This is a genomic window from Streptomyces echinatus (assembly GCF_014203595.1).
Lineage (GTDB): Bacteria > Actinomycetota > Actinomycetes > Streptomycetales > Streptomycetaceae > Streptomyces > Streptomyces echinatus.
Map to the genome: position 1 here is coordinate 401832 of NZ_JACHJK010000006.1, position 54902 is coordinate 456733.

At 74.2% G+C, this 54902-nt stretch carries 58 protein-coding genes and 1 pseudogene (1 of these 59 only partly in view); 29 read left to right on the plus strand and 30 right to left on the minus strand.

Annotated elements, in window-relative coordinates; translation table 11 throughout:
* Positions 1-122 precede the first annotated feature (122 nt).
* Entirely contained in the window at positions 123-1412 is a 1290-nt protein-coding gene (locus tag FHS34_RS19385; RefSeq protein ID WP_184967011.1) for an ROK family transcriptional regulator, read from the plus strand.
* 179 nt (positions 1413-1591) lie between these two features.
* On the opposite strand, the gene FHS34_RS19390 is transcribed toward FHS34_RS19385, so the two are convergent.
* The 4 genes from FHS34_RS19390 to FHS34_RS19405 form a co-directional block, all read right to left on the minus strand.
* Positions 1592-1894, minus strand: coding sequence for a hypothetical protein (locus FHS34_RS19390; protein ID WP_225817510.1), 303 nt, complete (start codon positions 1892-1894; stop codon positions 1592-1594).
* Between the two features lie 40 nt (positions 1895-1934).
* Positions 1935-2966: an SDR family oxidoreductase gene (locus FHS34_RS19395; protein WP_184967013.1), complete on the minus strand. Its 1032-nt coding sequence runs from the start codon at positions 2964-2966 to the stop codon at positions 1935-1937.
* A 330-nt stretch (positions 2967-3296) separates the two neighbouring features.
* The gene (locus FHS34_RS19400; RefSeq protein WP_184967015.1) at positions 3297-3953 is read right to left on the minus strand and encodes an HAD family hydrolase; all 657 of its coding nucleotides are present in this window, start codon (positions 3951-3953) and stop codon (positions 3297-3299) included.
* A gap of 51 nt (positions 3954-4004) precedes the next feature.
* A complete protein-coding gene (locus FHS34_RS19405) occupies positions 4005-5048 on the minus strand; it encodes a PHP domain-containing protein (RefSeq protein WP_184967017.1) in 1044 nt (347 codons plus the stop codon).
* A 164-nt stretch (positions 5049-5212) separates the two neighbouring features.
* Here FHS34_RS19405 and FHS34_RS19410 point away from each other — a divergent pair, with 164 nt between their 5' ends.
* Genes FHS34_RS19410 through FHS34_RS19420 form a run of 3 tightly spaced genes read left to right on the plus strand, consistent with a single transcriptional unit; the run spans position 5213 to position 7315 of the window.
* The gene (locus tag FHS34_RS19410) at positions 5213-6001 is read left to right on the plus strand and encodes an SDR family oxidoreductase (RefSeq protein ID WP_184967019.1); all 789 of its coding nucleotides are present in this window, start codon (positions 5213-5215) and stop codon (positions 5999-6001) included.
* Positions 6002-6008: 7 nt separating this feature from the next.
* A complete protein-coding gene (locus FHS34_RS19415) occupies positions 6009-7034 on the plus strand; it encodes a DNA topoisomerase IB (protein ID WP_184967223.1) in 1026 nt (341 codons plus the stop codon).
* A 35-nt stretch (positions 7035-7069) separates the two neighbouring features.
* On the plus strand, positions 7070-7315 hold the full coding sequence (locus tag FHS34_RS19420) for a hypothetical protein (protein WP_184967021.1): 246 nt from the start codon (positions 7070-7072) through the stop codon (positions 7313-7315).
* Between the two features lie 21 nt (positions 7316-7336).
* On the opposite strand, the gene FHS34_RS19425 is transcribed toward FHS34_RS19420, so the two are convergent.
* Both FHS34_RS19425 and FHS34_RS19430 read right to left on the minus strand, forming a co-directional pair.
* Entirely contained in the window at positions 7337-8569 is a 1233-nt protein-coding gene (locus tag FHS34_RS19425; RefSeq protein ID WP_184967023.1) for an RICIN domain-containing protein, read from the minus strand.
* 93 nt (positions 8570-8662) lie between these two features.
* Complete coding sequence (locus tag FHS34_RS19430; protein WP_184967025.1) at positions 8663-9346, minus strand: VanZ family protein; 684 nt, start codon at positions 9344-9346, stop codon at positions 8663-8665.
* Between the two features lie 236 nt (positions 9347-9582).
* Here FHS34_RS19430 and FHS34_RS19435 point away from each other — a divergent pair, with 236 nt between their 5' ends.
* The 6 genes from FHS34_RS19435 to FHS34_RS19460 are packed head-to-tail and all read left to right on the plus strand — an operon-like array spanning position 9583 to position 13332.
* Positions 9583-9777, plus strand: coding sequence for a hypothetical protein (locus FHS34_RS19435; RefSeq protein ID WP_184967027.1), 195 nt, complete (start codon positions 9583-9585; stop codon positions 9775-9777).
* Positions 9774-10226 (plus strand): MrpF/PhaF family protein, encoded by a 453-nt coding sequence (locus FHS34_RS19440; RefSeq protein WP_184967029.1) that lies wholly within the window; start codon positions 9774-9776, stop codon positions 10224-10226. The genes FHS34_RS19435 and FHS34_RS19440 overlap by 4 nt, the downstream gene beginning before the upstream one ends.
* Positions 10219-10479: a Na(+)/H(+) antiporter subunit B gene (locus FHS34_RS19445; protein WP_184967031.1), complete on the plus strand. Its 261-nt coding sequence runs from the start codon at positions 10219-10221 to the stop codon at positions 10477-10479. Before FHS34_RS19440 ends, FHS34_RS19445 begins: the two co-directional genes overlap by 8 nt.
* Complete coding sequence (locus FHS34_RS19450; protein ID WP_184967033.1) at positions 10476-11213, plus strand: MnhB domain-containing protein; 738 nt, start codon at positions 10476-10478, stop codon at positions 11211-11213. Before FHS34_RS19445 ends, FHS34_RS19450 begins: the two co-directional genes overlap by 4 nt.
* Positions 11214-11221: 8 nt before the next feature.
* The gene (locus FHS34_RS19455) at positions 11222-11569 is read left to right on the plus strand and encodes a sodium:proton antiporter (protein WP_184967225.1); all 348 of its coding nucleotides are present in this window, start codon (positions 11222-11224) and stop codon (positions 11567-11569) included.
* Positions 11569-13332, plus strand: coding sequence for a complex I subunit 5 family protein (locus FHS34_RS19460; RefSeq protein WP_184967035.1), 1764 nt, complete (start codon positions 11569-11571; stop codon positions 13330-13332). The genes FHS34_RS19455 and FHS34_RS19460 overlap by 1 nt, the downstream gene beginning before the upstream one ends.
* Here FHS34_RS19460 and FHS34_RS19465 read toward each other — a convergent pair whose 3' ends face one another.
* The 5 genes from FHS34_RS19465 to FHS34_RS19485 all read right to left on the minus strand — a co-directional run bounded on the left by FHS34_RS19465 (position 13333) and on the right by FHS34_RS19485 (position 18870).
* Positions 13333-13989 carry a DUF4230 domain-containing protein gene (locus FHS34_RS19465; RefSeq protein ID WP_184967037.1) on the minus strand — a complete coding sequence of 219 codons (657 nt, stop codon included), beginning with the start codon at positions 13987-13989 and terminating at the stop codon, positions 13333-13335.
* Positions 13990-14111: 122 nt separating this feature from the next.
* Positions 14112-14492, minus strand: a complete 381-nt coding sequence (locus FHS34_RS19470) for an anti-sigma factor antagonist (protein WP_184967039.1) — start codon at positions 14490-14492, stop codon at positions 14112-14114.
* A 130-nt stretch (positions 14493-14622) separates the two neighbouring features.
* Complete coding sequence (locus tag FHS34_RS19475; protein WP_184967041.1) at positions 14623-15573, minus strand: NADP-dependent oxidoreductase; 951 nt, start codon at positions 15571-15573, stop codon at positions 14623-14625.
* A 150-nt stretch (positions 15574-15723) separates the two neighbouring features.
* Positions 15724-17349, minus strand: coding sequence for an amidohydrolase (locus FHS34_RS19480; RefSeq protein ID WP_184967044.1), 1626 nt, complete (start codon positions 17347-17349; stop codon positions 15724-15726).
* An 18-nt stretch (positions 17350-17367) separates the two neighbouring features.
* Entirely contained in the window at positions 17368-18870 is a 1503-nt protein-coding gene (locus FHS34_RS19485) for an APC family permease (RefSeq protein WP_184967046.1), read from the minus strand.
* Positions 18871-18996: 126 nt separating this feature from the next.
* Between FHS34_RS19485 and FHS34_RS19490 the strand changes: the two genes are divergently transcribed.
* Genes FHS34_RS19490 through FHS34_RS19500 form a run of 3 tightly spaced genes read left to right on the plus strand, consistent with a single transcriptional unit; the run spans position 18997 to position 20671 of the window.
* Entirely contained in the window at positions 18997-19728 is a 732-nt protein-coding gene (locus FHS34_RS19490; RefSeq protein WP_184967048.1) for a TetR/AcrR family transcriptional regulator, read from the plus strand.
* A gap of 33 nt (positions 19729-19761) precedes the next feature.
* Positions 19762-20226 (plus strand): pyridoxamine 5'-phosphate oxidase family protein, encoded by a 465-nt coding sequence (locus FHS34_RS19495; RefSeq protein ID WP_184967050.1) that lies wholly within the window; start codon positions 19762-19764, stop codon positions 20224-20226.
* A gap of 52 nt (positions 20227-20278) precedes the next feature.
* A complete protein-coding gene (locus FHS34_RS19500; RefSeq protein WP_184967052.1) occupies positions 20279-20671 on the plus strand; it encodes a VOC family protein in 393 nt (130 codons plus the stop codon).
* A gap of 388 nt (positions 20672-21059) precedes the next feature.
* Here FHS34_RS19500 and FHS34_RS19505 read toward each other — a convergent pair whose 3' ends face one another.
* Complete coding sequence (locus FHS34_RS19505; protein ID WP_184967054.1) at positions 21060-21362, minus strand: DUF4235 domain-containing protein; 303 nt, start codon at positions 21360-21362, stop codon at positions 21060-21062.
* A gap of 28 nt (positions 21363-21390) precedes the next feature.
* Positions 21391-22407 carry a glutathione S-transferase family protein gene (locus tag FHS34_RS19510; RefSeq protein WP_184967056.1) on the minus strand — a complete coding sequence of 339 codons (1017 nt, stop codon included), beginning with the start codon at positions 22405-22407 and terminating at the stop codon, positions 21391-21393.
* 96 nt (positions 22408-22503) lie between these two features.
* Between FHS34_RS19510 and FHS34_RS19515 the strand changes: the two genes are divergently transcribed.
* Positions 22504-23610, plus strand: coding sequence for a cation diffusion facilitator family transporter (locus FHS34_RS19515; RefSeq protein ID WP_184967058.1), 1107 nt, complete (start codon positions 22504-22506; stop codon positions 23608-23610).
* A gap of 127 nt (positions 23611-23737) precedes the next feature.
* On the opposite strand, the gene FHS34_RS19520 is transcribed toward FHS34_RS19515, so the two are convergent.
* Positions 23738-24187, minus strand: a complete 450-nt coding sequence (locus FHS34_RS19520) for a nitroreductase family deazaflavin-dependent oxidoreductase (RefSeq protein ID WP_184967228.1) — start codon at positions 24185-24187, stop codon at positions 23738-23740.
* A gap of 368 nt (positions 24188-24555) precedes the next feature.
* Between FHS34_RS19520 and FHS34_RS19525 the strand changes: the two genes are divergently transcribed.
* Positions 24556-25785, plus strand: coding sequence for a cytochrome P450 (locus FHS34_RS19525; protein WP_184967060.1), 1230 nt, complete (start codon positions 24556-24558; stop codon positions 25783-25785).
* A gap of 18 nt (positions 25786-25803) precedes the next feature.
* Entirely contained in the window at positions 25804-26004 is a 201-nt protein-coding gene (locus FHS34_RS19530; RefSeq protein ID WP_184967230.1) for a ferredoxin, read from the plus strand.
* 80 nt (positions 26005-26084) lie between these two features.
* Here the strand turns inward: FHS34_RS19530 and FHS34_RS19535 are convergent, their stop codons facing one another.
* On the minus strand, positions 26085-26942 hold the full coding sequence (locus tag FHS34_RS19535) for an endo alpha-1,4 polygalactosaminidase (RefSeq protein WP_184967062.1): 858 nt from the start codon (positions 26940-26942) through the stop codon (positions 26085-26087).
* Positions 26943-27081: 139 nt separating this feature from the next.
* Here FHS34_RS19535 and FHS34_RS19540 point away from each other — a divergent pair, with 139 nt between their 5' ends.
* Positions 27082-28050 (plus strand): aldo/keto reductase, encoded by a 969-nt coding sequence (locus FHS34_RS19540; protein ID WP_184967064.1) that lies wholly within the window; start codon positions 27082-27084, stop codon positions 28048-28050.
* Between the two features lie 413 nt (positions 28051-28463).
* Positions 28464-30389, plus strand: a complete 1926-nt coding sequence (locus tag FHS34_RS19545) for an RICIN domain-containing protein (RefSeq protein ID WP_184967066.1) — start codon at positions 28464-28466, stop codon at positions 30387-30389.
* A 1-nt stretch (position 30390) separates the two neighbouring features.
* On the opposite strand, the gene FHS34_RS19550 is transcribed toward FHS34_RS19545, so the two are convergent.
* From FHS34_RS19550 to FHS34_RS19570, 5 genes and pseudogenes are all read right to left on the minus strand, one after another.
* On the minus strand, positions 30391-30909 hold the full coding sequence (locus FHS34_RS19550; RefSeq protein ID WP_184967068.1) for a universal stress protein: 519 nt from the start codon (positions 30907-30909) through the stop codon (positions 30391-30393).
* 31 nt (positions 30910-30940) lie between these two features.
* Positions 30941-32234 (minus strand): annotated as a pseudogene (locus FHS34_RS19555) (SLC13 family permease).
* Between the two features lie 23 nt (positions 32235-32257).
* A complete protein-coding gene (locus FHS34_RS19560; protein WP_184967070.1) occupies positions 32258-33496 on the minus strand; it encodes a polysaccharide deacetylase family protein in 1239 nt (412 codons plus the stop codon).
* A gap of 222 nt (positions 33497-33718) precedes the next feature.
* The gene (locus FHS34_RS19565; RefSeq protein ID WP_184967072.1) at positions 33719-34417 is read right to left on the minus strand and encodes a DUF4232 domain-containing protein; all 699 of its coding nucleotides are present in this window, start codon (positions 34415-34417) and stop codon (positions 33719-33721) included.
* Positions 34418-34569: 152 nt separating this feature from the next.
* The gene (locus FHS34_RS19570) at positions 34570-35961 is read right to left on the minus strand and encodes a serine/threonine-protein kinase (protein WP_184967074.1); all 1392 of its coding nucleotides are present in this window, start codon (positions 35959-35961) and stop codon (positions 34570-34572) included.
* A gap of 65 nt (positions 35962-36026) precedes the next feature.
* Here FHS34_RS19570 and FHS34_RS19575 point away from each other — a divergent pair, with 65 nt between their 5' ends.
* Positions 36027-36557 carry an RNA polymerase sigma factor gene (locus tag FHS34_RS19575; RefSeq protein WP_221509122.1) on the plus strand — a complete coding sequence of 177 codons (531 nt, stop codon included), beginning with the start codon at positions 36027-36029 and terminating at the stop codon, positions 36555-36557.
* Between the two features lie 57 nt (positions 36558-36614).
* Here the strand turns inward: FHS34_RS19575 and FHS34_RS19580 are convergent, their stop codons facing one another.
* The 3 genes from FHS34_RS19580 to FHS34_RS19590 all read right to left on the minus strand — a co-directional run bounded on the left by FHS34_RS19580 (position 36615) and on the right by FHS34_RS19590 (position 40573).
* On the minus strand, positions 36615-38996 hold the full coding sequence (locus FHS34_RS19580) for a SpoIIE family protein phosphatase (RefSeq protein ID WP_184967078.1): 2382 nt from the start codon (positions 38994-38996) through the stop codon (positions 36615-36617).
* Positions 38997-39299: 303 nt separating this feature from the next.
* Complete coding sequence (locus FHS34_RS19585) at positions 39300-40022, minus strand: 2OG-Fe(II) oxygenase (RefSeq protein ID WP_184967080.1); 723 nt, start codon at positions 40020-40022, stop codon at positions 39300-39302.
* Positions 40023-40033: 11 nt separating this feature from the next.
* Positions 40034-40573: a methylated-DNA--[protein]-cysteine S-methyltransferase gene (locus FHS34_RS19590; protein WP_184967082.1), complete on the minus strand. Its 540-nt coding sequence runs from the start codon at positions 40571-40573 to the stop codon at positions 40034-40036.
* Positions 40574-40734: 161 nt separating this feature from the next.
* Here FHS34_RS19590 and FHS34_RS19595 point away from each other — a divergent pair, with 161 nt between their 5' ends.
* From FHS34_RS19595 to FHS34_RS19610, 4 genes are all read left to right on the plus strand, one after another.
* Entirely contained in the window at positions 40735-40974 is a 240-nt protein-coding gene (locus FHS34_RS19595) for a hypothetical protein (protein WP_014676647.1), read from the plus strand.
* 3 nt (positions 40975-40977) lie between these two features.
* Entirely contained in the window at positions 40978-41355 is a 378-nt protein-coding gene (locus FHS34_RS19600; protein ID WP_184967084.1) for a toxin Doc, read from the plus strand.
* 454 nt (positions 41356-41809) lie between these two features.
* Positions 41810-43468 carry an RICIN domain-containing protein gene (locus FHS34_RS19605; RefSeq protein WP_184967086.1) on the plus strand — a complete coding sequence of 553 codons (1659 nt, stop codon included), beginning with the start codon at positions 41810-41812 and terminating at the stop codon, positions 43466-43468.
* Between the two features lie 458 nt (positions 43469-43926).
* On the plus strand, positions 43927-44361 hold the full coding sequence (locus tag FHS34_RS19610; RefSeq protein WP_184967087.1) for a subtilase-type protease inhibitor: 435 nt from the start codon (positions 43927-43929) through the stop codon (positions 44359-44361).
* 209 nt (positions 44362-44570) lie between these two features.
* Here the strand turns inward: FHS34_RS19610 and FHS34_RS19615 are convergent, their stop codons facing one another.
* The 5 genes from FHS34_RS19615 to FHS34_RS19635 form a co-directional block, all read right to left on the minus strand.
* On the minus strand, positions 44571-44765 hold the full coding sequence (locus tag FHS34_RS19615) for a CDGSH iron-sulfur domain-containing protein (protein ID WP_184967234.1): 195 nt from the start codon (positions 44763-44765) through the stop codon (positions 44571-44573).
* 31 nt (positions 44766-44796) lie between these two features.
* Positions 44797-45426, minus strand: coding sequence for a HemK2/MTQ2 family protein methyltransferase (locus FHS34_RS19620; protein ID WP_184967236.1), 630 nt, complete (start codon positions 45424-45426; stop codon positions 44797-44799).
* Between the two features lie 45 nt (positions 45427-45471).
* Positions 45472-46509, minus strand: coding sequence for an iron-containing redox enzyme family protein (locus tag FHS34_RS19625; protein WP_184967089.1), 1038 nt, complete (start codon positions 46507-46509; stop codon positions 45472-45474).
* Positions 46510-46616: 107 nt separating this feature from the next.
* Positions 46617-46784 (minus strand): hypothetical protein, encoded by a 168-nt coding sequence (locus FHS34_RS19630; protein ID WP_184967090.1) that lies wholly within the window; start codon positions 46782-46784, stop codon positions 46617-46619.
* Positions 46785-46905: 121 nt separating this feature from the next.
* On the minus strand, positions 46906-48411 hold the full coding sequence (locus FHS34_RS19635) for an MFS transporter (protein ID WP_184967092.1): 1506 nt from the start codon (positions 48409-48411) through the stop codon (positions 46906-46908).
* Positions 48412-48573: 162 nt separating this feature from the next.
* Between FHS34_RS19635 and FHS34_RS19640 the strand changes: the two genes are divergently transcribed.
* The 5 genes from FHS34_RS19640 (at position 48574) to FHS34_RS19660 (ending at position 52338) form a co-directional block, all read left to right on the plus strand.
* Complete coding sequence (locus tag FHS34_RS19640) at positions 48574-48951, plus strand: ArsR/SmtB family transcription factor (RefSeq protein WP_184967094.1); 378 nt, start codon at positions 48574-48576, stop codon at positions 48949-48951.
* Positions 48921-49448, plus strand: a complete 528-nt coding sequence (locus FHS34_RS19645) for an SRPBCC family protein (protein WP_184967096.1) — start codon at positions 48921-48923, stop codon at positions 49446-49448. The genes FHS34_RS19640 and FHS34_RS19645 overlap by 31 nt, the downstream gene beginning before the upstream one ends.
* A gap of 323 nt (positions 49449-49771) precedes the next feature.
* Complete coding sequence (locus FHS34_RS19650; protein ID WP_184967098.1) at positions 49772-50626, plus strand: SDR family NAD(P)-dependent oxidoreductase; 855 nt, start codon at positions 49772-49774, stop codon at positions 50624-50626.
* A gap of 7 nt (positions 50627-50633) precedes the next feature.
* The gene (locus FHS34_RS19655; RefSeq protein ID WP_184967100.1) at positions 50634-51557 is read left to right on the plus strand and encodes a DMT family transporter; all 924 of its coding nucleotides are present in this window, start codon (positions 50634-50636) and stop codon (positions 51555-51557) included.
* A gap of 7 nt (positions 51558-51564) precedes the next feature.
* Positions 51565-52338, plus strand: coding sequence for a polysaccharide deacetylase family protein (locus FHS34_RS19660; RefSeq protein WP_184967102.1), 774 nt, complete (start codon positions 51565-51567; stop codon positions 52336-52338).
* A gap of 81 nt (positions 52339-52419) precedes the next feature.
* On the opposite strand, the gene FHS34_RS19665 is transcribed toward FHS34_RS19660, so the two are convergent.
* The gene (locus FHS34_RS19665; RefSeq protein ID WP_184967238.1) at positions 52420-53466 is read right to left on the minus strand and encodes an MGDG synthase family glycosyltransferase; all 1047 of its coding nucleotides are present in this window, start codon (positions 53464-53466) and stop codon (positions 52420-52422) included.
* Positions 53467-53717: 251 nt separating this feature from the next.
* Between FHS34_RS19665 and FHS34_RS19670 the strand changes: the two genes are divergently transcribed.
* Positions 53718-54566 carry a YhjD/YihY/BrkB family envelope integrity protein gene (locus FHS34_RS19670; protein ID WP_372478578.1) on the plus strand — a complete coding sequence of 283 codons (849 nt, stop codon included), beginning with the start codon at positions 53718-53720 and terminating at the stop codon, positions 54564-54566.
* 15 nt (positions 54567-54581) lie between these two features.
* Here FHS34_RS19670 and FHS34_RS19675 read toward each other — a convergent pair whose 3' ends face one another.
* Positions 54582-54902, minus strand: partial view of an NHLP bacteriocin export ABC transporter permease/ATPase subunit gene (locus FHS34_RS19675; RefSeq protein ID WP_184967104.1) — the final stretch only. Its footprint extends 2505 nt past the window's final position; only the last 321 of its 2826 coding nucleotides appear in the window; its start codon lies off the right edge, out of view; the stop codon is at positions 54582-54584.

The following is a 54902-nucleotide window of genomic DNA, read 5'->3' on the forward strand; positions in this document are numbered from 1 at the left end:
CACCCCCGTCCGTCTCCACCCTCCTCTTTGCTCACAGCGTGAACTAAGGTGTGTGAAAATGTCGCGTCCCGCTGCCCGAAGGGGTATGTTGCAGGTCGGGCACGGTTCGTGAAGGGAGCAACATGGCGGGGCGCAACGGGCGCACGGTACGCGACCTGAGACGAGGCAACCGCACGGCGGTGCTCCAGCGGCTGTATTTCGACGGCCCGCTCAGCCGTTTCGAGCTGGGCCCGGCCACCGGACTCAGCTCCGGGTCGGTCAGCAACGTGGTCGCGGACCTGATCGCCGACGGCCTGGTCGAGGAGGCCGGCAGCGTCGACTCCGACGGCGGCCGGCCCCGCACTCTGCTGCGCGTCGCCCCGCGGAGCGGCCAGATGATCGGCGTCGACGTGGGCGAGACCCGTGTCCGCGTCGAGCTGTTCGACCTGGCCCTGACCGAACTCGCCCGCGTCGAGCGCCCCCTGACACCGCAGGGCTACGACGCCGAGGTCATCGCCCGCCACATCCGCGACGGCGTCGCCGAGGTGCTCACCGCCGAAGAGGCCGCGCCCGACCGGCTGCTCGGCGTGGGCATCGGCGTCCCCGGCATCGTCGAGCACACCCCGGACCGGGGCGCCGTCGTCCACGGGCAGACCATCGGCTGGGACGCGGTCCCGCTGGAGCGGCTGCTCCGCTCGGCCTCCCCGCTCCCCGAGGAGGTGCCGTACTTCATCGACAACGGCGCCAAGACCCTCGGCCAGGCGGAGATGTGGTTCGGCGCCGGGCGCGGCGCCGACAACGCCGTGGTCGTGCTCTTCGGCTCCGGTGTCGGCGCCTGCCTGGTCACGCCCGAGGTGGAGCACGGGCGGGCCGTGGAGTGGGGCCATCTGACGGTGCGGGTGCGCGGGCGCCGCTGCCGCTGCGGTGCCCCCGGCTGCCTGGAGGCCTACGCCGGTGCCGAGTCGCTGCTCGCCCGCTGGCGCGAGGAGGGCGGCCGGCCGCCGGAGGACACCGACGAGGAGACCGCGCTCACCGCGATGCTCGCCGCCGCCTACCCGCCCGAGGGCACCGCGCCCGACCCGGTCGCGCTGGCCGTCCTGGAGGAGACCGCCGAGTACCTCGGCGCCGGGCTGTCCGACCTGATCAACCTCTTCCAGCCCGAGCGGATCCTGATCGGCGGCTGGGCCGGGCTCCAGCTCGGCACCCGCTTCCTGCCCGCCGTCCGCCGGCACGCGGCGACGTACGCGCTGCGCCACCCGGCCGACAAGGTGACCATCGACCTCGGCCGGCTCGGCCCGGACGCGGTGACCGTCGGCGCGGCGATCCTGCCGCTGGCCGAGTTCTTCGCCGGCGGCGGCCGACGCCCCGAACCGGCCGCCGAGGACCGCCCGCCCGCCTGGCGAGCGGCCCTGCGGCAGCGCGCCCCGCACTGAGCACGACCGCGCCGCCGTGGGGCGGGGTTCCGGCTACAGGTCGATGACCCGCGCCCCGCACTGAGCACGACCGCGCCGCCGGGACCGTGGTCCCGGCCGCAGACCGACGGCCCCCGGCCGGTAGCGAGCGCCCCCGCGCTCCACCGGAAGACGGGGGCCGCCCGCCACGGGCCCCGGCCCTAGTCCGACGGCTCCTGCGGAGCCGGATGCTCGGGATGCACGGTGCCCGCGCGGGGCGCGCCGCTCGGACCGCTGCCTGCCTCGTCCGGGTCGGGCACGGCCTGCTCGTCCTGGTCGGGCGCGGTCTCGTCGCCCGGGTCGGGCGCGGTGTCCTCTTCCGGTTCGTCGCCGGCCGGTGGCCTCGTGGCGACGTCCCACGGGTCCGCGCCCCGACGGGCCTGCTGATCGGGCATGTCCCTGGGGACCGGAGCCCCGCCGGATCCGGAGCCGCCACCGGATCCCCGCTGCCGCTGCATGGCCATGGTCTGGTTCACTCCTCCGTCGCAAGGGGGCGCGGCCGGCTCAGCCGACCTTTCGCCCGCGCATCGGTTCCGTCTCCATGCCGCCGCCCTGCCGCAGGCCCTCCAGGAACTCCTGGAGCACCTCGGTGGAGGAGCGCCGGGGCCGCCAGCCCAGCTCGGTGTGCGCCCGCGTGCAGTCCATCAGCGGCAGCCGCAGCACCGCGTCGAACAGGTGCGGGGAGGCCGGCAGCAGGTGCAGTCCCCAGGCGGCGGCGATCGCCGAGCGGGCCGCCGTGCGCGGCAGCCGCACCGGCCGGACGCCGAGCAGCCCGGCGAGCACACCGGCGTCCAGCGGAGGATCGGCGGCCAGGTTGAAGGCGCCCCGGGCGGTGTCCGAGTGCACCGCGAGCCGGTAGGCCTCGGCCGCGTCGTCCGTGTGCAGCGCCTGCACCCTCAGGCCCGGGACGTCCGGCAGGAACGGCAGCAGATCCGGCCGGGCCAGCGGACCGGGCAGGAAACGCCCGCCGAAGATGCGCCGCTGCTCGCTCGCCGACTGCCACTTGAACAAGAACGCCGGGCGCATCCGGACCACCCGCACCTCGGGGTGGTCGCGCTCGAACACGTCCAGGGTGCGCTCCAGGTAGGCCTTCTCGCGGCAGTACGCGGCGTCCGGCCAGCCGTGCGTCGGCCAGGACTCGTCCACCGGGTGGTCCTTCGGCCCCGGCGAGTACGTCCCGACGGACGAGGCGTGCACCAGCACCGGCACCCGGGCCGCGGCGACCGCCTCGAACACCCGGATGCCGCCGAGCACATTGGTCCGCCAGGTGGTGGCCGGATCGTGCGTCGGCTGGAACGCCCAGGCCAGATGGACAACGGCGTCCGCGCCCTCGAACCGCTCGGCCAGGTTGTCCTGGTCCGAGGCCAGGTCGACGGCGGACCACTCGGTCTTCGCCGGCGACCAGCCCGGTATCCGCCGGGCGAGTCCCCGCACCGACTTGACGCCGGGATCCTCCGAGAGCAGACGTACGACACTCGTACCGACATTGCCGGTGGCGCCGGTCACGACCACCCTGCTGCCCGCTGAGCTGCTCACGTTCGGCTCCTCTCGTCGGCACGGCGGAGGCCGCGACGAGCGGCCGGGTACCCGGAGGCCCGGCCGGCACACGCGGCGTCGTCCGTGCGGCGGCATGCGGAGAGCCCCGGCCGTGACGGGGGAATCACGGCCGGGGCGGCCAGGTGGTGGGCACGGATGGCGGTCGCCTCTCGGCGAATGGCTCCACAGGGCTTCAGCCGGACGATCGTCCCTGTGGGCGGAAGGTGAGGCCCGGGGACTCTGTCCCATCCGCACCCACGGTTGGTTCAACGGGCAACCACATCCCGGTGTTCCGCTCCCGTCCGTGACCCGCGTCACCTCGGCGGCCGCTCACGCCAGCGGGCTCCCCGCCAGCCGCGCCAGCAGGTCGGCGGGGTCGGCATAGACCGTCTCCGCGCCGGCTTCCTCCAGATCGGCCCGGGGGATCCCGCCGCACAGCACGCCCACACAGCGCACCCCCGCCTTGCTGCCCGCCTGCATGTCCCACACGGTGTCCCCGACGAACACCGCCCGTGAGGCCGGCACGCCGGCCAGCTCCAGCGCGTGTTCCACGGGCTCGGGGGCCGGCTTGCCCTCCTGCACGTCGTCGGCGCTGGCGGTGTCCGCGATCGCGTCGTCCGCGTCGATCGCCCGGCGCAGCGCGCCCAGTTCGGCGCCGCTCGCCGAGGTGGCGAGGACCACCGTCCAGCCGTCCCCGTGCAGCCGGCGCAGCAGCTCCCCGGCGCCCGGCAGGGCGGGGAGCCGGTCGAAGTACTGGCCGTACAGCGCCTTGTGCGCGGCGCTCAGCTCGTCGTCCCCGTCCGGGTCGCGGCCGTCGCCCAGCAGATGGGCGATCAGGTCCGTGGAGCCGAGGCCGACGGCCCGGTGCACGGCGTGCATGGGCACTTGGTGCCCGGCCTGGCGGAACGCCTCCCACCAGGTGACGACGTGCAGGTGATTGGTGTCGACGAGGGTTCCGTCGACATCGAAGACGGCGGCTCGTTCCATGCGGGGTCCCTTCCTCGCTCTCGCTCGTGCCCGGGTACCACGCAGGGCGGGTCAGGAACCCGCCGCCCGCGCCGGCATCCGGCCCTCGCGGGTCCAGGCCAGCAGTTCCCTGGCCGACCAGGTGGTCACCACCCGCTCCGGCGGCACCCCGCACTCCTCGGCCCGCGCGCAGCCGAGGATCTGCCAGTCCAGCTGGCCGGGCGCGTGCGCGTCGGTGTCCACCGAGAACAGCGTCCCCGCCTCGACCGCCCGGCGCAGCAGCCGGCGCGGCGGGTCCAGCCGCTCCGGACGGCTGTTGATCTCCACGGCCGTCCCCGACTCGGCGCACGCGGCGAACACCTCGTCCGCGTCGAACTGCGACTCGGGCCGCCCCCGGCCCGTCACCAGGCGCCCGGTGCAGTGGCCGAGGACGTCCGCGTGCGGATTGCGCACGGCGGCCACCATCCGGCGGGTCATGGACCGGGCGTCCATCCGCAGCTTGGAGTGCACCGACACCACGACCACGTCCAGCCGCTGGAGCAGCTCCGGTTCCTGGTCGAGCGAGCCGTCCTCCAGGATGTCGCACTCGATTCCGGTGAGCAGCCGGAACGGCGCCCACCGCGTGTTCAGGTCGGCCACCACCGCCAGCTGTTCGCACAGCCGCTCGGCGGACAGCCCCCTGGCCACGGTCAGCCGTGGCGAGTGGTCCGTGAGCACGGTCCACTCGTGCCCCAGCCCGGCCGCCGCCCGCCCCATCTCCTCGATCGGGCTTCCGCCGTCGGACCAGTCCGAGTGCGTGTGGCAGTCCCCGCGGATCAGCGCCCGCAGGCCGGCACCGGCCACGTCCGGGCCGAGCGGGGCGTCCGCCTCCCCCTCCAGCTTGCGCAGATAGCCGGGCACCTCACCCGCCAGCGCCTCCAGCGCCACCTGCGCGGTCTTCGGCCCGACCCCCTTCAGCGACTCCAGTGTCCCCGCCGCCGCCCGCTCGGCGACCTCGCCCTCGGGCAGCGCGGCGAGCACCCGGGCGGCGGTCCGGAACGCCTTCACCCGGTAGGTGGGCGCGAGGGCTCGCTCCAGCAGGAAGGCGATCCGCTCCAGCGCGGCGACAGGTTCCATGGAACCAAGGTTCACATCCGGCGCCCGGAAGGGGCGCGGGGAACCGCGCGAGGAGCCACCGGTCACCCGCGGTCCGCGACGCGCCGCCCCCCTCACGGCCGGACCCGTTTGCCCCACCCCGCCCCCGGGTACTGCGAGGCCCACACTCACGGGAGGAGCCGGTCATGCCGAGCGCAGCGATCGTCACGGGCGCGGACAGCGGCATCGGCCGCGCCACCGCCGTCCGGCTGGCCGAGGCGGGCCTGGACGTCGGCATCACCTGGCACTCCGACGAGAAGGGCGCCGAGCGGACGGCCGAGGAGGTCCGCGCGCACGGCCGCCGGGCCGCCGTGGCGCGGCTGGACCTCACCCGGCTGCCCGGGGCCGCCGACACCGTGGACGCCCTGTGCGAGGAGCTGGGCCGGATCGACGTCCTGGTCAACAACGCCGGTACGGGCACCATGACCCCCTTCCTCGACCTCACCCTGACGGATGTGCGCCGGGTCCTGGACGTCGACCTCGTCGGCCCCTTCCTGCTCGGGCAGCGGGCCGCGCGGCGCATGATCCGGCAGGGCGACGGCGGCCGGATCGTCAACGTCACCTCCGTGCACGAGCACCAGCCCCGGGTCGGCGCGGCCCCGTACTGCGCGGCCAAGGGCGGGCTCGGGCTGCTCACCCAGGTGATGGCCCTGGAGCTGGCCGAGCACGGCATCACGGTGAACGCGGTCGCGCCCGGCGAGATCGCCACCCCGATGACCGGCCAGGAGGACACCGACGTGCACTCCGAGCGCCGCCCCGGCGTGCCGCTCGGCCGGCCCGGGGACGCCCGCGAGGTCGCCGCGGTGATCGCGTTCCTCGCGAGCCCCGACGCCTCCTACGTCACCGGCGCCTCCTGGAGCGTCGACGGCGGCATGCTGCGCATGGGCCCGCAGGCCGGGTCCCATCTGACCGGTGACGACTGGCGCCGGCCCTGAGGCCACGATGCGACTGCGGACCAGCGACCGCGACCGCCCCGGCTACGGACGTGTCCGCAGCGGCCGGGGCTTCCGTTACACCGACGCCACCGGCGGCCGCCTCACCGACCCCCAGCAGGTCGCCCGCATCCGCGCCCTGACCATCCCGCCCGCCTGGCGCGACGTGTGGATCTGCCCCTGGCCCAACGGTCACCTCCAGGCCGTCGGCACCGACGCCGCCGGGCGTCGCCAGTACCTGTACCACGAACGGTTCCGGGCCGAGCAGGAGCAGGCCAAGCACGAGCACGTACGACAGATCGCGCGGGCCCTGCCCGAGCTGCGCGACCAGGTGGCCATGGACCTGGCCGGACGCGGGCTGAGCCGGGACCGGGTCACCGCCTGCGCGGTACGCCTGCTCGACCTCGGCTTCTTCCGCGTCGGCAGCGACCGGCACACCCGCACCAGCGAGACCTACGGCCTGACGACCATGCTCCGCGAGCACGTCAGCTGCGGCCGCGGCGAGCTCACGTTCAGCTTCCCCGCCAAGGGGGGCGTCGAGACGGTGCGCGCCCTCGTCGACGACCAGGTGCGGACCGTCACCCACGCCCTGCTGCGCCGCCCGCGCGGCGGGGACCGCTTCCTCGCCTTCCACGAGCGCGGCGCATGGCACGACCTGCACAGCGACGACCTCAACGAGACCCTGCGCCGGCTGTCCGGCACCGATGTCACCGCCAAGGACTTCCGCACCTGGCATGCCACCGTGCTGGCCGCCGTGGCGGTCGCCGTGGTCACGCCCGGCGCCCGCGCCACCGACGCCGCCCGGCGGCGGCAGACCGCCCGGGCCGTCCGCGAGGTCAGCCACTACCTGGGCAACACGCCCGCGGTGTGCCGGGCGTCGTACATCGATCCGAAGGTGTTCGAGCTGTTCGAGCAGGGCGTGACCATCACCCCCGTGCTCACCCGGCTGGGCGAACACGGGGACTTCGGCCGTCCGGCCACGCAGGGGGCCGTGGAGGCCGCCGTGCTCGATCTTCTGGACGGCTCCGGTGGATGACCCGTCGGCGCGGGTTGCGTTCTACCCTCGATGACATGACCGAACAAGCAGCTCCGCACATCTCCCGCCCGCGGGTCCTGGTCCTCGGTGTGTGCCCGGGCAAGCCGGGTGAGCCGCCGTTCCGGATCATGGAGATCGACGGTCAGGTGGTCGGTGAGGCCAGGACCGTCACCGACGTCCTGGAGGCGGCCGCCTCCTACGGCATCACCATTCACGATCTCGACGACCCGGACGTGGTCCGCTTCGTGGGCGGCGACAAGTACACCTGGACGGTGCACTGATCGGTGCACCGGGCGGACGGCTCAGCCGACGGTCCACTTCTGGTTGGCCCCGCCCGTGCAGGTCCAGATCTGCAGCCGCGTCCCGTTGGCCGAGCTGTTCCCGGTGACGTCGAGGCACTTGTTCGCCTGCGGGTTCACGATGTCGTGCGCCCCCGTGACGGTCCACTTCTGGTTGGGGCCGCCGGTGCAGTCCCACAGCTGGACGGCCGACCCGTCCGCCGTGCCGTTGGCCGTGACGTCCAGGCATTTGCCGAGCGCCCGCAGGGTGCCGTCCGAGCCGACGGTCCAGGCCTGCGCCCCCGTGCCGTTGCAGTCGTAGAGCTGGACCGGGGTGCCGTTCGCGGAGTTCGCGCCGGCCACGTCCACGCACTTGCCCGCGAGCCCCCGGACCGGCACCCCGGCCGCGCTGTCGCTCGTCGTCACCGACACCGAGTCCACGACCAGCTGCTGCGGGAGCTGGGTGGAGCCGTCCGGGTCGCCGGGCCAGTAGCCGCCGACCGCGAGGTTCAGGATCAGGAAGAACGGCTTGTTGAACACCCAGGTCTTCCCGCCCAGGTCGGCGGGGGTGCGCCGCTGGTAGACGTTCCCGTCCACCGACCAGGTGATGGAATCGGGTGCCCAGTCGACGGCGAAGGTGTGAAAGGCGTCCGCGAAGGCCTGGCCGTTCGGCAGGGTGTAGCCGGCGCCTATGCCGCCCGAGCCGGAGTAACCGGGCCCGTGGACGGTGCCGTGCACGGTCGAGGGCTCGAAGCCGACGTTCTCCATCACGTCGATCTCGCCCGAGTCCGGCCAGTTGACCGGGGTGCCCAGCATCCAGAACGCCGGCCACATGCCCTGCCCGCGCGGGATCTTCATGCGCGCCTCGACATGGCCGTACTGGGCGTTGAACTTCCCGGCGGTGTTCAGCCGGGCCGAGGTGTACTGGCAGCTTCCGTACCAGCACTGGTAGCCGGCCGGGTTCTCCTTGCGGGCCGTGATCACCAGATGGCCCTGGCCGTCCAGGGCCGCGTTCTTCGTGCCCGAGGTGTAGTACTGCCGCTCGTGGTTGTTGACGTTGTCGCCGGTCTCCAGCGTCCACTTCGAGCCGTTGACGGCCGAGCCCGCGGGCCCGTCGAAGGAGTCGGAGAAGGTGGTGACGGCCGCCGCCGCGGGGGCGGCGGCCTGGGCCCGCGCCGGGCCGACGGCGACGGATCCGACCAGCGCGGCCGACAGGGCGGCCAGGAGACATCTGCGGAGCAGGCGGGGGGAGGCCATGGCTCTCCGTTCCGGTGGGGGGTGTGACGCCTCTTGATTTAAGGAGTGAGATAAGAGGCAGTCAATACCTTGGTCCGGACCTGATGCTGACGATCACTCCGCCGCGGGCTGTCGCACGCGCCGGTGCACCCCGCGCCCGAGCCGTCGCCCCAGCAGCAGCCAACCCAGCAGCGCCCCACCGGTGTTGAGGATGACGTCGTCGATGTCGAAGGCCCGCCCGGTGACCAGCGCGCCCTGCGCCAGCTCCACCATCAGCATCACCAGCGCCGTGAGGGCCAGCACCCGAAGCACCCCTCGGGCGCGCGGGGCGAGCACCGGGACCAGCACCCCGAACGGCACGCCGAGCAGCACGTTCCCGCCGATCTGCTTGACCGTGTCCCGGAACTGCCCCTGCTGCAGGTAGGCGTTCAGCGAGCGGCCGGGGTGCAGGTTGCTGTGCGTCAGGGGCACGGAGGCCGGGGACGGTTGCAGCGTGAGGCGGGCCAGGACCACGGCGAACGCCACCATGCAGGCGAAGGCGACGAGCATCGCCAGCAGCCGGACCGGCAGGGGGAGCGCGTGCCGTCCGGCCGGGGAGCCGGGCTGCGCCGCCGGCTCCCGGGAGCGGCGCGACAGCGCCGGCAGACGGCGGCGGGCCGGGGCCGGATCCGTCCGCCGCCGGTTGCGGGAGCGGCGCAGCACTGCGGGCAGGCGCGGGGCGGAACGGGCCGGTTCGGCCGGCTCCCGCTTCCCGGGGATGCGCAGAGCCGCGGGCAGACGCGGCAGGGTCCGGGCCATTCGGTCCTCCTCAACTTCGGCAGGTGATATGGCGGTTACCCGGCATCGGATGCGGGATGCCAGTCCTCCCGGGGCGCCGGACGCACACCCGGGTTTCCGTTCACGCCTCCGGGGCACTCCGGGTGCGGACCCGCGTGCCGCCGCTCCCGCCCGGGGCGGGCGGTGCTTGGATGCCCCCAGCGGCACTCGGGACAGATCGCCGCGAAACCGTGTGCAACGGACCGAGGAGGTGCCGCATGACCCGCCGTACGGCCCCCCGCGCGGTCCTCCTCGCCACCGGTGAACTCCTGGCCTGGTGGGCCGCGCTGGCCCTGCTGTGGCTGGTGCTGATCACGTCCGTCGACACCCTGGAACGGATCGTCGGAGCGAGCTGCGCCGCCCTGGGCGCGATCCTGGCCCGGCTCGGCCGGCGGGCGGTGACCTGGCGGTGAACGGCTGGATCCTCGCGGCGACCGTCGCACTGGGCGGGGGAGGGGCGGCGGCACTGTGGGGCGTGACCACCGGCCCGCCGGCCCGCCGGGTGATCGCCCAGAACCTGACCACCTCCGCCTTCTGCCCGGCCCTGCTGCTCCTGGCCCAGGGCTACGGCCGCCCGGCCTACGTCGACCTCGCCCTGCTGCTGGCCCTGCTCGGCCCGGTCGGCACCCTCGTCTTCGCCCGCCTGCTCTCCGACGACCTGTCAGCGCAGGACGCCAGCGCCTGGGGCCTGACCTGGACGGCGGCCGTGCTGGGCGCGGCGGCCGTGGTCGCGCTGTGCGTGGCCGTCGGGCCGGGCCGGGCGATGGTGAAGCTGCTGGTGATCGGCGTTCTGCTGATCGGCGGCAACGTGATCGCCTCACGCGCGCTGGCGGGCGGGTTCCGGGGGGTGCGGGGTGGCTGACGCGCTGATCGTCGTCGTCCTGCTGCTGGTGGCCGCCTCCGCCACCGCGGCCGTGGCCCAGCGCGACCCCGCCCGCCAGGCGCTGGTGCTGTCCTTCCTCGGCACCCTGCTGGCCGCGCTGTTCACCGTGCTCCAGGCCCCGGACGTGGGCCTGTCCCAACTGGCCGTCGGCTCCGCGCTGACCCCGCTGCTGATCATGCTGTGCGTGCGCAAGATCAGACGCCGCGGGCGGTCGAAGGAGGACGCGCGGTGAACCGGCTGCGGCTGTGGCTGCTGGCCGTGGGCGGCGCGGGGCTGGCCGCCCTGCTCGTCGCCGCCTGTCTCGACCTGCCCGGCTTCGGCGGCCGGCACCACCCCTACGGCGACCGGGCCGTCCAGGCCTCCCTCGCCCGGCACACCGCCAACACCATCTCCTCCGTCAACTTCGACCAGCGCGCCTACGACACCCTCGGCGAGATGAGCATCCTGTTCGCCGCCGTCCTCGGCTGCGTGGTGCTGCTGCGCCAGGCCCGCGACGAGCACCGGGCCCCGCCCGAACCCGCCGAGGTGGCCCGCCCGGTCCGCCGCTACGCCCTGCTCGTGCTGCCCGTCGCCCTGGTCACCGGCCTGTACGTGGTCGCACACGGCCAGCTGAGCCCCGGCGGCGGTTTCCAGGGCGGGGTCGTCGCCGCCACCGCCCTGCACCTGCTCTACCTCGGCGCCGACTACGGCGCGCTGGAACGCGTGCGCCCGCTCGGCGTCTACGAGACCTCCGACGCGGTCGCCGTCTGCGCCTACCTCGTACTGGGCCTCGCGTCGGTCCTGGCCGGCACCGCCTTCCTGGCCAACACTCTGCTGCCGTACGGCACCTTCAACACCCTGTCCTCCGGCGGCGCCGTCCCCCTGCTGAACGCGGCCGTCGGCATGGAGGTGGCGAGCGCGGTCGTCGTCCTGCTCGCCCACTTCCTCGACCAGGCCGTCGAGATCGAGGAGGAACACGGGAGTTGAGTACCGTGATGCACGTCCTGCCCTACCTGGTCGCCGCCTACGTCTTCCTGACCGGCTGCTACGGACTCGCCACCAGCCGGAACCTCGTCCACGCCGTCGGCTGTCTCGCGGTCTGCCAGTGCGCCACCTACGTCCTGCTGCTGGCCGTCGGCTACCGCGACGGCGCCACCGCGCCCGTCTTCTCCGACATCGCGCCCGGCTCCCGCCCGGTGGTCGACCCGGTCGTGCAGGCCCTCACCCTCACCGACATCGTCGTCGGCGCCACCGTCACCGCGCTGCTGCTCGCCCTCGTCCTGCAGATCGCCAAACGGCACGGCACGGTCGACCCCGACGAACTGCGGGAGCTGCGCGGCTGATGCACCACCTGATCCCGTTGCTCGTCGCGGTCCCGCTGCTCGGCGCCGCCCTGCTGGTGGCCACGGGCCGCTTCCTGCCGCGGATCGCCGCCGAGATCACCGGCGTCGTGGTCTCCGGCGGCACGGCCGCGCTGGCCGTCGTGCTGCTGCTGAACTCCGAGCCGCCCATGGTCGAGTGGGTCGGCGGCTGGCTGCCCGTCGGCGGCGAGAGTGTCGGCATCCTCGTCGTCGGCGACGGCCCGGCGCTCGGCATGGCCACCCTGGTCTCGCTGCTGACCCTGTCGGCCCTCGCCTACTCCTGGCGCTACTTCGACGAGCCCCCGACCGGCCACACCGGCGCGTTCACCGCGCTGATGCTGGTCTTCCAGGGCGCCATGTGCGGATTCGCCATCGCCGGGGACCTGTTCAACGCGTTCGTGTTCTTCGAGCTGATGAGCGTGGTGGCGTACGCCCTGACCGGCTACCGCATCGACGAGGCGAAGGCCGTCCAGGGCGCCCTGACCTTCGGCGTCGTCAACTCCCTCGGCGCGTACGCCATGCTGATGGGCATCGCCCTGCTGTACGCCCGCACCGGCGAGCTGGCCATGACGAAGATCGGACGCGGGCTCGACGCCACCGGGCACAGCGGGCCGGACGCGCTGGTCCTCGCCTCGTTCGTGCTCGTGCTCACCGGACTGCTGGTCAAGGCCGCGGCCGTGCCCTTCCACTTCTGGCTCCCGGACGCGCACGCCGTCGCCCCCACCCCGGTGTGCATGCTGCTGTCCGGCGTCATGGTCGAACTCGGCGCGTACGGCGTCTGGCGGGTGTACGGCACCGTCTTCGCCGGCCCCGGCGGCATCCCCGCCGCCGACCTGACCCGGGCCCTGGTGACGCTCGGCACCCTCACCGCCGCCGTCGGTGCCGTCATGTGCTGGTACCAGCGGCACATCAAACGGCTCCTCGCCTACTCCACCGTCGCCCACACCGGCCTGTTCCTCGTCGGGCTCGGTGTTCTCACCCCCGAGGGCGACGACGGCGTCGCCCTGTACATCATCGGGCACGCCGGAGTGAAGGCCGCGCTGTTCGCCTGCGCGGGCGTCCTGCTGGACCGGTTCGGCAGCGTCGACGAGCACGCGCTGCACGGCCGGGCACGCCGACTGCGGGCCACCGCAGTGATGTTCGCCGTGGGCGCCCTCGGCCTGGCCGGTCTGCCGCCGTTCGGCACGGCGCTCGGCAAGGCCGTCACCGAGGAGGCGGTCGGGGGTCCGCTCACCGTGGTGTTCGTGGCCGCCTCCGCGATCACCGCGGGCGCGGTCCTGCGGGTGACCGCCCGGGTGTTCCTGGGCCTCGGGCCGCGCCCCGAGGACGCGGAGTACGAGACCAGCGGCTCCGACGAGGAACCCGAGACGTCCGGCCTGCTGAGCCGCATCCCGGACACCATGACGACCGTGCCCGCCGTGCTGCTCGCCGCCGCCCTCGCCGTCGGGGTGGTACCCGGTTTCGGCGACCTGGTGGCCGCCTCCGTCAACGAGGCCGGCTCGGGCGGCGCCCATGTCTCCGTGCACTGGACCCTGCACGGCGTCCTGCTGGGCGTGGCCTCCACGGTGCTGGCCGTGGCACTCGCCGGTCTCGCCGTCACCCGCCCGGCCTGGGTGTCCGCCCCGGGCTGGGCCGCGCCCCTCAGGCGCCTGCAGTCCGGGCACGTGGGCGACTACGTGGCCTGGCTGCTGATGGGCGCGACCGTGCTGGGGGCGCTGGCCCTGCCGGGGGTGCTGGGCTCCTGATCAGCCCGCGGTGCCGTAGGTGACGCGCACCTCCCGGAAGCCGAGGGAGCGCAGCAGCCCCTGGAGCATGCCGGTGGTGTTGCTCTCGGCGCGGGCGGTCAGCCCGCTGCTCCTCGCGGCCTCGCCGATGTGCCGGACGGCGAGCTTCTGCACGGCCTGCTCGCTGTTGGGGTTGTCCGAGAACAGGTCACCGAGCCGGTCCAGCAGCCCGCGCTGCTTGGACACGGCGTAGGAGTGGTCGGGGTCCAGGGCCGGCCTGCCGAGCCGTGCGTGCGGCAGGCGGAGGGTGGCGGACGTGCGGTCGCCGTCGACCGTCACGTCCTTCTCGCCGATCTGCCCGAGGTCGACGTAGGCGTCCACGGTGCCCGCGCCGACGTACAGGGTGCGGGTGCCGCGGATGGCGTCGGGCAGGAACTTCGCGTCCTTGTCCAGGTCCACGACGACCTGGAAGGTGCCCGAGGCCGCGTCGTAACGGCTCATGTCCTGGATGGACTTCAGGAGAGCGGGTCCGGAGCGGTCGTGGGTCTCGGTGCCGAACAGGTCCTTGATGCCCGGCAGCACGGCCAGCCGGATCCCGGCGAACAGCACGGCGAGCACCAGTACGAGCGCCGCCACGGCCTTGGCCCAGCCCGGCAGGCGCCTCACGGAAGTCGTCATCGCGACGGTCCTCCTTCCTGCTGACCGGATTCCCGCCAAAGTCCGTGACAGGCCTATGAGTTGACCGGATCGGACCTATGGCGTCCGCGCTCGCCGCCCGCGGCCGGCCCGGGGCCGGGACCTCACAGCGAGCCGGACGCGGCCTCGGAGCGGGCCAGGGCCGCGTCCAGGCTCGGCTGCGGCGGCAGCAGCCGGGCCAGTCCGGTGACCCGGAAGACCCGCAGGGTCAGCGGCTGCGTGCACACGAGGTGCAGCTGCCCGCCGCGCTCCAGCACCCGGACGCGGGCCCGGTACAGCAGCCGCAGCCCCGAGCAGTCGAAGAACTCCGCCGGCCGCAGGTCGATCACGACCCGGGCGCCGGTCCGGCCGGTGGCCTGGTCGAGATACGGGCCGATCTCCGTGGCCGCGACGATGTCGATCTCGCCCCGGAACTCCAGCACCGTGTGCCCGCGGTAGGCGTACATGCCCAGCTGCCGGGTGAGAGGTACGGGTTCGTGTCGCACCTCGGCCCCACCTCCCACCCGCACCCCGACGTCGGTTCCCGATCGTCAAGTTACCCTCGATGGAAGGAATTTGAGCATGTTCGATTGACATATGTCTTCGAGTTTCGCGCGTGTTCTCGGTACGTGTCGCTCAGCCGGCCAACAGGACCAGCTTGCCCGTCGTCCGGCCGGTGTCGCCCAGCTCGTGCGCCTTCGCGGCCTCCGCCAGCGGGAACGTGCCGGCGATCGTCGCCTTCAGCCCGCCCGACTCCGCCAGTTCCGCGATCGCCCGCATGCCGGCGCGGTCGGCGTCCACCAGCATCCGCACCGCCCGTACACCCAGCCGTTCGGCCTCCTCGGGGAAGTCCGCCGGCCCCACGGGCAGGATCGACACCACGACACCGCCCGGCCGCAGCATCCGCAGGGACCGTACCGAGGTCTCGCCGCCGAGCGTGTCCAGGACGACGTCGACGTCCCGCACCGCCTCCGTGACGTCGGTGGAGCGGTAGTCGACCGGCTCGTCGACACCGATCTCCCGGAGGAAGCCGTGCTTGCCCTCGCTCGCCGTACCGATCACGTACGCCCCGCGCGCCTTGGCGATCTGCACGGCCACATGGCCGACCCCGCCGGCCGCCGCGTGGATCAGCACCCGCTGCCCCGGCCGGACGTCCGCGTGCTCGGTCAGCGCCTGCCAGGCGGTCAGGGACACCAGCGGCAGCGCGCCCGCCTGGGTGTGGTCGAGCGCGGCCGGCTTGTGCGTCAGGGCACGGACCGGGGCGATCACGTACTCGGCGTGCGAGCCGTGGCCGTAGGGGTAGGGCAGCATGCCGAAGACCTCGTCACCGGGCCGGAAGGCGGCCACGCCGACACCGGTCGCGGCGACCTCGCCCGAGACGTCCCAGCCGAGGACGAACGGGGGCTCGCCCAGGAACCCGCCGGTCGCCCGGTGCTTCCAGTCGGTGGGGTTCACCCCGGCCGCCCGCACCCGGACCAGCACCTGGTTGGGCCCCGGCTCCGGCCGGGGCACCCGGACCTCCCGCAGCACCTCGGGACCGCCCAGGACGTCCTGGCTGATGGCTCGCATCGTGTTCTCATCGCTCATGGCACCCAGACTGCCCGCCCGGTGGCCGCCGGAGGCCGGCGACCTGCCGGTGCGCCGGCCGAACGTTCCGGACCGCCCCGGCCGCGACCGGCCGCCACCGCTACGTGCCGGCGGCCGTCGCGGACCCCTCGCACGTCCACCGGGACGGCGTCACCCGGCGGTGTACACGCACTCACCCCCCACATAGGTGAGCGCCACGGCCGTGCCGGCGATCGCCTCCGGCCCGTCGGCGAACGGATCGCGGTCCAGGACCACCAGGTCGGCGAGCGCGCCGACGGCCACCCGGCCGCTGTCGTCGAGGTGGTTCACGTACGCCGACCCGGCCGTGTACGCCGTCAGCGCCTCCGCCAGACCCAGCCGCTCGCCGGGCAGGAACACCGGCCCGGCGCCGCCCGGCTCCACCCGGTTGACCGCGACATGGATCCCCTGCAGCGGATCGGGGCTGCTCACCGGCCAGTCGCTGCCCGCCGCGAGCCGCGCCCCGGAGCGCAGCAGCGATCCGAACGGATACTGCCGGGCCGCCCGCTCGGGACCGAGGAACGGGATCGTCAGCTCGTCCATCTGCGGCTCGTGCGCCGCCCACAGCGGCTGGATGTTCGCGGTGGCACCGAGCCGGGCGAAGCGGGGCACGTCGTCGGGGTGCACGACCTGGAGGTGTGCCAGGTGCGGCCGGGTGTCGCTCGGCCCGTTGGCCGCCCGGGCCGCCTCGACCGCGTCCAGCGCGTCCCGCACGGCCCGGTCGCCCAGCGCGTGGAAGTGGCACTGGAAGCCGAGCGCGTCCAACTCGGTGACATGACGGGGAAGCTGCTCCGGATCGATGAAGCTCTTGCCCCGGTTGGCCGTGGCGCACCCGCACCGGTCCAGATACGGGTCGAGCAGCGCCGCCGTGTGGTTCTCCGCGACACCGTCCAGCATCAGCTTCACCGTGCCCGCCCTGAACCGGCCCCGGCTCAGCGCCTCCCGCCTCGCCACGAGTTCGGGAATCTGCTCGGCCCCGCGCTCCCGGTCCCACCACAGGGCACCCACCACCCGGGCGGTCAGCGAACCCTCCGCGGCCGCGCTGAGGTACGCCTGCGCCGGGTCGTCCATCCCCAGGAAGTCACCGACCAGGGCGTCCTGCCAGGCGGTGATGCCCAGCGCGTGCAGATGCCGCTGGGCGTGCAGCAGCGCGGCCAGCCGGTCGGCGGGACCGGCGGGCGGGGTGAGCCGGCCGACCAGTTGCATCGCGCCCTCCTGGAGCGTGCCGCTCGGCTCGCCGGAGGCGTCGCGCTCGATCCGCCCGTCGGCCGGGTCGGGGGTGCTCCGGCCGATCCCGGCCAGCTCCAGCGCCCGGCTGTTGACCCAGGCACCGTGGTGGTCCCGGTTGGGCAGATACACCGGCCGGTCCGGGACGACGGCGTCCAGCAGCTCCTTCGACGGCGTACCGCCCGCGAACGCCTCCATGGACCAGCCGCCGCCGAGGATCCACTCCCGCTCCGGATGGGCGTCGGCGTAGGCGCGTACGGCGGCCACGGTCTCCTCGGCCGTCGTCCGTCCGGTCAGATCGCACTGGGACAGTTCGAGCCCGGCCGGCACCGGATGGACGTGCGCGTCCTGGAAGCCGGGCAGCAGCAGCCGGCCGGCCAGGTCCACCACCTCGGTGCGAGGCCCGGCGAGTTCGCGCACCTCCGCGTGTCCGACGGCGGTGATCCGGTCGCCGGTGACGGCCACGGCGGTGGCGGTACGGCCCTCGGGGGTGAGGACGGGGCCGCCGGTGAAGAGCAGGTCAGCGTGCATGGTGCCTTTCCTGACAGGTCAGTTGGAAGGGGTGAGGAGCTTCGGTGAGTCGGCGTCGGTGCCCGCGCCGGTGCGGAAGTAGGGCGACTTGCGCACCCACTTCGCCCAGCCGGCCACCACGAACCCGGACACGATCATCACAAGCGGCATGAGCAGCAGGAACCAGCCGTTGTCCGCGCTGAGCTCGAAGTGGTCGGCCGAGGTGTAGAAGGACCAGCCGAGGTAGCCGCCGAGGCCCAGCAGAGCCACGGCGGCGAGCGCGGGCAGCACCACCGCCCGCAGCGCCTGCCGCCGGTCCGTGCGCAGCAGCGAGCGGAAGCGCACGGCCGCCGCCAGCGCGGTGAGTGCGTAGGAGAGGGCGACGACGATCCCGACCGCGTTCACCGTCGCCATGATCATATCGGCGAGGCGGGGAATCACCAGGGCGAGCACCGCGACCGCCGTGGCCAGCACCCCGATCAGCAGCGTCCCGGCCGCCGGTGTCCCGTACCGGTCGCTGATCCTGGACCACACCGGACCGAGCGTGCGGTCCCGGCTCATCGCGAACGCCCCGCGAGCCGTCGGGATCACCCCGGCCTGCAGCGAGGCCACCGCCGAGAACATCAGCGCCACCAACGGCAGCGCGGCCAGCGGCTCGCCGGCCAGCCGGTCGCCGTAGTACGCGAGCCCCTGGGCGCCGTGCCCGGCCAGCTCCTCCTCGGACAGCACCCGCTGGAAGGCGACCGAGCCGAGCAGGAACAGCCCGAGCATCGTCACCAGCGTGATCAGTCCGGCCCGCGAGGCGTCCCGCGGATCGCGCACCTCCTCGGTGACGGTGAACGCGGCCTCGAAACCCCAGTAGCAGAACACCGACAGCAGCAGGCCCTGGGCCAGCGCGGTCGCCGACGGGATGGCGAACGGGTCGAACCAGGACAGGCTGAAGGAGCGGGGACCGGTGACGATGCCGTAACCGCAGAAGCCGAGCAGGACGACGTACTCGAAGACCAGCAGCCAGGTCTGCAGCCGGGCCGCGGTGCGCACCCCGGTCACGGCGGTCACGGTGACCGCGGCCAGCACCACCACGCCCAGCGCCGTCGTCTGCGCGGTGGAGTCCGGGTCGAGGCCGAGCGAGCCGATCCGGTGCAGGCCCGCCCGGCCGGCCAGCTGCAGCAGGGCCGAGCCGGTGACCGCCGTGGTGTAGGCGAGGAAGGCCACGCTCGCCACGATGTTCACCCAGCCGACCGTGAAGCCCAGCCAGGGGCTGAGCGAGCGGCCCACCCACACATAGCCGTTGCCCGCGTTCGGCTCCACCCGGTTCAGCCGGGAGTAGGCCCCGGCGATGCTCAGCACCGGCAGGAACGCCAGCAGCATGATCGCGGGCAGATGAGGGCCCACCACCCCGGCGGTCACCCCGAGCCCGATGCCGATGCTGGTGGTCGCCGCCGTACTGGAGGCGGCGACGGCGACGCCGTCCACCACGCCCAGGGACCTGCGCAGTCCGGGACGCGCGGGGTCGTCCCCTCCGATGGTTCCGTCGTTCATGGCCGGCTCTCCGCTCCCACCGCGGGGGCCTCGGTCGGCCCCGGTGAGCGGACATGAAACTGCCGGGGCCCTTAACAGGTCAACGGTGTTGTCGTAAGGTGCCGCACACGTCCCAGGGAGGCTTCCATGACCGACCGCGTCGTCCCGCCCGCCGCCCGGCAGCGCAAGCGCCCCACCAAACAGGGCGTCGTGCTCTCCGCCGAGCTGATCGTCGACACCGCGCTGCGGCTGATCGAGGAGCACGGCGCCGACGCCCTCTCCGTGCGCCGTCTCGGCCGGGCCCTGGGCGCCGATCCCAGCTCGCTGTACCGGTACTTCCGGGACACCGACGATCTGATGCTCGCCATCGCCGACGAGCTGATCGGCCGTACCCTGCGCTCCTGGCGGCCCACCGGCGACTGGGTCGCCGACCTGCGCGAACTCGGGCTGCGGATGCACGCCGGTGCCCTCGCGCACCCCCGGGCGGCGGTGCTGAGCGCGCACCGCGTCACCGGCCGCCGCCACGAGATCCAGGCCGTGGAGAGCATCCTCGGGGTGCTGCGCCGGGCCGGGTTCCCGGGCCCGGAGGCGGTGCGGATCTACCACGCGTTCGTCGACCAGGCCCTCGCCTTCGGCGCCCTGGACTCCGCGGGCACCGCCCTGCCGCGGTCCGCCCGCGAGGCGGAGGCGCAGGTGTGGCGGACCACCTACGGCCGGCTGCCCGCCGAGAGCCACCCGCACATCGCGGCCACCGCCCGGCACCTGGTCACCACCATGCGCGCCAGCTCCTACCCGGCCGCCCTGGACCTGTTTCTCGACGCCGCCCGGACACGCCTGGACAATCTTCCTGCGGGGACCGGGGATCCACGGCCACACTGAACGGAAACGATCACACTCAGGAGGCCGTACGCCATGACCCCGCCACCCGCCCGCTCCGCCGAGCAGCGCAAGAAGGACACCCTCCACCGGCTGGAGAACGACGTCGACGTATGGGTCGCCACCGCCGCGCCCGACGGCGGAGCCCCGTACCTCGTACCGCTGTCGTTCGTGTGGGACGGCACCGCGCTGCTGATCGCCACCCCGGCGGAGAGCCCCACCGGCCGCAACCTCGTGGCCACCGGCAGGGCCCGGCTCGGCATCGGTCCCACCCGGGACGTCGTCCTGATCGAAGGCGTCGTCCGGGCGGTGACGCCGGAGGACCTGCCCGAGGAGGACGCCGAGGTCTTCGCCGGGAAGACCGGCTTCGATCCCCGTCAACTGGCCTCTCGCTACCTGTACTTCACGGTCATCCCGCAGCGGGTCCAGGCCTGGCGCGAGGAGAACGAGCTGCGCGGGCGCGAGCTGATGCGCGACGGGGAGTGGCTGGTCGCCGACTGAATCCGGCGGCCCGGGATATCCGCTGGGGGAAGGACACATCCCGGGAGGATCCATGGCACTGGTGAAAGCGGGCGTGGTCGTGCTGGACTGCGCCGAGCCCGAGAAACTCGCCGAGTTCTATCGGGAGTTGCTGGCGGGGGAGCGGATTGCCGCGTCCGCCAACCTGGTGGAGGTCCGGGGCGCCGACGGCGTCCGGCTGGCCTTCCGTCGTGACGTCAACGCGACCCCGGCCAGCTGGCCACGACCGGAGAACTCCCTCCAGGTCCATCTCGACTTCCTGGTCGAGGACCTGGACGAGGCGGAGCGGCGGGTGGTGGGGCTCGGTGGCCGGCCGATCGAGACGAGGGACCCGGCGGGGCCGTACGAGGAGCGCGGCTACGCCGACCCCGCCGGACACTCCTTCACCCTGCGGCTCCTGCCCCCGACGGCACCGAAACAGGACTGACCCGTGCCTGCGGCGCCGAGCGGGCCCACCGCCCCCTGCGGCGCCGGAACAGGCCCGGCCGCGGAGGGGCGCCCAACACCTCGATGCGGGCTGGCTCCGGGCGCCCGCGGCTCGTCCATGGCGCTCGCGCAGTTCCCCGCGCCCCTGGGGAGCTGCGGCCGCCCCGCCGCAAAGGTGGCCCGAGCCCGAGAAGGCCGGACGTTCGCGGTGCGGGGCTTCGTAGCAGCGGACCTTCACCGCAGCGCGACGTGCCGGCCCGCTGCTCCGGGCGTCCGCGGGGCGTCCGTGGTGCTCGCGCAGTTCCCCGCGCCCCTGGGGGGCTGCGGCCGCCCCCGCCGCACAGGTGGCGCCGGCCTGGGAAGGCCGGGAGCGGGGGCGGCCGGTCGGGTCAGTCGCGGCCGCCCTTGTCGGTGGCCGGCCAGACGCCCGTCGACCGGGCGATGGCCTTCGCGCCGGTGCGGTCCACCGCGCTGCGCACCACCGCGAAGATCGCGCCCTGGACCGCCGCGGCCAGCAGGATCTCCCCCCAGCCGCGGTCCGGGTCCAGGGCGTCGGGCGCGTCGTCCTCGTGCCGGATCGCCTTCCACGCCTTCCGGAAGGCCATTCCGGCCAGCGCGCCGCCTGCCCAGCTGAGTACGAATCCGACCGGCTGATAGGCGAGTGGAAGCTTCTTCTTCTTGTTCTTGGCCATGTGTGACTACTTCCTCGTCAGGCGACCCTCATGCGGGCCTTCCCTGTGGGGCCACTCGTTCGCCCGGCGGCACCGGCCCCGGCGGCGTGCCCGTCCCGAACGGCCGCCCGCCCAGCTCCTCCCGGTGGTGCGCGCTCAGCCAGCCGCCGAGATCCGGGCCGAGCGGCACGATGCCGGTGGGGTTGATGCCGCTGTGCACCCGGTAGTAGTGCCGCTTGATGTGGTCGAAGTCGACCGTGTCGCCGAACCCCGGCGTCTGGAACAGGTCCCGGGCGTACGCCCAGAGCACCGGATGCTCCGCCAGCTTCCAGCGGTTGCACTTGAAGTGGCCGTGGTAGACGGCGTCGAACCGGACCAGGGTCGTGAACAGCCGGATGTCCGCTTCCGTGAGGGCGCCGCCGACCAGATACCGCTGCCCGGACAGCCGCTCACCGAGCAGTTCCAGCCGCCGGAAGACCCCGGCGCACGCCTCCTCGTACTCCTCCTGGTGCGTGGCGAAGCCGGCCCGGTACACCCCGTTGTTCACGTCCTCGTACACCTCGGCCATCACCTGGTCGATCTCGTCGCGCCGGCCGGCCGGGTACAGGTCCGGCGCTCCGGTGCGGTGCAGGGCCGTCCACTCGGTGGCCAGGTCCAGAGTGAGGCGCTGGTAGTCGTTGGTCACCAGCTGTCCGCTGGGGACGTCCACCATCGCGGGCACGCTCACCCCGCCCGGATAGCCGGTCTCCCGCCTGTCGTAGGCCTCGCTCAGGAACCGGATGCCGAGCACCGGGTCCCGGCCGTCCGGGTCCAGGGTGAACCGCCAGCTGCGGTCGTCCTGGACCGGATCGGCGACGCCCATCGACAGCGCGTCCTCCAGCCCCAGCAGCCGGCGCGAGATCACCGCCCGGCTCGCCCACGGACAGGCACGGGAGACCACCAGCCGGTAGCGACCCGCCTCCACCGGCCAGCCGTCCCGGCCGTCGGCGGTGATCCGGTCGCCGAAGTGGCTCCTGGACCTGGTGAACGTCCGGTGTCCGTAGGCGCTGTTCCCGTCGACACCCATGTCTCCTCCTCGCCGCCCGTCCCTCCTGCCCACGCGTTCCCCGTTTCGCGCGGAACGCACGGTGTGAGCCGTCGGCTCGGGGGCAGTCGGCGATAGGTGAGCGGGACATCCTCGGAACAGGAGAGGGCCGCACGGACGGCCGAGAACAGCGCGACACGACCGGGCGGCGCCCCGGGCCCGGAAGGGCCACCGGCACCCGCCGGGGGCGACGGAGACCGGACGACCGGCCCACCGGGCGACCGCCGGGACGATACCGAAGCCGACCGGCACACCAAGGTCACCGTCCTCGTCGCGCTCGTCGCCAATCTGGTGATCGCCGTGGCCAAGGCGGCCGGCGGTGTCCTCGCCGGCTCACCGGCACTGCTGTCCGAGGCGGCGCACTCGGTCGCGGACAGCCTCAACGAGGTCTTCCTGCTGGCCGCCCTGCGCCGCAGCCGACGCCCGGCGGACGCCCGGCACCCGTTCGGCTACGGCAAGGAGCGCTTCTTCTGGTCCCTGCTCGCCGCCGTGGGCATCTTCGTCATGGGCGGCTGCTTCTCCTTCTTCCAGGGCTTCGAAGCGCTGCGCGGCGGCGCCGAGGAGAAGTTCAGCGGCTATGTGGCGGGCCTGATCGTGCTGGGCGTGGCCCTGGTCGCCGAGGGGGTCTCGCTGCTGCGGGCCCTGCACCAGGTGCGCCGGCAGGGCGGCGGCCTGGCCGGGCTGCGCGATCCCGCCCTGCGCACGGTGGTCGCCGAGGACGGCACGGCGGTGCTGGGTGTGACCCTCGCGATGGCCGGCATGGCCCTGCACATGGTGACCGGACAGGTCGTGTGGGAGGCGTCCGCCTCGCTGGCGATCGGCGTCCTGCTGGTCTACGTCGCCTATCGGCTCGGCCGCGACGCCCGCGACCAGCTGATCGGCGCGGCCGCCGACCCCGAGCTGAGCGGCCGGATCCGGGCGCTGCTGCAGGCGCAGCCGGAGATCGACAGCGTCGAGGCGCTGTTCACCATGCAGATGGGACTCGACTCCACGCTGGTGGCCGCCCGTATCGATCTGATGCCCGGCCTGGACAGCGAACGCGTCGAGGAGGTCGCCGTACGCATCAAGCGGTCCCTCGCCCGGACGGTTCCCGAGGCCGACCAGGTCTTCCTCGACGTCACCGACCGGCCGGCGGGCGAGGCAGGGGAAAGCCCCGCCGCGACGGGGGAACGCGGCGGGGCCTGACGCACGAGTGCCCGCCCGGGAGCCGGTTCACACGTCGCGGAAACAGATTTTTCTGAATCGGACCGCTCTGCGGCCTGAATCGGCTCCCGTCCGAACCGGCCCCCGCGGGCATCGGCTTCGGTCGGCGTCAGCTCCCGTCGAGAGGCTCCAGCACGAAGACCGGGATTTGCCGCGCGGTCTTCTCCTGGTACTCGGCATACGGCGGGAACGCGGCCACCGCCCGCTCCCACCACTCGGCCTTCTCCGCGCCGGTGACCTCACGCGCCCGCATGTCCCGCCTCTCGGGACCGTCCTGCAGCTCGACGAGCGGATGCGCCTTCACGTTGAAGTACCAGACCGGATGCTTGGGCGCGCCGCCGACGGAGGCGACCACCGCGTACCGCCCCGCGTGCTCCACCCGCATCAGCGGCGTCTTGCGGATCTTCCCGCTCTTCGCGCCCAGGGTGGTCAGCACGATCACCGGCAGTCCGGTGTCGAGCAGCGTCGTGCCCTTCGTCCCGCCGGAACTCTCGTACTCCTCGACCTGCTCGCGCACCCACTGCGTCGGGCTGGGCTCGTACTCGCCCTCAAGAGGCATCGTCTGCTGTCCCTTCGTCGGTCCCACGCGTGTCCGCCACCCTCAACACCGTAGATCTCCCGGCGCTTCCCCGCCGCGTGCCGCGGCCGCCGGCACGGTGATCGCGCCGGCGGACCACGCCCGTGCCCCGCCACCGCCCGGGGCGGCCCGGCCGTGCGGCATCATGTGTACGAGGGCGCTCTCGTCGTCGCCCGGACCGAGATCGGCGCCGGCTGCCCGGACCGGCCGGTTCCCGCCCCTCGGCCCGTGGTGCTTCGGCCAGATCACGAGGGTCACCGAAGTGGCCGAACTTCAGGTCGACCCATAGATGCCTGGGGCATCTAATGAAGATCGGCACGACGCACTTCCTTCGTCTGCGAGGTCTTCCCATGACGGAACTGACGGACATCACCGGCTCGGCTGATCTGCCCGGCCCCGTCGCCTTCCCCCAGGACCGCACCTGCCCCTATCACCCGCCCACCGGCTACGAACCGCTGCGCGACGGCCGCCCCCTGTCCCGGGTCACCCTCTACGACGGCCGCGAGGTCTGGCTGGTCACCGCGCAGACCACCGCCCGCGCCCTGCTCAGCGACCCCCGCCTGTCCACCGACCGCCGCCACTCCGGCTTCCCCGTGCCCACGCCCCGCTTCGAGGCGGGCCGCGACCGCAGGATCGCCCTGCTGGGGATGGACGACCCCGAGCACCACCGGCAGCGGCGCATGCTGATCCCGTCGTTCACCGTGAAGCGCGCGGCCGCGCTGCGCCCCTGGATCCAGCGGATCGTGGACGGGCTGCTGGACGCGATGACCGAGCAGGGGCCGCCCGCCGATCTGGTCTCCGCCTTCGCGCTGCCCGTGCCGTCGATGGTGATCTGCGGACTGCTCGGTGTGCCCTACGCCGACCACGAGTTCTTCGAGGAACAGTCCCGCCGGCTGCTGCGCGGACCGACCGCCGCCGACGCCCAGGAGGCACGGGACCGGCTGGAGGAGTACCTCGACGGGCTGATCGAGGCCAAGGCGAAGGAGGCGGGACCCGGCGACGGCATCCTCGACGACCTCGTCCACCACCGGCTGCGCGACGGCGAGCTGGAGCGGGCCGACCTGGTGTCGCTCGCCCTGATCCTGCTGGTCGCCGGGCACGAGACCACCGCCAACATGATCTCCCTGGGTACCTACACCCTCCTCCAGCACCCCGGCCGGCTCGCCGAGCTGCGCGCCGACCCCGCGCTGCTGCCCGCCGTCGTCGAGGAACTGCTGCGGATGCTGTCCATCGCCGAGGGGCTGCAGCGGGTGGCGCTGGCGGACATCGAGATCGCCGGCGCCACGATCCGGGCCGGCGAGGGCGTCCTCTTCGCGACGTCGGTGATCAACCGGGACACCGCCGTGTACGACGGCCCCGACGGCGTGGACTTCCACCGCCCCGACCGCCACCATGTCGCGTTCGGCTTCGGCATCCACCAGTGCCTGGGCCAGAACCTGGCGCGTGCGGAACTGGAGATCGCCCTCGGCGCCCTGTTCACACGGCTGCCCGGGCTACGGCTGGCCGCTCCCGCGGAGGACATTCCCTTCAAACCCGGCGACACGATCCAGGGGATGCTGGAACTCCCCGTGACCTGGTAAGAGGCTCTGCTCATGCACATCGAGATCGACATCGACACGGACGTCTGCATCGGAGCCGGACAGTGCGCGCTGGCCGCGCCGGGCGTCTTCACCCAGGACGACGACGGGTACAGCATGCTGCTCCCCGGCAGCGAGAACGGCGTGGCGGACCCGATGGTCCGGCAGGCGGCGCGTTCCTGTCCGGTGAGCGCGATCACCGTGCGGGACACCGCCGGCTGACGGCCCGGTGGCCCGGTGGCCCGGCGGTACGGCGGCCGTCGTCGTACCGCCGGGGTCGCCCGCCCACGGCGGTGAACCCCCTAGCGCACCCTGCGGACGTACGCCGCGTCACCCGGCCGGGACACGTCCCGGTCCCGGCGGACGATGCTCAGCCGGTCGCCCCAGCGGGCGCGGGCCGCGTGCAGACCGTGGTCGGTGTACTCGATGTCCACCACCCGGTCGTCGAACGCCTTCGCGTACACCTCGCACTCGTCGTACTGCCCGCACTCCTCCGCCACGGCGAAGTCCACCCCGGCGCGCTCGCGCTGTCCGGTCAGTTCCGCGGTGTTCTTCTGCGCGACGGCCAGGTGCCGGGCGTGCGCGTGCCGGGAGAGGAGCCGCATGAACGCGGTCGCGTCGGCCGGGCGGAGCAGCCGGTGGGAGCGGGTGTAGCTGTCGTAGTTGTCGGGTTCGACGGCGTCGAAGCCCTTGTCCGCGCAGCCGTCGATCCACCCGTTCACCCGCCGCGCCACCCGCTCCCGCCCGGCGGGGGTGCGGAGGTCCAGCAGCGGCTCGTTCCAGTCCTCGTCGATGACGACTCTGCCGTGCGCGTCGCGCAACAGCAGGTCGGCCGGCCAGGAGGAGCGCTCGGCGGGCTGGGCCTGGAACGCGTTGACGTAACAGATGTTGTACAGGCCGGGCGCGGGGGAGTCGGACCGGTCGCGGCTGACGATGCGCACTCCCGCGGGCGGGGGATAGGCGCCACCGATCTGGTAGTCGAAGCCGGCGCCCCGCGGAGGCAGCCGGACGGCGGCGGGTTCCGGGGAAGCGCCGTTGTCGCCGGTCCCGTCGCCGGAGGCACAGCCGGCCAGGGTTGACACCGCCACGACCAGGGCCGCCGACAGGGCGCCCAGGGCCGTGCGCGGCCGCGAGGCGCGAAGAACACCCGTGGGGGGCAAGTCCGCTCCATCCTGCCCACGCCGGGCGGCGCGGCACGAGTCAGGATCAAATCGCCCGGACGTTCCCGTCGTCAAGTCGGCCCAGGGCCGCGCCGTAGGCTCGGTCGTGACCATCGTCCCGAAGGCAGGAGCAGCAACGATGCAGTACGTGAAGCTCGGTTCGACGGGCCTGGACGTCTCGCGGATCTGTCTGGGCTGCATGACCTACGGACTGCCGGACCGCGGCACGCACGAATGGACCCTGGACGAGGAGGCGTCCCGCCCGCTGATCCGGCAGGCGCTGGAGGCGGGGATCAACTTCTTCGACACCGCGAACGTCTACTCCGACGGCACCAGCGAGGAGATCGTCGGCAAGGCCCTGCGCGACTTCGCGGCCCGCGACGAGATCGTGCTCGCCACCAAGGTGAACGGCCGGATGCGGCCCGGCCCGAACGGCGCCGGTCTGTCCCGCAAGGCGATCATGACCGAGATCGACCACAGCCTGCGCCGCCTCGGCACCGACTACGTGGACCTCTACCAGATCCACCGCTACGACCACGCCACTCCCGTCGAGGAGACGATGGAGGCGCTGCACGACGTGGTCAAGGCGGGCAAGGCCCGCTACATCGGGGCGAGTTCGATGTACGCCTGGGAGTTCTCCAAGGCGCAGTACACCGCCGAACGGCATGGCTGGACGAAGTTCGTGTCCATGCAGAACCACTACAACCTGCTCTACCGCGAGGAGGAGCGGGAGATGCTGCCCCTGTGCGCGGACCAGGGCGTCGGCGTGCTGCCGTGGAGCCCGCTCGCCCGCGGCAGGCTCACTCGCGACTGGGGCACGGTCACCGGGCGCAGCGCCACCGACGACTTCGGCGGCCGGCTCTACCTGGAGAGCGACGGCGCGATCGTCGAGGCGGTCACCCGCATCGCCGCCGACCGGGGCGTGCCGCGCGCCCAGGTGGCCCTCGCCTGGCTGCTGCACCAGGACACGGTGGCGGCGCCCATCGTCGGCGCGGCCGAGCCGCGCCATGTCGAGGACGCGGTGGCCGCCGTCGAACTGGTCCTGAGCGACAAGGAGATCGAGGAACTCCAGCAGCCCTACACCCCGCGGGCCGTCAGCGGGCACTGAGCCGCTCCCGTGGTGCCGGGCCGCTTCGGCCGGGGCCCGGACCACGGCGTCGGCCGCCTTCGGCGCCCACCGGGCGGGCGAGGGCGGTAATGGGGAATTGGCCGGCCTTGACGAAACGTCAATAGGAGCATTGACGAAACGTCAATAGGTCACCCTTGACGAAACGTCAATAAAGGAACGCCCGCCGGGAATACCGAGAATCGTGAGATCTCTTGTTCGGCGTGTTCGGCTGTGCAAAAGTGTGCGTCGTCGGCGCGCAGACACATACATTCCGCTCTATGTGCCAGGCTGCTCCCCGTACACCCCCCACGCTTCAAAAGAGCCTCCCCAGGTGCACGTTCGAGCTGTCTCACGACGTTCCCATACCCTTTGGTATGGACTAATTCCGTACGTGCGTCTGGAGGAATACGGTCGTGACCGAGGAAGGTCCGTCGGACGAACAGCTGAGCGCTGAACTGAAGAAGTGGACGGGCACGTCACCCGCGCTGCACCCGGTCGGTGAACTCCTCGACCGGCACTGGGCGGCAGCCTTCGCGTACGCCCGGCTGTGCACCGACGGACCGCGTGCCGCCGGCATGCTCACCACCGCCGCCTTCACCCGGCTCTTCGGCGAGTCCCTCCGGCAGACCGGCCCGAGCGCCGCGTGGCGGCCCCATGTGCTGGTCGCCGTCCGCCGTATCGCGGCGGAGTGGGACGCCGACGGCCGACGGGAGCACCTCCACCCCGCCCTGCGCACCGGCAGCGGCGCCGGGGAACGCGCGGCGGCCCGGTTGCTGCCACCGCCCGGCCGGCGCCTGTTGTCCCGCGCCTTCCAGCGGGTGCCCGAGATCTCCCGCGCCGTGCTGTGGCACATCGAGGTCGAGGCCGAGCCCCTGGCGGTGCCCGCCGCGCTGCTCGGCCTGGACGAGGAGGACGTCCGCGTCGAACTCCGCCGGGCCCGCGAGCGGCTGCGCGAGGAATGCCTCCAGGCGCACCGCGAACTCGCCCCCGACAACGAGTGCCGGCGCTATCTGCGCATGCTCGACGTGACCTACCGGCGCGGCGGCACCGACATCGACCCGGATCTGCACGAGCACCTGTCCGGCTGCGCCCACTGCGGCCGGACCGCCGAGCAACTCGCCCGGTTCGAGGAGGGACTGGGCCGCGCGCTCGCCGAGGCGGTCCTCGGCTGGGGCGCCCTCGGCTATCTGGAGTCCCGGGCGGACCGCGCAGCGGAACCCGCCGCGCCGGCCCCGGACGCCGCCGCCGTCGCGCCGGCCGGCTGGGACGCCGCCGCCCCCCGGGGCGGGGACGCCGGCACGCCTCCGGCCGGAGAGGCCTTCGCGGCCGCCGGGCCCGCCGCGCCGGCCGGGGAGCCCGCCCGCCGACGGCCGGCCGGCCGCGGCGCCTCACCCGCCCGCCGCCGGGCGGGCACGGCCCCCGGCGCCGCCGAGGGCCCGGAAACGGCCCCCGTCTCCCGCCGTTCCGCGCAGCGCGCCGCCCGGCGGGCCCGGCGCCGCAACCTCGCCCTCGCCGTCGGCACCGTCAGCGGTCTGGTCATGCTGCCCCTGGTGCTGTGGTCGATGCAGGGCTCCGGCGACACCCCGGCCTCCGCCGCCGCCACGCCCTCCCGGACGCCGGGCCGGGACACGCCCTCACCGGGCGCTTCCTATGCCGGCACCCCCACCGGCACACAGGGCGCCCTGCGCGGCAGGCTGCACAACCTCGCCTCCGGCCTGTGCGTCGACGTCGTCGGCGAGAAGGCCGTCGAGGGCGCCGAGACGGAACTCGCCGCCTGTTCCGCCTCCGCGAGCCAGCAGTGGACGTACGAGACCGACGGACTGCTGCGCAGCGCCGCCGCCCCCGCCCTGTGCCTGGACTCCCACCTCGGCTACTCGGTCCGTCTGTCCCCCTGCGCGGCCACCGGCAGGGCCGCCCGCGACATCCACTACGACTTCACGCTCCAGGGCGCCCTGGTGCCTCGCTGGAACCAGGAGCTGGCCCTCACGCCGGCCGCCACCGACGGCTCCGGCGCCCTCGTGCTCAAGACCCGCGCCCCGGGCACCGCCCAGCGCTGGTCCGTCGACACCGCACACGCGGATCTGCGCATGGAGAACGTCAACTGGGGCGGCGACAGCACCCCGGTGCCGCCCTCCCGCGCGTCCCGGGGCACCCCGTCCGGTCCGGCCACCCGCACACCGTCCGCGACCCCGCGGGCCGGTGCCACGACCGCGCCGACGCCGACGGCATCCGGTCCCGCGCCCTCGCCGACCGTCACCGCCGACCCGTGCACGGCGTACCCGGAGTACTGCGGCTGGGGCGGCGGACGCGACTGGGGCGGCGGACGCCGTCACCACTGAGTCAGGGACGGTGCGGCGGCGGGGGCGGCATCGTCCCCAGGTCCGGTGCCCGTTCCGGCCACACCAGCAGCACCGGGCAGGGCGCGTGGTCGACGGCGAACCGGGCGGCCGGTCCGAGGCTCTTCGGCCCCAGCCGGGACCGGTCCCCGTCCCGGGCCAGCACCAGCAGCCCCGCCCCTTCGGCGGCGGCCACCACCTCCCGTTCGACCCGGCCCGACCGCTCCTCGCGGACACAGGGCCGGCCCAGCCGTTCGGCCGCCGCGTCGAGCAGGGCCGTCGCCGACGTGCCGCCGAGCGCCTCCAGCCGGTCGCCCGGGTCCCTGCCCCAGCCCTCGGCCGGGCGGTGCCCCCGTGGGTGATCGCGCCCGAGCAGCCCGGCGAACGCCCCGTGCGCCACCGCGGGCACGTCCGGTCCGCTCACATGGAGCAGCACCACCTCGGCGTCGTCCGGCGCATGGGCGCGCACGGCGTCCACACAGGCCGGCCAGGTGCCCTCCACCAGCCAGGCGATCACCCGCATCCCCAGCCCCTCCCTCCGCTCCCGCACAGCCCTACAGAATCTGCAGCGACCCCCACAGTGCCACCACCGCGACGGCGAGGGAGGACGGCACGGCGAGCAGACCGAGCCGGGTGAACTCGCCGAGGTCCACTTCGTGCTCGTGCTGGTGCACGATCCGCCGCCACAGCAGCGTGGCCAGCGACCCGGCGTAGGTGAGGTTCGGGCCGATGTTGACGCCGAGCAGCACCGCGAGGACCGCCCCGGGTCCGGTGGGTGCCGCCAGCGGCAGCAGGACCAGCACCGCGGGCAGGTTGTTGATCAGGTTGGCCAGCAGGGCGGCCAGCGCGGCCAGGCCGAGCAGCGCGGGCAGCCCGGTGCCGTCCGGCACCACGTGCCCGAGCACGTCGGCGAGCCCGTTGTCGACCACCGCCCGCACCACGATGCCCAGCGCCAGGACGAACGCCAGAAAAGCCGGGGCCGCCGCGCGCACGACCGTCAGCGGGGTCGCCTTCCGGCGTGCCAGCGCCCGCCCGGCCAGCACCAGCGCACCCGCGGCCGCCACCCAGGCCGGTTCGACGCCGAACGCCGACGCCACCACGAACCCGGCCAGCGTGCAGCCCACGGTCGTCACCGCGAACAGCGGCAGCCGCGGTGCCTCGCCGGTGTCCTCCGCCGCCGGGGCGGCCGCCGCGAGATCCCGGGCGAAGAACCGCCGGAACACCAGGTACTCGGCGCCGATCGCGGCCAGCCACGGCAGCGCCATCAGCGCGGCGAACCGGGTGAAGCTCAGCCCGCTCGCCGAGAACGCCAGCAGGTTCGTCAGGTTGGACACCGGCAGCAGCAGCGACGCCGTGTTCGACAGATGGGTGCAGGCGTAGACGTGCGGCTTGGGCCGTACGCCGGTGCGCGCGGCCGTGGCGAAGACCACCGGTGTGAGCAGCACGACCGTCGCGTCCAGGCTGAGCACCGCGGTGATGGCCGAGGCCAGCGCGAACACCGCCGTCAGCAGCGGCACCGGACGGCCCGCCGCCCAGCGGGCCGTCCAGGCCCCGCACGCCTGGAACAGCCCCTCCACGTCGCAGAAATGGGCGAGCACCAGCACCGCCGCCAGGAACCCGACCACAGGACCGAGCCGTTCCGCCTCGGCCCGGGCGTGGCCGAGCGAGATCGCCCCGGTGGCGACGGCGATCCCGGCGGCGGGTACGGCCATGACCGCCTCCGGCCATCCGAAGGGCCGTACGACGGCCCAGGCCAGCACGGCGACGAGCAGAACGGCGGACAGGGCCTCGGCGAGCGGGGTGTTCAGGGCGGGTCCTTCCGGAGGTGATCACACGGTGCCCGCCCATGAAAACAGACGACCCGGAAGGCGCTACGAGGCCGGGCTGCCCGCCGCGCCCAGGAACTCCGCCCAGCCGCCCGTGGGGGACTGACCGGGGGAGAGCGTGCGCAGCTTGCGCAGCACCACCGGGTCCTGCGCCTCCAGCCAGGCCACGAGCTGCTTGAAGGACACGAAGCGCACGTCGTCGTGGGCCGCCATCTGCTGGACGGCCTCCTCGACGGCGTCCATGTAGATGCCGCCGTTCCAGCGTTCGAAGTGGTTGCCGACGAAGAAGGGGGCGCGGTTGCTCTCGTAGGCCCGCCGGAATCCGGCCAGATAGGTGTCGCGGGCCTGGGCGCGCCAGGCGTCGTACCGCGCGCGGTCCCCGAGCGGGTTGCCGCCGGACTGGTTGAACATCATGTTGTAGTCCATGGACAGCACCTGGAAGGAGTGTCCGGCGAACGGTATGGACTGCAGCGGGAAGTCCCAGATCCGGCCGCCCTGCACCTTGCCCGGCCAGATCTGCAGACCGCCGGGGGAGCTGGCGTCGTACGTCCAGCCGAGCGCGGCGGCGGTGGGCAGCAGGCGCGCCTGGCCCTCCAGACAGGGGGTACGGCCGCCGGTCAGCTCCCTGCGGTAGTCGAAGGGCAGTGGTTCCAGGTCGGTGAAGCCGGTGTTGGTCCGCCAGTGCGTGACGAAGTCCACCGCCTGCTCTATCTCGCTGCGCCACTCGGCCGGGGACCAGTTGCGCACCCCGGTCGCGCCGCAGAAGTGCCCGTTGAAGTGGGTGCCGATCTCGTGGCCCTCCAGCCAGGCCGCCCGCACCTGCTGGAGCGTGGCGTGGATGTGCCGGTCGGCGAGGTAGCCGATGTCGGAGGCGCCGACCGGGTGCTGCGGGGGCCGGTAGAGGTGCTTCTTGGACTCGGGCAGGGTGTAGATCCCGCTGAGGAAGAACGTCATCCTCGCGCCGTGGTCGGCGGCCACCTTGCGGAACCGGGAGAACAGCCGGTTGCTCAGCTCGCCCGCGCCGTCCCAGGAGAGCACCACGAACTGCGGGGGCCGTCGGCCCGCCTCCAGCCGGTCCGGCGTCGGCTGGTGCGGCTGGGCGCCGGTGTCGGCGGTGGAGCCGTCGCCGATCGGCTTCACGGGCCGGGCCTGCGTGGTGCCCTCGCCGTCCGCCTCCGCCGCGCCGGACCGGAGGCCGGTGCCGGAGGAACAGGCGGCCAGTGTCCCGAGGGCACCCGTCGCCGCCCCCGCCGTGAGCACCCGCCTGCGTGAGATCCCGCTCATCTTCTCCCCGATTCCCTGGTCGTGGCCCTCGCGGGGCCCGTTCGCCGTGCGGTCGACCGGGTTCGATGACCGAGGACCGGGGAAAGATCGCGGCTGACGGCGCCTGTTGCCGTCCTGTGACGGTTGTGGCGCCGGCATGACGAACCCCGCTGCCTTCACGGGGTGAGGGCAGCGGGGTTCGGGCGGGGCTTGTGCGGGGTTCGTGCGGCGGGGGAGAGCCGCTCAGGGGGCGGCGCCGGGGCTGAGCACGGTCAGCCGCACGGACGAGGAGTTCCCGGCGACCGGCACCGGACCGCCCGGCCAGGCCACCTTCAGCGAGTCCCGCTCGTCGGGCGGGGTGACCAGCAGCGCGGCCGGCGTGGCCTGCTTCGCCCCGCTGACCTCCGGGTTGGAGAAGGTCAGTCCGGCCCAGGCGCTCTGGCCGGGCCTGAGTGTCACGGTCACCGCGGAGCCGGGCTCCCGCCGCGGGTCGGCGCCGAGCCGGCCGCCGGAGCCGTTCACGAAGGCCGCGCCCGGATAACCGCGCAGGGTGCAGGTGCGACCGGACGTGTTGGTGAGCACCACGGGGAAGTTCTCCTGGCCGGCGCCCGGGTCGTTACGGCCCACGGCGGCCCCCAGCTCGGAGGTGTGGCAGCGGGAACCGCCCGCCTGTGACGCCGTGCGCGTCGTGGCCGGTGTCGTACCGCCGCCCGCGGAGGCGGTCGACCTCGGGGCGGAGGCCGTGGGGGTGCCGGCCGGAACGGAGGCCGGGGCGGACGCGGAGCCGCTCTTGCCGTCCTGCGCGGGCGCGGCCGTACCGGAGGCCGTGATCGGCGGGCTGCCCGCCTCCTGGCCGTTGCCGCAGCCGGTCAGAAGGCCCAGCACGGCGACCGTGCCCACGAGCAGGGTCCCGTGCCGCGCGGACCGGGGGGTGTACACCATGTCGCTCAACACTCCTGGAAGGTCACGGCACGCGCCCGGGACGCGTGCCTACGGCGCCGGGTGCGCCGTCACCACGGTCCGATGCGCGAAGCGTCGGAAAAGTTCGGGACTCGTGGGTTCCTTTCCCCGACTCGGCCCTCCCCAGGCCCCTTTCAGGACACCCGAAGCGAACGGAGTACGCCGTCGGTGGCGTCGCCGTCACCCCGCTGGCGGACCTGCACGTACACCTGCGGCCGTGCGGCGCCGTCCGCCGGCACCAGCGCGGACTCGGTGACCGAGCCGCCGTCCGGGCAGTCGCTCCAGGACCGGACCAGTCCGTGCCAGTCGGCGTCCCCGAAGGCACGGGCACCCGCGTAGCGGCAGCCGGTGTGCGCGAGGCCCCGGACCCCGGCCGTGACGTCGCCGTGCGTGCTGACCCCGGCGAACACGCCGTCCACGGCCGCCTTCAGATCGGACCAGTGGGTCAGGTCGTCGGCCACCACCAGGCCCGGCTCGTGTCCCGCCGTCAGCCCGAGCGCGTGCGGGTCCCAGCCGGAGTCGCGCAGCTCACGGCCCCAGCCGGCCGGCACCTGGAGGCTCACCCGCCCACTGGCGTCCGTGACCCGTACCTGGTCGTCCGTGCCGCCGCCCCGGTGCAGTGCCACGGTCACCGTGACCGCGGCGGCCGTGGCGGCGAGGGCCGCGGCGAGGACGAGGGTCACCGTGTCGAGCCGGCCGCGCACCCCGTCCAGCCGCCGCGCGGGCCGCGCCGACGGCCCCGCGGCCAGCCGGTCCAGCTCCCGCGCGAACGCCGGGGCGCCCGGCCAGCGCCGCGCCCGGTCCGGCTCCAGCGCGCGCAGCAGCGCCCGCTCCACGTCCTCGCCGAGCTCCGGCCGCAGCCGCCGGGGCGGCACCACCTTTCCGGGCGGCCCCGGCACGGTCCCGGTGAGCAGTTCGTAGCCGACGGCGCCGAGACTGTAGACGTCGGCTCGCTCGTCGATGCCCTCGCCGGGTTCCGCCTGTTCCGGTGGCTGGTAGCCCGCCGAACCCGCGGCCAGGGTCAGCACCGAGGCCTGCGCGAGGCTCTTGGCCAGGCCCAGGTCGGCCAGCAGCACCCGCCGGGTGCCGTCCGGGGCGGTGTGCAGCAGCACGTTGGTCGGCTTGATGTCGCGGTGCACGATGCCGGCCTCGTGCAGCGCGGCGGCGCTGCGCGCGGCCTCGGCCGTCAGCGCGAGCGCGTCCCGCACCGGCAGCGGGCCGCCCGCCAGCAGATCGGCGAGAGTGCCGCCGCCGGCGTACTCCATGACGAAGTACGGCCTGCCGTCGGGGAGTTCCCCGATGTCGTAGACCTGCACCACCCGGCTGGAGCCGGCCCGGCGCAGCAGCCGCGCCTCGGACAGGAAACGTTCCCTGATGTCGAGCCGGTGCGCCCAGTTCTCGGCGAGGACCTTCACCGCCACGGGCGCCTGGAGCTCGGGGTCGTGGGCGAGCCACACCGTGGCGAAGGCGCCGCTGCCCAGCGGCCGTTCGAGGCGGTGGCGGCCGATCCGCTCCAGGGGGTGCATACGACTATCATGCCTGGCCTGAGATCGACTTGGAGGGGGGCCGTTCCGTGCAGGACCAGGCGCCGATGGAAGACCTCGCCCGGCGTGCCGCCGCCGGTGACAGCGTGGCTCTGGACCGGCTGCTGACCGAGATCCGGCCCGAGACGCTGCGCCGCTGTGCGCGTTTCCTGCCCTGCCGGGAGGACGCCGAGGAGGCGGCGCAGGACGTGCTGCTTCAAGTGGCCCGGCACATCTCCGGCTTCGAGGGCCGCAGCCGCTTCGGTACCTGGCTGTACACCGTCGTCGCCAACTGCTGCCGGCAGAAGTACCGCGAGCTGAAGCGGCGGGCCGCGGAACAGCCGGTCGTCATCGAGCCCGCGCACGCCGTCGACCCGCGCACCACCAGCGTGATCGCCGGCTCCCGGGTGGATCTGCTGGAGGCCCTGGAGCGGCTGGAGCGGGAACATCCGCACCTGGTGGCGCCGCTGGTGTACCGGGACATCTGCCAGCTGGACTACGCCGAGGCCGCCGAGCGCGCCGGCATCCCGCTCGGCACGCTCAAGTCCCGCCTGCACGAAGCCCGCAAGCAGGTACGCCCCTGGCTGACGGCCTCCTGAGCCCTGCCGCCCGGCGGAGCCGCAGGCCCCGTCGAGTCGCGCGGGCCCTGCCGAGCCCTACTGGTCCTCTTCGAACAGCGGCAGTTCGGCCCAGATGGTCTTGCCCTCCGCGGTGTGCCGGCTGCCCCAGCGCTGGGTGAGCTGGGCGACCAGCAGCAGGCCCCGGCCGCCCTCGTCGAAGATCTTGGCCCGGCGCAGGTGCGGGGCGGTGTGGCTGGTGTCGGAGACCTCGCAGATCAGCGTGGTCGCGTCGTGGATCAGCCGGAGCCGGATCGGGTGGGAGCCGTACCGGATGGCGTTGGTGACCAGCTCGCTGACCACCAGCTCGGTCGTGAACGACGCCTCGCTCAGCGACCAGTCGTCCAGCTTCTCCACCACCTGCTTGCGGATCGGCGCGACCAGCGCCGGGTCGGCGGGAATGTCCCAGGTCGCGACCTGGTCGGCGGGCAGGCCCTGGGTGCGGGCGACCAGCAGCGCCACGTCGTCGGCGGCACCGCCGGAGGGGAGCAGGGAGTGCAGGACGCGGTCGCAGGTCGTGTCCAGCGAGTCCGTGTCCTGCCCGAGCGCCTGGTACAGCAGCTCACGACTGGCGTCCCCGTCCCGGTCCCGGGCCAGCACCAGGCCGTCGGTGTACAGGGCGAGGACGGTGCCCTCGGGCAGTTCCACCTCGGCGGACTCGAACGGCAGCCCGCCGACGCCCAGCGGGGGACCGGCGGGCAGGTCGAGCAGGCACGGCCGGCCGCCGGGGCGCATCAGGACGGGCGCCGGATGACCGGCGCGGGCCACCGTGCAGCGCCGGGACACCGGGTCGTAGACGGCGTACAGACAGGTCGCGCCGACCTCGCCGGGGCTGCCCTCGCCGCCGGACTCGTCCGAGAGCCGCAGCACCAGATCGTCGAGGTGGGTCAGCAGTTCGTCCGGGGCCAGGTCGATGTCCGCCAGGGTGCGGACGGCGGTGCGCAGCCGGCCCATGGTGGCGGAGGCCTGGATGCCGTGCCCGACCACGTCCCCGACCACCATCGCCACCCGCATCCCGGACAGCGGGATCACGTCGAACCAGTCGCCGCCCACGCCGGCGCGCGCGGCCGGCAGATAGCGGGAGGAGGCCTCCAGCGCCGCTGTGCGCGGCAGCGAGCGGGGCAGCAGGCTGCGCTGCAGCGCGAGCGCGGTCTCCCGCTCGCGCGAGTAGCGGCGGGCGTTGTCGATGCAGACCGCGGCCCGCGTGGTGATCTCCTCGGCCAGCAGCACATCGTCCGCGGTGAACGCGTCCCGGCGCCGGTGCCGGGTGAGCACCGCGACCCCGAGGGTCAGCCCGCGCGCCTGGACCGGCACCGACATCGAGGAGTGGATGCCGAACTCCCGTACCCGCTCGCCGCGCTCGCCGTGCCAGCTCAGCCACTGGTCCATGTCACCGGTCGCCAGTGAGGTGACGAGGGTCCGGCCGGCCGTCATCGAGTCGGCCTGGGGGGAGAAGTGCGGGTACTCCTCCGTCCGCCCGGGACTGATCACCGCCTCCGGCACGCCGCGCAGCACCGACTGGTGGGCGGCGCGGCGCAGCCGCACCGGCGCGGTGACACGGGCCGGGGGCTCGCCGCCGTACTCCTGGGGGTCGAGCAGGTCGATGGTGACGAAGTCGGCGAGCGCGGGCACGCACACGTCCGCCAGCTCCTGAGCGGTGCGGGTGACGTCGAGCGTGGTCCCGATGCGCACGCTGGCCTCGTTGACCAGCTGCAGCCGTTGCCGGGCCCGCCGGCTGTCGGTGACGTCGTGCGCGGACATGCACACGCCGCGCACCCGGCCCGCCGCGTCCCGGACCGGAACCAGCCGGGCGAGCCAGGCGTGGGCCCGGTCCTCGTCGCCGGCGCGCAGCGGGGTCTGCACGTCCAGCGGCCGGCCCGACGTCAGCACCCGGAGCAGGTCCTGCTCCAGCTCCTCGCTCTGCGCCCGGCCGCCGATCTCCGTGAGCCGGAGCCCCCGTACCCGCTCCTCGGGCAGCCCGACGACGGCGGCCATCGCCTCGTTCATCCGGCGCAGCCGCAGCCGGTCGTCGTACACGGCGATCGCGCAGGGCGACTGGATCAGGCCCGCCTCGGCCAGCGGGTCGAGCGTTGCGGGCGCCTCCGCGCCGTCGAGCGGGGTGACCACGAGCCAGTCGCCCGGGTGCCCGTCGTGCGGCGGGCGGTGGTGGGCGAGCAGCCACACCGAGAGGGCGCGGCCGTCCCGGTGGCGCAGTCCCACCGTTCCCTGCCAGCGGGAGCCCGTGGGCAGGGCCGGGGTGCCGGCGCCGGCCAGCAGTTCGGCGGCGGGACGGCCCAGGACGGCGTCCGCCGGGTGGCCGAGCAGACGCCGTGCGCCCTCGTTCCACTCCGTCAGCGTGCCCTCGTCGTCGATGACGGCCCGGGCCGTCGCCGCATCGTCGAACGGAAAGACCCGGCTCATCGTCGCCGCTCCCAAACGCACACTCACAGTGAACGGGTGACACCACTCGTGTTCCAGCGTAGTGCCTTCGGACACTCCGCGGACGCCGTCCGGGGCCGCGCGGCCGACCGGTCGAACGCGGTCACGATCCGGGCGCGGGGGGAAATCCGGCCGGTCCGGGAACGAGAGCGGCCACGGTCTTTCGAGCCGTTGATGATCGCGTACGACTGGACGCCAGAATCCGGTCGTTCACGATCAGTTGTGAGTACGTCCGGAACCCGATGGCCCTCGTCGACAACGGCCGCGGGCGCGGGCCCCGGCCGGTCAGGCCGCGTCGTGGAAGACCAGGCCGAGCGTCCGCCGCCGCCCGGACCGCACGGTGCTCACCCCGTGCCGCACGGCCCCGGCCGACCAGCCGCGGCGCGTGCGCAGGGGACGGTCCCGGGTGGTGAACACCAGCCCGTGCCCCTGCCGCAGCACGCTCGCCGTGCCCCGTGACTGGGCACGCGGGCGCTGCTCCACCATGAGGAACTCGCCACCGGTGTAGTCGGTGCCGTGCGCGTCCAGCGCGATCACCACCTGCAGCGGGAAGACCAGCTCGCCGAACACGTCCCGGTGCAGGGCGTTCCAGTCGCCCGGCCCGTAGCTGAGCAGGATCTGCGCCGACCGGTCCTGGCCGGCCGCGTGGCAGCGGTCCAGCCACTCGTCGAGCGAGTCGGGCCAGGGGGCCGGGCGGTCCAGCCGGGCCGCCCAGTCCCGGGCGACCGGCAGCAGACGGGGATAGAGCGCGGCCCGCAACGCCGCGACGGGGGCGGGCAGGTCATGGGTGAAGTAGCGGTACTCGCCGGAGCCGAACCGGTGCCGGGCCAGGTCGACCGTGGTGCGGAACAGCTCCGGCTTCTCGTACAGGGCGGCAAGGTCCGCGCACTCGGCGGGCGTCAGCAGCTCCTCGGTGGGTGCGCTGCCGTGCTCGTCCAGCCCGGCGGCCAGCGTGGTCCAGTCGGTGCGGGCCGCCCGGCGGCGGACCTCGGCACGGGTGGGCGTCATGGGTCCTCCCCTCACAGCAGGGTCGGCTGCAGCGCGCCCTCGTGGGTGAGCAGCCATCGCTTGTTCTCGATCCCTCCCGCGTATCCGCGCAGCGAGCCGTCCGCGCCGATCACCCGGTGGCACGGGCGGAGCAGGAGGAGCGGATTCGCGCCGAGGGCCCGGCCCACCGAGCGGATCTCGGAGCGGGGCACACCGAGCCGGACGGCCAGCTCGCCGTACGTCGTCGTCGTGCCGTACGGGACGTCGTCCAGCGCCTGCCACACGGCGTGCTGGAAGGGACTGCCCGCAGGGGAGAGCGGCAGGCCGAAGCGGGTGCGACGGCCCGCGAAGTAGGCGTCCAGCTGCCGGTGCGCCTCGGCGAACGGCCGGTCGTCGCGGACCTCGGTCCGGGCCTCGGGCGCGTCGCGCCGGCCGGGCAGGGACAGCGAGGTGAGGCTCAGGTCGCCGGCCGGGGACACGGAGCCGGTCAGCCGCAGGTCGCCCAGCGGGCTCGCGTGGACGGTGCGGACAGTGCGGACGGTGGGGGCGGTGTGGACGGTGTACGTCGCCATCGGTCCTCCTCGGGTTGTTCCGTGCTGTCGAGTCTGCTGCGCCGCGCGCCGTGTCACCGGCGGGAATCGGACATGGCCCTCTCCGCTCTCCGGTACCGTCACGGATGCCTTCCGACCTGCGGATATTTACGCGTGAGTACCCGAGCGGTACCGTGTGGGACATGCCAGCTCTCAACGTGGAGTTCAGCGAACGGGAACTAGAGGACCTGCGGCAGATCGCCAAGGAGCGCGGTACGTCGATGAAGGCCCTCGTGCGCGAGGCCGCCGCCGCCGACATCGCCCGGCACCGGGCCCTGCAGGAGGGCGCCGAGGCGTTCCGCCGCTTCTTCGCCGGCCATGCCGAGGAGTTCGCGGCGGCCTTCCCCGACGACGAGCGTCCCGCCAGGGGCGAGGCCGCCTGAGCGATGTCGTCCGTCCTCCACATCGACGTCCCGTGGCTGCTCCAGCGGCACGAGGAGGTCCTGCCGGACCAGCCCTCCGTGGACGACTTCTCCGCACTGGTCGCCGCCGTCGCCCGGCACCGGGTGGACCCGCCCCGGCTCGGCGTCGACTCCGACCCGGCCTGGCGGGCCGCCGCGCTGCTGCACACCCTCGCCGTCCTCAAGCCGCTGCCCGCGGCCAACGCGCGCTTCGCCTGCGCGACCGCCGTGGCCTACATGTTCGTCAGCGGCGTCGGCATCGACCCGCCCTACGGCGCCCTCGTCGACCTGGCCCGTGACCTGATCTCCGGCAAGACGGACGTGTACGGCGCCGCCGACCGGCTCCGCTCCTGGCAGATCTGACGGGCCGTCGGCCGGTCCCGCCGAGGACGGACCCGAGAGACCGTCGGCCGGTGCCGTTCCGGGCGGGTCCGACGGTCCGGGACCGGGTCCGGGCGGGCGTCCCCGCCCCGGTCGGCGGGGGAAGCCGCCGGGGCCGCCGGCCGGGGGCGGGGCCCTTCGAGGAGGGCCGGTGCCCAGTCCACCACCGGGCCGCGCGCTGCGGGAGCGTGCGTGCCCGGCCGGGCTGTGCGACCGCTTCACACGGGGCACGCGGGGAGCCGGGCGCCCCCTCCACAAGCCCCGGCGGAACCGTGTTCCTGACCTTCCGTCAAACGTGGCCGATGTCGCACGAGCGCCTTGTTGCTGGTGTGGAAGTTGTGCAAGGGTTCGAGAGCGGTGCACTTTCCGCGTTTCCGCGCACGCGGGAGCGCGAGGGGCACGCACCGACGCACCACGCGCCAAAGGAATCCGCTCAGTGCCCACCCCCCACCCCCCTCGTCCTCCCTATCCGCCGTCGGGCGCCGAACCCGGGGAGTCCGACGAGTTCCTCGCCGGACCGCTGCGGGCCGGCTCCGACGCCGAGGCCTCCCGGTCCGCCGCCCTCCTGATGGCCCGTCACTGGCAGCCGGTCCAGGAGTACGCGGTCATCTGCCTGGCCGCCCCCGGACCGCTCGCCCACATGGTCACCGCCACCGCCTTCCACCAGGTCCTCGGGCGGCTGGCGCTCGGCGAACCCGCCGACGCCCTGCGGCCGCGCCTGCTGGTGACGGTCCGGGACACGGTCGTGAACTGGTCCGGCACGGACCGGATCACCGCCGTACTCCCCGGACTCGGCAAACCGGCCGGAGGCCGCGGCATGCGCGCCGCCCACCCGCCGATACCGGAGAACCGGACCCTCTCGGACCGCTCGTTCCACGCACTCTCCCGACTGGAACAGTCGCTGCTGTGGCACACCGAGGTCGAGGCCGAGCCGCTGGACGTGCCCGCCGGGCTGCTCGGCATGGAGGCCGAGAGCGCACGGGCCGCGCTCGGACAGGCCCGGGAGAAGTTCCGCGAGGGCCTGGTACGTGCCCACCGGGAACTCGCGCCCGGCAAGGAATGCCGTTACTACAACCGCCTGCTCGACGTGCCGATCCGGCGCGGCGGCGCGCTGCTGCCCGACGTCCAGGAGCATCTGGCCGGCTGCGCCTACTGCCGGCACGCCGCCGAGCAACTGGGCCACTCGGACGCGGCGTTGGGCGTGCTGCTGGCGGAGGCCGTGCTCGGCTGGGGCGCCCGCCGCTACCTCGACTCGCGGCCCGGCCGGCGTCCGGATCCGGCCTCCACCCGCGCCGGTTCCCGGCGTGGCGGACGACGGCGCGGCGGCGGACCGGGACTCCTGACCCGGGCCGACGCACCCGGTGGACGGCGCCGCGCCGGCGGGGACCGATCCTCGTCGCCGGGCCGGTTCCTCGCCGGGGAGTCCGGGCGCCGCGCACCCGGCGCCGTCCGGTCGTCCCGGACGCTGCTGACCGGCTTCGGCGTGGCCTCGGCCGGGTTCCTGGTCACCGTGCTCGTGGTCGGCCTGTGGCCGGACGGGGGCGACACCGCCGACCCGGTCGCCACCAGCGCCGTCCCCGGCGCCTCGTCCGCGCCGGGGTCCGCCACCGCGCCGGGCGCCGCGCGGTTGCCCGCCGCCGGCCGGACGGGTCCGCTGCGCAACGCCGCCGCGGGCCTGTGCCTGGACATCGAGGGCACGCCCCGCGCGGGGGCGAGCGCCGTCCTCGCCGTGTGTTCGACCGCGGTCACCCAGCGGTGGACGTACGACGCCGACGGACAGCTGCGCAGCGCGGCCGGCGCCGGCCTGTGCCTGGACTCGCACGCCGACGCCGGCGTGGTGATCCTGGGCGACTGCGCCGACGCCGGTGCGGAGCGGGGCGACGACGTGCGCTACGACCTGACCGCGCGGGGTGAACTGCTGCCCCGCTGGGACGGCACGCTCGCCCTCGCCGCCGGCGACCGGCCCGGCGACGATCTCGTCGTCAAGGTCCGGGACGGCTCCGCCGGCCAGCGCTGGAAGACCGACGCGCCGACCGCGAGCCCCGGTTCGCTGTCGATCGCCGGCACCGAGAGGCCCTCGGCCGGACCGGCGTAGCCCCTTCGTCAGGACCGCCGCGGCGCCCTCGGGGCCGTATACGGCCCGTGGTTTCCGGATCCGCCACAGCAAAGCACGCCGATCGGCACGGCCGCTCCTCGGAGGGAGCCGGCGGTCCGTCCCTGGTGGCGGAGGAACCTGCTCCGGGTGATCCATTCATGAACACGGGGAGTCATGAAGGGACTTTTCGAGGGCGAAGCGTGAATGTTTCAGGACGATTAACGAAGCGCTGCTTTTCGGCCATCTGGCCGCTTCCGAGGCGGCCGAACCGCTCTGTTGCGGGGTCATGGCGTTCGAATTCCGTGACTTCACGCCACTGATTCAACACGAAAGGTTACTGAAACCCATGGGTTCGATGTGAGTTTCGCCCGCCGACTCGGCAGAGTGGCGCTCGCCGCTCCGGTGCCCGACCGGGCCTGAGCCGGCACCTCGTCTGTTCGAGCGGAAGGATGCACACAATGCGGAACACCGCGCGCTGGGCAGCGGCCCTCGGCCTCACGGCCGGAGCCGTTTGCGGACCCCTGATCGGGGCTGCCGTCGCTGCACCGGGCGCCGCCCCGTCGTCGCTCTACGCGCCTTCGGCGCTGGTGCTCACCACCGGCCACGGCAACGACGCGGCCACGGCCACTCCGGAGCGCGCCGTCACCCTGAACTGCGCCCCCTCGGCCTCCGGTACCCACCCCGCGGCCGTCACGGCCTGCGCGGAGCTGCGCGCCGTCGGCGGTGACCTCGGAGCCCTGAAGCCGGCCGGCGACGTGGCGTGCACCAAGATCTACGACCCGGTCGTGGTCACGGTCCAGGGCGTCTGGCAGGGCAAGCGCGTCTCCTACGAGCGTACGTTCGGCAACACCTGCGCGAGGGATGCCGTCGGCGGCAGCCTGTTCGCGTTCTAGAGCCGGGATCGCAGGGGTCCTCGTGGACGCCGGATCAGGCCCGCAACTGGGGAGTGCGGCCCCTGCAGCGGGGAACCATGCGATCTCGTACCGGGGAAGGCGGGCGGAGTGGGGCCGCCCGCCGGCTCCGGGCACACAGCCGCTCCCCGGGCAGGTCCGTGGGGGGCCTTCCGGGGAGCGGCGAAAAACAAGCGGTTTCAATCGGGTGTTCAGCCCTTTCGCCGGTGACTCGTGTCGCACCAGGGAAAGCGGCGACTGCGCCGGCAGGTACACAGAGCGACGCGGAACCGGTCCGAGAAGACCGTGGTCCCGTCCTCCAGTTCGACTTCCACGGGCCCTTCCACCAGGAGGGGCCCGCGCCGTTGCACGGTGATCCTCCGGGCCCGGCCCGCGCGGTCGTCCACCGGGGAGGGGCCGGGGCCGTTCGGCTCGGAGTCAGCGGGGTCGTTCGGCACGGATGACCACCAGCTCTTCCCTGTTCTCGGCCGGCGCGAGCAACCCGCGCCGGCGCAGCCAGTCCTCCCGGGAGCGCAGCACCGGACCGAGGGCGATCCAGCGGCGCCGGACCACGGCGGCCTTCAGCCCCGCCGCCCGCAGCAGCTCCAGGGTGCGGTCGGGACCGCTCAGCGCCGACTGCACGATCAGCAGCAGCCCTCCGGGGCTCAGCAGCGCCGGCGCGTCGCGGCAGATCCGGTCCAGCAGCAGCCGCCCGTCGCTCCCCGCGTCCCAGGCCCGGCTCCGGCCGTGCGGCCCGCGCCCGGCGTCGGGCGCCGGTACGTAGGGCGGGTTGGCCAGGATGAGGTCGTACGTCCGGCCCAGGACCGGGGCGAAGAGGTTGCCGCGCCGGATGCGCACCGGCAGCCGGGTCAGCCACGCGTTCAGCCGGGCCGTCCACACCGCCCGCCGGGACACGTCCACCGCGGTCACCTCGGCACCCCGCCGGGCCGCCTCCAGGGCCAGTGCGCCGCTTCCGGTGCCGACGTCCAGCACACGTGCGCCGGCCCCTGGGGCCTCCTCACGGAGCGCCTCCGCCAACAGCGCCGTGTCGTCCTGAGGGGCGTACACGCCCGGTAGCAGCAAAGCGATCACCTCACGCGAGTACCCCGGGAATCAGGAGGTATGGGATACCTTCTGTTCCCTGGGAGGCAGCGGGGACGTTCCGAGGGGCGTGCGCAGCGCCGACCGCCCGGCCCGCCAGTCGGCGAGCAGCCGCCGGGCCAGCCGGTCCTCCAGGTACTCGGTCGCGTCGATGCCGAAGGCGATGTCCGGTGCCAGCTCCGGCTCCTCTTCGAGCAGCCCGCCGATCACGTCGTGCCGGACCACCTGCTCGTGCACCGCGTCCGCCTCGACGTGCTCGTCGTAGAAGAACTCCGCGGCCGGGCCGGCGCCGGTGCGGCGCATCGCCTCGGCCAGCCTGCGGGAGGCGGGCGAGGAGGTGATCTCCACCTCGGCGAAGTGGCCCACGAGCGCGCCGCGCAGTTCCCGGTGCAGGCCGAACAGGGACATCAGGTTGACCACGGCCAGCATCTCGGCCGGGGCCGCGTCCAGATGACGGCCGTACGCGGAGTCCAGGCCCAGGTCCGCCATCAGGTCGGCGAACAGGCGGGCGTGCACCCGCTCGGCCCGGCCGCCGCCGAACTCGTCGTACTCCACCGCGGCCATCGCCGCCTTCGCCCGCCCCCACAGCCGCGGCAGCACCCAGGCGTGCGGGTCGGCCTCCTTCAGGTGGTACAGCGAGCGCACCGCCGCGTACTCCCGCAGCTGCCACAACTCGCCCCGCGCGCACAGGAAGTGGCTGACCCCCGTGCCCTCGGCCGGCTCGACCAGCAGGTCCGCGAGTGCCTCGTCCAGGCTGTCGTGGCCCGGGGTGTCGGCGCGCAGCGCGGAGTGGAAGCGGTGCTCCAGCGCGGCCCGGACGCGCAGCAGCTCCGGGTCCCACTCCGTGTCCGGCGGCACCCCGGCGAAGCCTCGGTAGTGCAGCTCGTAACACAGGTACAGGCCGAGCTGGAGGTCGTCGCCGTACGGGTCGGCGGCGCCGGCGTCCGTGGGGCGGGGAAGTGGGCCCGCACCGCGCAGATACGCGGTGACCGCGGCCGAGAGCGGGCCGCGGGGCGGGGGCGGCTGGGGTCCTCGCTGAGCGTCGTTCATGCCGCTCGGGTACCCGGCCTGCGGCGAAGCACGGGGACCGACCGCACGCCGGAGAGGTCACCGGCCCCCGACACGCCGAACCGTCCCGCCGGCGCCGCCCCGCCGGTCTAGTCGCCCGCCGCCTGTTCCTGTGCCCCGGTGTTCGGGGTGATGGCGTCACCGGCCTCGCCCGAAGCGGACCGGTCCTCGTCGCGCTTCTCGGCCTCCTCGACCTCCCGGAGCACCTCCTCCAGGGCCGTCTCCGGCCGGTCCTCGTGGTCGTCGCCGCCCGGCATGGCGTCTCCTTCCGCCGTCGTGTCGATCTCCCCTGCGGGTTACCCGCCGACGGGTTCTCAAGCGTCGGGCCGGGTGCCGCCGTCTCCCTGCGGACGGCGGCACCCGGCCCGGCCGCGGCGGCTACATGTGCACGACGGGTGCGGCGCCCGGGGCCTGCCGCGGCACGCCACGGCGGTAGCAGACGAAGGCGATCACCGCGCCCGCGCCGAAGAGGACCGCCGACCACCAGAAGGCGGTCGTGTAGCTCTCGATCGTGGCCTGCGCCCGCACCGGCCTGCTGGTGGCGTCCCGGCCGGACAGGTAGTCGGTGGCGGCGCTCGACGCCACGGTGTTCAGCAGGGCCGTGCCGATCGAGCCGCCCACCTGCTGCATGGCGTTGACGGTCGCCGAGGCCACGCCCGCGTCCTCGGCGGCGACCCCGCCGGTCGCCAGCTGCATGGCCGGCGGCATGACCAGGCCGAGGCCCACGCCGATCACGATCAGCTGGGGCAGCACCGCGCCGAGGTAGTGCGAGCCGAGGCCGATGCCGGTGAGCCAGGCCATGCCGGCCGTGGCGACCGCGAAGCCGAGCGGGATGACCGTCTTCGGGCCGAACCGGGGCAGCAGCAGCGTGGTACCGGCCTGCGCGGTCACCATCAGCGCGCCGACCATCGGCAGGAACGCCACGCCGGTCCGCGTGGGGCTGAAGCCGAGGTTGAGCTGGAGGTAGTAGGTCAGGAAGAGGAACACGCCGAACATGCCCGCGCCGGTGAGGAGCACCGCGAGGAAGGATGCGGCACGGTCCCGGTCGAGCAGGATGCGCAGCGGCAGCAGCGGGTGCGCGGCGCGCGTCTGCCACCAGGCGAAGGCCGCCAGGAGCAGGCCGCCGGCGAGCAGGAAGCCCCAGGTCAGCGGCGAGTCCCAGTCGTGGGTCTCGGCGTTGGAGAAGCCGTAGACGAGGCCGAACAGACCGGTGGCGACCAGGACCGTGCCCGGTACGTCGAGCTTGGCGTCCGCCGCGTCGCGGTGGTTGCCCAGCAGCAGCCAGCCGCCCGCGAAGGCGACGACCGCGATGGCCACGTTCACGTACAGCGTCCAGCGCCAGTCCAGCGCGTCGGTCAGCACACCGCCGAGCAGCAGGCCGACCGCGCCGCCGGCGCCGGCGATGGCGCCGTACACGCTGAACGCCCGCGCCCGCTCCCGGGCGTCGGTGAACGTGGTGTTGAGCAGCGACAGCGCCGCGGGGGCGAGCAGCGCGCCGAAGGCGCCCTGCAGGGCGCGGGCGGCGACCAGCATGGTGAAGCCGTTCGCGGCACCGCCGAGCGCGGAGGCCGCGGCGAAGCCGACGACGCCGACGAGGAAGGCGGGCTTGCGGCCGAACAGGTCGGCGATCCGGCCGCCGAGCAGCAGCAGGGAGGCGAAGGCCAGGGCGTAGGCGGTGACGATCCACTGCCGGCTGCCGTCGGAGAAGCCGAGGTCGTGCTGGGCGGACGGCAGCGCGATGTTCACGATCGTGGCGTCGAGGACCACCATCAGCTGGGCCGTGGCGACGACCGCGAGGATCCACCACCGCTGGGGCGAGGCCGCGCCGTGTTCTGTCGCCACGGCTCCCGTGCGGGAGCTCTCGGCCAGGGTCTTCTCGGGCATGGGGGCCACTCCAGGGAGGTCGTCCGGGCGGGAGGTCGGGACAGCTCGTAAACGAAACTGTTTCGTACAGATGGAGGGTAGGCCAGTGCGAGCGAAACGGCAACGTTTCTTTATTTTGTGCATTCCTTGACCGGCATATAACCAGCGAGGCATATTGGCTCCATGTCCGACGCCGCGCTCTGGACCGCACTCGCCGACCCCCACCGGCGGGCCATCGTCACGCTCCTGCTGGAGCGCCCCCGGCCCGTCGGGGAGATCGCCGACGCCTGCGGACTGAGCCAGCCGAGCGCCTCCAAACACCTGAAGGTGCTGCGGGAGGCGGGCCTCGTCCGGGTCAGCCAGGAGGCGCAGCGCCGCGTCCACGCCCTCGACCCGGCACCGATCGCCGCCCTGGATGCCTGGCTGGAGCCCTATCGCCGGCTGTGGAACCGCAGCCTGGACGCCCTCGGCCGGCGTCTCGACGAGACGCCGGCCGACACCCGACCCCCACAGCGGAGGACCGGACCACCATGCCCGCCGACCTCACCGGCACCTACCTGACCCTGGCCGACGGCCGCCCCGCCGTCCGCTTCAGCCGTGTCTACGACCACCCGGTCGAGCGCGTCTGGCACTTCGTCACCGACCCCGGCGAACTCGCCGCCTGGTTCCCCTCGCGCGCCGAGATGGAGCTGAGCCCCGGCGGCGCCATCCGCTTCAGCGGCGACCCGAACATGCCCGAGTCCACCGGCCGGGTCCTCGCCGTCGACCCGCCCCGGCACCTGTCCTTCGCGTGGGGCGGTGACGAGCTCCACTTCGATCTGGAGGAGGCCGGCCCCGGGCGCACCCGGTTCACGCTCACCGACGTCCTGAGCGCGGCGGACACCGCCGCCCGCAACGGCGCCGGCTGGGAGGTGTGCCTGACCGCCCTCGACGCGAAGGCGGGCGGCGAGCGGCACGAGGGGCCGCACACCGGGGCGAGCGCTCCGTGGAAGGAGTTCTACGACGGCTACCGCGCCGCCGGCGTGCCCTCGGGCGCCCCGGTGCCGGGCCTGGACTGACCGCGCGCGCCGGTCAGGCGCCGAAGACCCGGGCGAGGGCAGCGGTCAGCCCGGCCCCCCCGCGATCAGTACCCCGGTGTCCGCCATGCGCCTCTCCCACTGGGCGCTCCCGCGACCGGGCGCGCCGCACGGGCCGGCCCGTGCGGCCCGGGTCCCATCGTCGCCCGGGGGGTCACCGGCGGCGAGCCGGGACCCGGTCCGGCCGGCACGGACCGCGGCTCCGCCGTGCGCGGTGTTTCAGTGTGTGGCGCCCTGGATACACCGCGAAGGTTCGGCCCCGGAGTTCGCGAGCCCGTGCACGCCGCCGCAGTGAGGTCGTCACCATGTCCCATGCCCCGTCCCCCGCAGGACCGTCGAAGGGCACCCGGCCGGCCCCGGCCGCGGCCGAGGAGCGTTGTGCCGCCCCGCGAAGCGGCCGTGGCCGGTCCGGCCGGGGCGGCACCGCCCTGGTGACGGGCGCCTCCTCGGGCATCGGCGCGGCCGTGGCCCGCCGGCTGGCCGCCGAGGAGGGCTGGCGGCTGGCGCTGAACGGACGCGACGTCACCCGACTGGAGCAGGTGGCCGCACAGGCCGGCGCGGTCGCACTGCCCGCGGACCTGACCCGGCCCGGCGCCGACCGCAGGCTCACCGAACTCGCCCTGGACCACCTCGGCCGCGTGGACCTGCTCGTGGCGGGCGCCGGCGTGGGCTGGGCCGGGGACTTCACCGGCATGCCCGCCGCGCGGATCGACGAGATCGTGGGCGTCGACCTGCTGGCCACCGTGCACCTGGTGCGCGCCCTGCTGCCCCACATGATCGCGGCCGGATCGGGACGCATCGTGCTCATCGGTTCCCTCGCCGGCAGCGTGGGCGTGCGCGGGGAAGCCGTCTACTCCGCGGCGAAGGCCGCCCTCGGCACCTTCGCCGACTCCCTGCGGTACGAGCTGCGCGGCACCGGGGTGGGCGTCAGCCATGTCATCCCCGGCGTGGTCGACACGCCCTTCTTCGACCGGCGGGGCATCCCCTACACCCGCTCCTGGCCGCGGCCCGTGCCCGCCGAGCGCGTGGCGGACGCGGTCCGCGCCGCCGTCCTGCACGGCAGGGACGAGGTGTACGTCCCCGGCTGGCTGCGCCTGCCCGCCCTGGTGCGCGGCGCCGCGCCCGGCCTCTACCGGCGGCTCGCCGCCCGTTTCGGGTGAGCCGGCCATGACCGCCGTCACGGTCCTGCTCGCCCTGCTCGCGGCCCTGTCCAACGCGTCGGCCTCGGTGCTGCAGCGCAGGGCCGCCGTGCAGGAGCCGGACCGGGGCGGCGGGGCCGGGTCCGTGGTGCGACGGTTCGGCAACCTGCTGCGGCGCCCCTCCTGGCTGGCCGGCGCCGGGCTGCTGGCGCTGTCCAGCCTCCTCCAGGCCGGGGCGCTCGCCACCGGGAGCCTGTCCCTGGTCCAGCCCCTGCTCGCCGCCGAGCTGCTGTTCACCCTGGCCGTGGGCAGCGTGGTCTTCCGGCGCCGCCCCGATCCCCGGACCTGGCTGGCGTTCGTCGCCCTCGGCGGCGGGCTGGCCCTGTTCCTGCTGGCGGCGGCGCCGTCGCCCGGAACGACCACCGCGCGGCCGGGCGCCTGGCTGCTGGGCGGCTGCGGAGCGCTCGGCCTGGTCGTCCTGCTCGTGCTGGCCGCGCGGCCGGTGCGGGGCGCCTCCCGGGCCGCGCTGCTCGGTCTCGCCTCGGCGGTCACCTTCGCCACCACGGCAGCGCTGCTCAAGGAGGCGGTGGGGCGGCTCGGGCACGGACCCGCGGCGATGTTCGGACACTGGTCGCTGTACGCCACCGGGGCCGCCGGACTCGTCGCCTTCCTGCTGCTCCAGGGCGCGCTCGCCGCCGGATCGCTGACGGCCTCCCAGCCCGCGCTGACCCTCGGCGACGCGCTCACCAGCGTCGTCCTCGGCTGGGTGCTGTTCGACGAATCGATCCACCTGGGCCTGAGTCTGCTGCCGGAGGCGATCGGCGTCGCTCTGATCGGAGGGGGCAGCATCGGCCTGGCCCAGGCCTCGTCGGCCGCCGGGGAGTGGGATGCCACCGACCCGACGGCCCCGACCGGTTCCACCACCGCGGTCCCGCGCCCACCGAGGAGGTAGGTCACCGATGCCCACCGTGCCCGGCCGCTTCCTGCGCACGGCCGCCGTCCTGTTGCCGGCCGGTGCCGCGGCGGCCCACATCGGCCCGGCGGCCACCTGGCTCCCGGGCCCGCGGCCCCTGCTCTTCCCCGGGTTCGCCGGCACCGGCGGCCGCCGGCACATCGCGCTCACCTTCGACGACGGACCGGACCCGGTGTCCACCCCGGACTTCCTCGACGCGCTGGACGAGCTCGGGGCGCGGGCCACCTTCTTCGTGGTCGGCGAGCGGGCGGTGCGCCATCCGGCGGTGGTCCGCGAGACCGTACGGCGCGGGCACGAGCTGGGGGTGCACGGCTGGCGGCACGACCGGCCCTGGCGCCCCGTGTTCGCCCGCGACGCCGAGGAGGTCGCCCGGACCGTCCGGGCGGTGCACGACCTCACCGGGCACCGCCCCCGGTGGTACCGCCCGCCGTACGGCATCCTCACCACGAGCCGCTGGCGGGCCGCCCGCCGGGCCGGGCTGCGGACGGTCCTGTGGTCCGCCTGGGGCAGGGACTGGACGGCCGACGCCACGCCGGAGTCGGTACGGGCACGGGTCGCCGCGGACCTGCGCGGCGGCGGCACCGTCCTGTTGCACGACTCCGACCGGTACTCGGCTCCCGGGTGCTGGCACGCGGCTCTGGGCGCCCTGCCGGCCGTAGTCCGCGACTGCCGCGAGGCAGGCCTCTCGGTGGGCCCCCTCTCCGAACACGCCCCGGCCCCGGCACGGGGCCCCGCGCCGGGGGGAGTCCTCGCCGAGTGACCTGGTGCGGGAGGGTAGGCGGCCGGGCGCGCGAGAGCAGTGACCGGGGCTAGGAGGGGCGAAGTGCGGGAGGGCGGCGGCTCACCAGTGTGTCGCGGACTCCATCGCGTCGTGTCGGAACAGCGCCCGGCCCCGGGCCACCCGGTCCGTGCGGGTCCGGCCGCCTTCCCGGAGCGCGTCCAGTGCCGCCAGCAGCGCGGGGGCGTCCGGGGCGAGCGCGGACAGGCCGAGTTCGGCCATCCGCCGTACGCCGTCCGCGCCGTGGCCGGGCAGCGGACGGTGGCCGACCACGGGCAGGCCCGTGGCGAGGGCCTGGACGGCGGTCTGCCCCGCGGCGTTGTCCACCAGGGCGTAGCAGGCCGCCAGCAGGCCGGGCATGTCGTCGACCCAGCCCAGGGCGAGCGCCGCGGGCTCCCGCGTCATGCGCGCGAGCAGCCGCTCGTCACGGCCGCACAGCACGACCGGGAGCCAGCCGGCCGACGCCAGCAGCCGGGCGGTGCCGGCCGGCCGGGACGCCGCCCCCCAGGCGCCGGCCGACAGCAGCACCGGCGGCCGGCCGGGCGCCCGTGCGGCGAACCGCTCCCGCCACCGCTCCGCCCCGGGGGCCGGGCCGAGGAAGCCGGGCGCGACCACCGGGCCGGTCGTGACCACGGGCGCGCCGACCGCCCGGCGCACCCGCGCCGCCGCCGCGTCGGTGAGACACAGGTAGCGGTCGTTGCCCGGATGCAGCCACTGCCGGTGCACCGCGAAGTCGAGCAGGAAGACGGTGCTCGGCACCCGCAGCCGGCCCCGCTCCCGCAGATGCCCGGTCAGCTGCGCGGCCAGATGGAAGACGGAGACCACCGCATCGGCGTCCAGCCGGTCCACGAGCTCCGTCAGCCGGTCCCCGGCGAGCCGGGCCAGCGGCACCCCGCCGGGCCGCGGGCCGTGCCCCTCGCGCAGCAACGCGCCGTAGACCCCGGCGTACACCCAGGGCAGGTGCCGCACCGACACCCGGTAGCCGCGGCGCAGCCCCGTGCCCAGGCCGTACGGCAGCAGCCGCAGGACGTCGGCCACCTGCGCCTCGTGTCCCCGGGCGGTGGCCCGGCGCGCGAGTTCGGCGGCCACGGTGTCGTGACCGGCTCCCATGCCCGCGCTCACGATCAGCGTTCGCCGCCGGCCGCCCCGCGCTTCGTCGTCGGTGGTCCCCACGGGTTCCGATTCTCCTCCGGCGCGCCGCCCGAACGGCGGACCCGCCGCCGTGTCGTGCGCCGGACGGTCACCCGTGCGCACCACGGCACCGGGCAGCCGCCCGCTCTCCGGCTGCGAGTTGCCCGGCGCGTGCCACGCTGGATGAATCGGTACGGGAGAACGTGTGGGCGGCGAGCACGGGAGGAGCCGTGAAGCGGTTGCGGCACGGCCTGCACCGCGCGTGGGAATGGCTGCGCGTTCGGGCCCTGTTCGAGCACGGACGGGAACTGGAGCTGATGCACCGGGCCATGGGGTTCGCCACCCTGGCCCTGGTGACGCTGGCGCCGCTGCTGATCGTGGTGGCCGCCGCCGACCCCCTGGCGCGGGGCGGCTTCGCCTCCTGGCTCACCGACGGCATGGGACTGTCCGGCCGGTCCGCCCATGTGCTCACCGACGTCGTCAGCCCGCCGCTCAAGGTCATCGGCACCACCAGCGTCTGGAGCGCCGTCCTGCTCGCCGTCTTCGGCGTGGCCTTCGGCGGCAGTGTGCAGAACGCCTACGAACGCATCTGGGGCCTGGCGTCCGGCCCCTGGCACCGGGTGTGGCGGCAGGCGACCTGGCTGGTGGTGCTCACCGCCTACCTCTACCAGGAGGTGGCGACGAAGACCACGGTGCACGGCGGCCAGCGCATCACCCTGTCCACCATCAGCGGTGTGCTCTTCTTCTGGTGGGGCCAGCGCTTCCTGCTGGGCGGCCAGGTCCGCTGGCGCGCGCTGCTGCCCGGCGCGCTGGCCACGGTCATCGGCCTGGCCGGCCTCCGGGCCTTCTCCTACCTCGTCTTCACCCCGCTCATCGTCACCAACGCCCTGAGCTACGGCGCCGTCGGCACCGTCCTCGTCGTCGAGTCCTGGCTCATCGGCGTCGGATTCGTCATCTACGGCGGCGCCATCTTCGGCCGCTGGTTCACCGAGCACCACTGGATGCCGTCCCACCACCACGACGAGCCGGACGACCCCGGTGAGGCCGACGAACCGGCCGGGCCCGCGAGCCCGGCCTGATCCGGACGAAAGCCCTTAGGCCAGCTGCCGGCGCACCAGTTCGTGCAGGCGGCCCCCGGTGTCCGCGAGGAGTTCGGCCGGGGCGCCCTGCTGGACGACCTTGCCGTCCTCCATCACGATCACCCGGTCGGCGTCCAGGACGGTCGACAGCCGGTGGGCGATGACGATCCGGGTGGCGTTCAGCTTGCGGGTGCTGTCGATGACGATGCGCTGGGTGTCGTTGTCCAGGGCGCTGGTCGCCTCGTCGAAGAAGAGGATGCGCGGCCGCCGGATGAGGGCCTGGGCGATCATCAGGCGCTGCCGCTGACCGCCGGAGATCGCGCCGTTGCCGGCCAC

Coding starts and splice junctions, on each gene's coding strand:
- FHS34_RS19570 (WP_184967074.1), bottom strand. CDS start 35,961: ATGCACCCCCTGGAGCGGATCGGCCGCCACCGCCTCGAACGGCCGCTG.
- FHS34_RS19430 (WP_184967025.1), bottom strand. CDS start 9,346: ATGGCCCGGACCCTGCCGCGTCTGCCCGCGGCTCTGCGCATCCCCGGG.
- FHS34_RS19630 (WP_184967090.1), bottom strand. CDS start 46,784: ATGCCGGGCGGCGACGACCACGAGGACCGGCCGGAGACGGCCCTGGAG.
- FHS34_RS19435 (WP_184967027.1), top strand. CDS start 9,583: ATGACCCGCCGTACGGCCCCCCGCGCGGTCCTCCTCGCCACCGGTGAA.
- FHS34_RS19420 (WP_184967021.1), top strand. CDS start 7,070: ATGACCGAACAAGCAGCTCCGCACATCTCCCGCCCGCGGGTCCTGGTC.
- FHS34_RS19610 (WP_184967087.1), top strand. CDS start 43,927: ATGCGGAACACCGCGCGCTGGGCAGCGGCCCTCGGCCTCACGGCCGGA.
- FHS34_RS19500 (WP_184967052.1), top strand. CDS start 20,279: ATGGCACTGGTGAAAGCGGGCGTGGTCGTGCTGGACTGCGCCGAGCCC.
- FHS34_RS19560 (WP_184967070.1), bottom strand. CDS start 33,496: ATGAGCGGGATCTCACGCAGGCGGGTGCTCACGGCGGGGGCGGCGACG.
- FHS34_RS19485 (WP_184967046.1), bottom strand. CDS start 18,870: ATGAACGACGGAACCATCGGAGGGGACGACCCCGCGCGTCCCGGACTG.
- FHS34_RS19410 (WP_184967019.1), top strand. CDS start 5,213: ATGCCGAGCGCAGCGATCGTCACGGGCGCGGACAGCGGCATCGGCCGC.
- FHS34_RS19525 (WP_184967060.1), top strand. CDS start 24,556: ATGACGGAACTGACGGACATCACCGGCTCGGCTGATCTGCCCGGCCCC.
- FHS34_RS19390 (WP_225817510.1), bottom strand. CDS start 1,894: ATGGCCATGCAGCGGCAGCGGGGATCCGGTGGCGGCTCCGGATCCGGC.
- FHS34_RS19490 (WP_184967048.1), top strand. CDS start 18,997: ATGACCGACCGCGTCGTCCCGCCCGCCGCCCGGCAGCGCAAGCGCCCC.
- FHS34_RS19575 (WP_221509122.1), top strand. CDS start 36,027: ATGGAAGACCTCGCCCGGCGTGCCGCCGCCGGTGACAGCGTGGCTCTG.
- FHS34_RS19495 (WP_184967050.1), top strand. CDS start 19,762: ATGACCCCGCCACCCGCCCGCTCCGCCGAGCAGCGCAAGAAGGACACC.
- FHS34_RS19580 (WP_184967078.1), bottom strand. CDS start 38,996: ATGAGCCGGGTCTTTCCGTTCGACGATGCGGCGACGGCCCGGGCCGTC.
- FHS34_RS19540 (WP_184967064.1), top strand. CDS start 27,082: ATGCAGTACGTGAAGCTCGGTTCGACGGGCCTGGACGTCTCGCGGATC.
- FHS34_RS19400 (WP_184967015.1), bottom strand. CDS start 3,953: ATGGAACGAGCCGCCGTCTTCGATGTCGACGGAACCCTCGTCGACACC.
- FHS34_RS19600 (WP_184967084.1), top strand. CDS start 40,978: ATGTCGTCCGTCCTCCACATCGACGTCCCGTGGCTGCTCCAGCGGCAC.
- FHS34_RS19465 (WP_184967037.1), bottom strand. CDS start 13,989: ATGACGACTTCCGTGAGGCGCCTGCCGGGCTGGGCCAAGGCCGTGGCG.
- FHS34_RS19510 (WP_184967056.1), bottom strand. CDS start 22,407: ATGGGTGTCGACGGGAACAGCGCCTACGGACACCGGACGTTCACCAGG.
- FHS34_RS19645 (WP_184967096.1), top strand. CDS start 48,921: ATGCCCGCCGACCTCACCGGCACCTACCTGACCCTGGCCGACGGCCGC.
- FHS34_RS19405 (WP_184967017.1), bottom strand. CDS start 5,048: ATGGAACCTGTCGCCGCGCTGGAGCGGATCGCCTTCCTGCTGGAGCGA.
- FHS34_RS19460 (WP_184967035.1), top strand. CDS start 11,569: ATGCACCACCTGATCCCGTTGCTCGTCGCGGTCCCGCTGCTCGGCGCC.
- FHS34_RS19505 (WP_184967054.1), bottom strand. CDS start 21,362: ATGGCCAAGAACAAGAAGAAGAAGCTTCCACTCGCCTATCAGCCGGTC.
- FHS34_RS19655 (WP_184967100.1), top strand. CDS start 50,634: ATGACCGCCGTCACGGTCCTGCTCGCCCTGCTCGCGGCCCTGTCCAAC.
- FHS34_RS19625 (WP_184967089.1), bottom strand. CDS start 46,509: ATGAACGACGCTCAGCGAGGACCCCAGCCGCCCCCGCCCCGCGGCCCG.
- FHS34_RS19475 (WP_184967041.1), bottom strand. CDS start 15,573: ATGAGCGATGAGAACACGATGCGAGCCATCAGCCAGGACGTCCTGGGC.
- FHS34_RS19585 (WP_184967080.1), bottom strand. CDS start 40,022: ATGACGCCCACCCGTGCCGAGGTCCGCCGCCGGGCGGCCCGCACCGAC.
- FHS34_RS19520 (WP_184967228.1), bottom strand. CDS start 24,187: ATGCCTCTTGAGGGCGAGTACGAGCCCAGCCCGACGCAGTGGGTGCGC.
- FHS34_RS19635 (WP_184967092.1), bottom strand. CDS start 48,411: ATGCCCGAGAAGACCCTGGCCGAGAGCTCCCGCACGGGAGCCGTGGCG.
- FHS34_RS19385 (WP_184967011.1), top strand. CDS start 123: ATGGCGGGGCGCAACGGGCGCACGGTACGCGACCTGAGACGAGGCAAC.
- FHS34_RS19565 (WP_184967072.1), bottom strand. CDS start 34,417: ATGGTGTACACCCCCCGGTCCGCGCGGCACGGGACCCTGCTCGTGGGC.
- FHS34_RS19595 (WP_014676647.1), top strand. CDS start 40,735: ATGCCAGCTCTCAACGTGGAGTTCAGCGAACGGGAACTAGAGGACCTG.
- FHS34_RS19480 (WP_184967044.1), bottom strand. CDS start 17,349: ATGCACGCTGACCTGCTCTTCACCGGCGGCCCCGTCCTCACCCCCGAG.
- FHS34_RS19550 (WP_184967068.1), bottom strand. CDS start 30,909: ATGCGGGTGATCGCCTGGCTGGTGGAGGGCACCTGGCCGGCCTGTGTG.
- FHS34_RS19640 (WP_184967094.1), top strand. CDS start 48,574: ATGTCCGACGCCGCGCTCTGGACCGCACTCGCCGACCCCCACCGGCGG.
- FHS34_RS19665 (WP_184967238.1), bottom strand. CDS start 53,466: ATGGGAGCCGGTCACGACACCGTGGCCGCCGAACTCGCGCGCCGGGCC.
- FHS34_RS19590 (WP_184967082.1), bottom strand. CDS start 40,573: ATGGCGACGTACACCGTCCACACCGCCCCCACCGTCCGCACTGTCCGC.
- FHS34_RS19660 (WP_184967102.1), top strand. CDS start 51,565: ATGCCCACCGTGCCCGGCCGCTTCCTGCGCACGGCCGCCGTCCTGTTG.
- FHS34_RS19425 (WP_184967023.1), bottom strand. CDS start 8,569: ATGGCCTCCCCCCGCCTGCTCCGCAGATGTCTCCTGGCCGCCCTGTCG.
- FHS34_RS19415 (WP_184967223.1), top strand. CDS start 6,009: ATGCGACTGCGGACCAGCGACCGCGACCGCCCCGGCTACGGACGTGTC.
- FHS34_RS19650 (WP_184967098.1), top strand. CDS start 49,772: ATGTCCCATGCCCCGTCCCCCGCAGGACCGTCGAAGGGCACCCGGCCG.
- FHS34_RS19455 (WP_184967225.1), top strand. CDS start 11,222: ATGCACGTCCTGCCCTACCTGGTCGCCGCCTACGTCTTCCTGACCGGC.